Origin of the sequence: Streptomyces sp. NBC_00620, from assembly GCF_026341825.1 — a bacterium.
Lineage (GTDB): Bacteria > Actinomycetota > Actinomycetes > Streptomycetales > Streptomycetaceae > Streptomyces.
Window position 1 is genome coordinate 1,948,188 of the sequence record NZ_JAPENY010000003.1, and the last position, 57,671, is coordinate 2,005,858.

Annotated in this window: 48 protein-coding genes and 2 pseudogenes (2 of these 50 cut by a window edge); 29 read left to right on the forward strand and 21 right to left on the reverse strand. The window is 69.9% G+C overall.

The genetic code is table 11. The features are described from left to right. The 3 genes from murC to OG246_RS39775 form a co-directional block, all read right to left on the reverse strand. Positions 1-111, reverse strand: partial view of a UDP-N-acetylmuramate--L-alanine ligase gene (gene murC, locus OG246_RS39765; protein ID WP_266474094.1) — the 5' end (the start) only. Its footprint begins 1,275 nt before the window's first position; the window shows 111 of its 1,386 coding nt (coding positions 1-111); its start codon is at positions 109-111; its stop codon lies off the left edge, out of view. 193 nt (positions 112-304) lie between these two features. Beyond that, on the reverse strand, positions 305-778 hold the full coding sequence (locus OG246_RS39770) for an indole-3-glycerol phosphate synthase (RefSeq protein ID WP_266474096.1): 474 nt from the start codon (positions 776-778) through the stop codon (positions 305-307). Positions 779-911: 133 nt separating this feature from the next. Beyond that, the gene (locus OG246_RS39775) at positions 912-1,706 is read right to left on the reverse strand and encodes a pyrimidine reductase family protein (protein WP_266474097.1); all 795 of its coding nucleotides are present in this window, start codon (positions 1,704-1,706) and stop codon (positions 912-914) included. A gap of 37 nt (positions 1,707-1,743) precedes the next feature. Between OG246_RS39775 and zapE the strand changes: the two genes are divergently transcribed. The 6 genes from zapE to OG246_RS39805 all read left to right on the forward strand — a co-directional run bounded on the left by zapE (position 1,744) and on the right by OG246_RS39805 (position 7,936). Next, positions 1,744-2,844, forward strand: coding sequence for a cell division protein ZapE (gene zapE / locus OG246_RS39780; RefSeq protein WP_266474098.1), 1,101 nt, complete (start codon positions 1,744-1,746; stop codon positions 2,842-2,844). 134 nt (positions 2,845-2,978) lie between these two features. Next, entirely contained in the window at positions 2,979-3,323 is a 345-nt protein-coding gene (locus tag OG246_RS39785; RefSeq protein WP_266474099.1) for a hypothetical protein, read from the forward strand. Positions 3,324-3,396: 73 nt separating this feature from the next. Further along, positions 3,397-3,975, forward strand: a complete 579-nt coding sequence (locus tag OG246_RS39790) for a carbonic anhydrase (RefSeq protein WP_266474100.1) — start codon at positions 3,397-3,399, stop codon at positions 3,973-3,975. 8 nt (positions 3,976-3,983) lie between these two features. Further along, on the forward strand, positions 3,984-5,438 hold the full coding sequence (locus tag OG246_RS39795) for a SulP family inorganic anion transporter (protein ID WP_266474102.1): 1,455 nt from the start codon (positions 3,984-3,986) through the stop codon (positions 5,436-5,438). A gap of 111 nt (positions 5,439-5,549) precedes the next feature. After that, complete coding sequence (locus OG246_RS39800) at positions 5,550-6,464, forward strand: slipin family protein (protein ID WP_266474104.1); 915 nt, start codon at positions 5,550-5,552, stop codon at positions 6,462-6,464. 89 nt (positions 6,465-6,553) lie between these two features. Beyond that, on the forward strand, positions 6,554-7,936 hold the full coding sequence (locus OG246_RS39805) for a PhoX family protein (RefSeq protein ID WP_266474106.1): 1,383 nt from the start codon (positions 6,554-6,556) through the stop codon (positions 7,934-7,936). Between the two features lie 410 nt (positions 7,937-8,346). Here OG246_RS39805 and OG246_RS39810 read toward each other — a convergent pair whose 3' ends face one another. Beyond that, the gene (locus OG246_RS39810; protein ID WP_266470583.1) at positions 8,347-9,498 is read right to left on the reverse strand and encodes an IS4 family transposase; all 1,152 of its coding nucleotides are present in this window, start codon (positions 9,496-9,498) and stop codon (positions 8,347-8,349) included. Positions 9,499-9,630: 132 nt separating this feature from the next. Between OG246_RS39810 and OG246_RS39815 the strand changes: the two are divergent. The 4 genes and pseudogenes from OG246_RS39815 to OG246_RS39830 form a co-directional block, all read left to right on the forward strand. Further along, positions 9,631-9,882 (forward strand): annotated as a pseudogene (locus OG246_RS39815) (His/Gly/Thr/Pro-type tRNA ligase C-terminal domain-containing protein); the annotation flags it as partial. Positions 9,883-10,023: 141 nt separating this feature from the next. Next, positions 10,024-10,860: a PPK2 family polyphosphate kinase gene (locus tag OG246_RS39820; protein WP_266475033.1), complete on the forward strand. Its 837-nt coding sequence runs from the start codon at positions 10,024-10,026 to the stop codon at positions 10,858-10,860. Positions 10,861-10,979: 119 nt separating this feature from the next. Then, positions 10,980-11,825 carry a polysaccharide deacetylase family protein gene (locus tag OG246_RS39825; protein WP_266474107.1) on the forward strand — a complete coding sequence of 282 codons (846 nt, stop codon included), beginning with the start codon at positions 10,980-10,982 and terminating at the stop codon, positions 11,823-11,825. 31 nt (positions 11,826-11,856) lie between these two features. Continuing rightward, entirely contained in the window at positions 11,857-12,048 is a 192-nt protein-coding gene (locus tag OG246_RS39830) for a hypothetical protein (protein WP_266474109.1), read from the forward strand. Here OG246_RS39830 and OG246_RS39835 read toward each other — a convergent pair. Both OG246_RS39835 and OG246_RS39840 read right to left on the reverse strand, forming a co-directional pair. Continuing rightward, positions 12,040-12,711 (reverse strand): ABC transporter, encoded by a 672-nt coding sequence (locus OG246_RS39835; RefSeq protein WP_266474111.1) that lies wholly within the window; start codon positions 12,709-12,711, stop codon positions 12,040-12,042. The genes OG246_RS39830 and OG246_RS39835 overlap by 9 nt on opposite strands. Positions 12,712-13,142: 431 nt before the next feature. Then, a pseudogene (locus OG246_RS39840) lies at positions 13,143-13,979 on the reverse strand (ATP-binding cassette domain-containing protein); the annotation flags it as partial. 71 nt (positions 13,980-14,050) lie between these two features. Between OG246_RS39840 and OG246_RS39845 the strand changes: the two are divergent. The 9 genes from OG246_RS39845 (at position 14,051) to OG246_RS39885 (ending at position 22,727) form a co-directional block, all read left to right on the forward strand. Next, positions 14,051-14,800, forward strand: coding sequence for an aminoacyl-tRNA hydrolase (locus OG246_RS39845; RefSeq protein ID WP_266474112.1), 750 nt, complete (start codon positions 14,051-14,053; stop codon positions 14,798-14,800). Positions 14,801-14,869: 69 nt separating this feature from the next. Further along, entirely contained in the window at positions 14,870-15,514 is a 645-nt protein-coding gene (locus OG246_RS39850) for a TetR/AcrR family transcriptional regulator (RefSeq protein WP_266474113.1), read from the forward strand. Between the two features lie 117 nt (positions 15,515-15,631). Further along, the gene (locus tag OG246_RS39855; protein ID WP_266474114.1) at positions 15,632-16,042 is read left to right on the forward strand and encodes a hypothetical protein; all 411 of its coding nucleotides are present in this window, start codon (positions 15,632-15,634) and stop codon (positions 16,040-16,042) included. Beyond that, entirely contained in the window at positions 16,039-16,698 is a 660-nt protein-coding gene (locus OG246_RS39860) for a TIGR03086 family metal-binding protein (protein ID WP_266474115.1), read from the forward strand. The genes OG246_RS39855 and OG246_RS39860 overlap by 4 nt, the downstream gene beginning before the upstream one ends. Positions 16,699-16,782: 84 nt before the next feature. Then, positions 16,783-17,571, forward strand: coding sequence for a DUF4142 domain-containing protein (locus tag OG246_RS39865; protein ID WP_266474116.1), 789 nt, complete (start codon positions 16,783-16,785; stop codon positions 17,569-17,571). Between the two features lie 185 nt (positions 17,572-17,756). Next, positions 17,757-19,073, forward strand: coding sequence for a DUF692 domain-containing protein (locus OG246_RS39870; protein ID WP_266474118.1), 1,317 nt, complete (start codon positions 17,757-17,759; stop codon positions 19,071-19,073). A gap of 249 nt (positions 19,074-19,322) precedes the next feature. Beyond that, entirely contained in the window at positions 19,323-20,090 is a 768-nt protein-coding gene (locus tag OG246_RS39875; RefSeq protein ID WP_266474119.1) for a DUF4142 domain-containing protein, read from the forward strand. A 99-nt stretch (positions 20,091-20,189) separates the two neighbouring features. After that, positions 20,190-20,978: a TIGR04222 domain-containing membrane protein gene (locus tag OG246_RS39880; RefSeq protein ID WP_266474120.1), complete on the forward strand. Its 789-nt coding sequence runs from the start codon at positions 20,190-20,192 to the stop codon at positions 20,976-20,978. 120 nt (positions 20,979-21,098) lie between these two features. Beyond that, positions 21,099-22,727 carry an alpha/beta hydrolase gene (locus tag OG246_RS39885; RefSeq protein WP_266474121.1) on the forward strand — a complete coding sequence of 543 codons (1,629 nt, stop codon included), beginning with the start codon at positions 21,099-21,101 and terminating at the stop codon, positions 22,725-22,727. A gap of 22 nt (positions 22,728-22,749) precedes the next feature. Here OG246_RS39885 and hemQ read toward each other — a convergent pair whose 3' ends face one another. Continuing rightward, positions 22,750-23,469: a hydrogen peroxide-dependent heme synthase gene (hemQ, locus tag OG246_RS39890; RefSeq protein ID WP_266474122.1), complete on the reverse strand. Its 720-nt coding sequence runs from the start codon at positions 23,467-23,469 to the stop codon at positions 22,750-22,752. A 4-nt stretch (positions 23,470-23,473) separates the two neighbouring features. After that, positions 23,474-24,934, reverse strand: a complete 1,461-nt coding sequence (hemG, locus tag OG246_RS39895; protein ID WP_266474123.1) for a protoporphyrinogen oxidase — start codon at positions 24,932-24,934, stop codon at positions 23,474-23,476. Between the two features lie 159 nt (positions 24,935-25,093). Between hemG and OG246_RS39900 the strand changes: the two genes are divergently transcribed. Together OG246_RS39900 and OG246_RS39905 are read left to right on the forward strand one after the other, a co-directional pair. Continuing rightward, positions 25,094-26,080, forward strand: a complete 987-nt coding sequence (locus OG246_RS39900; RefSeq protein ID WP_266474124.1) for a DUF4349 domain-containing protein — start codon at positions 25,094-25,096, stop codon at positions 26,078-26,080. A gap of 27 nt (positions 26,081-26,107) precedes the next feature. Next, a complete protein-coding gene (locus OG246_RS39905) occupies positions 26,108-27,520 on the forward strand; it encodes an FAD-dependent oxidoreductase (RefSeq protein WP_266474125.1) in 1,413 nt (470 codons plus the stop codon). A 30-nt stretch (positions 27,521-27,550) separates the two neighbouring features. Here the strand turns inward: OG246_RS39905 and OG246_RS39910 are convergent, their stop codons facing one another. Next, positions 27,551-27,892 (reverse strand): hypothetical protein, encoded by a 342-nt coding sequence (locus OG246_RS39910; RefSeq protein ID WP_266474126.1) that lies wholly within the window; start codon positions 27,890-27,892, stop codon positions 27,551-27,553. 249 nt (positions 27,893-28,141) lie between these two features. Between OG246_RS39910 and OG246_RS39915 the strand changes: the two genes are divergently transcribed. Continuing rightward, positions 28,142-28,957, forward strand: a complete 816-nt coding sequence (locus tag OG246_RS39915) for a rhomboid family intramembrane serine protease (protein ID WP_266474128.1) — start codon at positions 28,142-28,144, stop codon at positions 28,955-28,957. Positions 28,958-28,964: 7 nt separating this feature from the next. Here OG246_RS39915 and hemE read toward each other — a convergent pair whose 3' ends face one another. Further along, on the reverse strand, positions 28,965-30,035 hold the full coding sequence (gene hemE / locus OG246_RS39920) for a uroporphyrinogen decarboxylase (protein WP_266474129.1): 1,071 nt from the start codon (positions 30,033-30,035) through the stop codon (positions 28,965-28,967). Between the two features lie 258 nt (positions 30,036-30,293). Here hemE and OG246_RS39925 point away from each other — a divergent pair, with 258 nt between their 5' ends. From OG246_RS39925 to OG246_RS39950, 6 genes are all read left to right on the forward strand, one after another. Further along, on the forward strand, positions 30,294-30,920 hold the full coding sequence (locus OG246_RS39925) for a DUF3000 domain-containing protein (RefSeq protein WP_266475036.1): 627 nt from the start codon (positions 30,294-30,296) through the stop codon (positions 30,918-30,920). Positions 30,921-31,298: 378 nt separating this feature from the next. Further along, positions 31,299-31,961 (forward strand): response regulator transcription factor, encoded by a 663-nt coding sequence (locus tag OG246_RS39930; protein WP_266474130.1) that lies wholly within the window; start codon positions 31,299-31,301, stop codon positions 31,959-31,961. A gap of 378 nt (positions 31,962-32,339) precedes the next feature. Further along, positions 32,340-33,623 carry a ribonuclease D gene (locus tag OG246_RS39935; RefSeq protein WP_266474132.1) on the forward strand — a complete coding sequence of 428 codons (1,284 nt, stop codon included), beginning with the start codon at positions 32,340-32,342 and terminating at the stop codon, positions 33,621-33,623. A gap of 278 nt (positions 33,624-33,901) precedes the next feature. After that, on the forward strand, positions 33,902-35,128 hold the full coding sequence (locus OG246_RS39940; RefSeq protein ID WP_266474134.1) for an acetyl-CoA C-acyltransferase: 1,227 nt from the start codon (positions 33,902-33,904) through the stop codon (positions 35,126-35,128). Then, the gene (locus tag OG246_RS39945) at positions 35,125-37,251 is read left to right on the forward strand and encodes a 3-hydroxyacyl-CoA dehydrogenase NAD-binding domain-containing protein (RefSeq protein WP_266474136.1); all 2,127 of its coding nucleotides are present in this window, start codon (positions 35,125-35,127) and stop codon (positions 37,249-37,251) included. The genes OG246_RS39940 and OG246_RS39945 overlap by 4 nt, the downstream gene beginning before the upstream one ends. Before the next feature lie 110 nt (positions 37,252-37,361). Continuing rightward, on the forward strand, positions 37,362-37,727 hold the full coding sequence (locus OG246_RS39950; protein WP_266474137.1) for an NTP pyrophosphohydrolase: 366 nt from the start codon (positions 37,362-37,364) through the stop codon (positions 37,725-37,727). 291 nt (positions 37,728-38,018) lie between these two features. Here OG246_RS39950 and OG246_RS39955 read toward each other — a convergent pair whose 3' ends face one another. From OG246_RS39955 to ngcE, 10 genes are all read right to left on the reverse strand, one after another. Then, positions 38,019-39,476 (reverse strand): glycosyltransferase family 39 protein, encoded by a 1,458-nt coding sequence (locus OG246_RS39955; protein ID WP_266474138.1) that lies wholly within the window; start codon positions 39,474-39,476, stop codon positions 38,019-38,021. An 82-nt stretch (positions 39,477-39,558) separates the two neighbouring features. Next, positions 39,559-41,082: an amino acid permease gene (locus OG246_RS39960; RefSeq protein WP_266474139.1), complete on the reverse strand. Its 1,524-nt coding sequence runs from the start codon at positions 41,080-41,082 to the stop codon at positions 39,559-39,561. A 145-nt stretch (positions 41,083-41,227) separates the two neighbouring features. After that, positions 41,228-43,159: a 1-deoxy-D-xylulose-5-phosphate synthase gene (gene dxs / locus OG246_RS39965; RefSeq protein WP_266474140.1), complete on the reverse strand. Its 1,932-nt coding sequence runs from the start codon at positions 43,157-43,159 to the stop codon at positions 41,228-41,230. 199 nt (positions 43,160-43,358) lie between these two features. Further along, a complete protein-coding gene (locus tag OG246_RS39970; RefSeq protein WP_266475038.1) occupies positions 43,359-44,615 on the reverse strand; it encodes a sugar ABC transporter permease in 1,257 nt (418 codons plus the stop codon). A 47-nt stretch (positions 44,616-44,662) separates the two neighbouring features. Further along, complete coding sequence (locus tag OG246_RS39975) at positions 44,663-45,454, reverse strand: ATP-binding cassette domain-containing protein (protein ID WP_266474142.1); 792 nt, start codon at positions 45,452-45,454, stop codon at positions 44,663-44,665. 295 nt (positions 45,455-45,749) lie between these two features. After that, positions 45,750-46,835 (reverse strand): sugar ABC transporter substrate-binding protein, encoded by a 1,086-nt coding sequence (locus OG246_RS39980; protein ID WP_266474143.1) that lies wholly within the window; start codon positions 46,833-46,835, stop codon positions 45,750-45,752. Between the two features lie 122 nt (positions 46,836-46,957). After that, a complete protein-coding gene (locus tag OG246_RS39985) occupies positions 46,958-48,157 on the reverse strand; it encodes an ROK family transcriptional regulator (RefSeq protein ID WP_266474144.1) in 1,200 nt (399 codons plus the stop codon). A 263-nt stretch (positions 48,158-48,420) separates the two neighbouring features. Next, positions 48,421-49,359 carry a carbohydrate ABC transporter permease gene (locus tag OG246_RS39990; protein WP_266474145.1) on the reverse strand — a complete coding sequence of 313 codons (939 nt, stop codon included), beginning with the start codon at positions 49,357-49,359 and terminating at the stop codon, positions 48,421-48,423. Between the two features lie 15 nt (positions 49,360-49,374). Continuing rightward, entirely contained in the window at positions 49,375-50,307 is a 933-nt protein-coding gene (locus tag OG246_RS39995) for a carbohydrate ABC transporter permease (protein WP_266474146.1), read from the reverse strand. 33 nt (positions 50,308-50,340) lie between these two features. Further along, the gene (gene ngcE, locus OG246_RS40000; protein WP_266474148.1) at positions 50,341-51,786 is read right to left on the reverse strand and encodes an N-acetylglucosamine/diacetylchitobiose ABC transporter substrate-binding protein; all 1,446 of its coding nucleotides are present in this window, start codon (positions 51,784-51,786) and stop codon (positions 50,341-50,343) included. A gap of 485 nt (positions 51,787-52,271) precedes the next feature. Here ngcE and OG246_RS40005 point away from each other — a divergent pair, with 485 nt between their 5' ends. Then, positions 52,272-56,099 (forward strand): GH92 family glycosyl hydrolase, encoded by a 3,828-nt coding sequence (locus OG246_RS40005; RefSeq protein ID WP_266474149.1) that lies wholly within the window; start codon positions 52,272-52,274, stop codon positions 56,097-56,099. Between the two features lie 73 nt (positions 56,100-56,172). Here OG246_RS40005 and OG246_RS40010 read toward each other — a convergent pair whose 3' ends face one another. Beyond that, positions 56,173-57,671: the 3' end of a GH92 family glycosyl hydrolase gene (locus OG246_RS40010; protein ID WP_266474150.1), read on the reverse strand. The gene runs 1,777 nt beyond the window's last position; only the last 1,499 of its 3,276 coding nucleotides appear in the window; its start codon lies beyond the right edge, outside the window; it ends in the stop codon at positions 56,173-56,175.

A 57,671-nucleotide genomic window follows, 5' to 3' on the forward strand; every position in this document is an offset into this window, starting at 1 on the left:
CGCCACCTCGGCACCCCGCTGCGCGAGGATCTTCGCGATGCCCGACATCCCGGCGCCGCCGATACCAATGAAGTGCGGTCGGTCCATGGCGGTAGGAAGGCCGGGTGCCATGCGTGTTTCTCCCAAGATCCGGTACGACGATGAGCCCCCAGCCTATTCCGTACAACGCTGGGCACCTGTCAAGGGGCGCCGGCGAAGACGCCGGTAAGGGGCGCGGGGAACTGCGCGACCAGCCACAACGCACCCGCACCCCGAAACGCACCGAACCCCCACGCCGCCCCCGGCCAAGCCCAGCGGCATGCGGCTACGCCTTGCTGTGCGAGAACAGCTTCAGCACCGGCACCCCCACCTTGTGCCGAGCCCGAGACGCCCAGTCCCGGTGGAAGAACTCCTCCACATAGTGGGGATCGGTCAGCACGATGACCTCATCCGCGTCGATCTCCTCGACCAGGCCCTTCAGCACGTCCAGCGGGTGGTCCTCGATGAGCCGCCCCTCGGCCTGGTTGCCGGTAGCCCGCAGCGCCAACAGCGACACGTCGAGGGCCTGCTGCCCCTGACCGGCGGCGTCGTCGCCCTCGGGGGTCTCGTCCTCGTGAGCCGCCTCGTCCAGCTCGCCGAGCGCGACGTCGTCGATGGCCCTCAGCAGCCGGTCCGCCTGGTCACCCCGGGGCTGGAGCAGCACGTGGAAGGCGACGGACTCGTCACCGTGCAAGGTGGTGACGAACTCCACGTCGTCGGACGTCAGGGCCTTCTCGATCATCAATACGCTTGTGAACACGACAGGCGCCCTTCTCCTCCGTGGGCCGTTCCCAGGCCCCTGCGGAAACCATCCTGCCCCGTAACCGCACGGGGTCTGCGAAATTCAGTGTGCCCCGCCGAAGAAAAACGGAACGGGGTATTCCGCCGACTTGTCAGGACCGACGGTATCGGGCGTAGAGGAACCCGGCCTCTTCCAGCAAGGACGCCAGTTCGAACCGTTTCGGAACAGCGATCGACGGGCCTCCGGCGATGCGCTGCGCGTCTCCCGCGGTGAGCGTCGGGGAGACCGTGAGACAGAGCTCGTCGAGCACCCCGGCCGCGATCAGCTGGCCCAGCAGGCGCGGGCCGCCCTCTGTCAGCAGCCGTGTCATACCGAGGTCGCCGAGCGCGCGTACGGCCCGGGCGGGGTCCACGCCCGGGCCGTCCCCCGCGATCACCACCCGCGCGCCCGCCTTCTCGGCGGCCGCGACCCGGTCCGGGGCCGCCCCGGCGCCGGTCAGGACCAGCGTGGGCACCTCGGGCGAGACGAAAAGCGGAAGCGAGAAGTCCAGGTCGAGACTGGCGGTGACGATCGCGATCGCGGGCGCCGTGCTCTGCCCTGCCGCCTCCCTCCGCTCCGCGAAGGCCGCACGCGCGCGTGCCGGACGGTAACCCTCCTGGCGTACCGTTTCCGCACCCACCAGGACGACGTCCGCCAGTGCGCGCAGCACTCCGAAGATCCGCATGTCGGTGGCGCCGGAGATGGCCTGGGACCGCCCGTCGTGCTGGGCGGCGCCGTCCAGCGTCGACACCATGTTGGCGCGCAGCCAGGGCTCACGGACCTCGGGGTAGGCGTACGCCTCCGCCAGCTCGTCGAGCTCCCACTCCCGGTCCGTCACATCCGCATCCGGTGCCCCGCCGGAGGCCTGGGCTGCTGTTTCGTAGGTCACAGGGAACAGGCGTCGCATGACGTGCAGTGTGGCACGGCCCTTAGAGTGGGGAACCGTGTCGACCTCCACCACCTCCGCCGGGTTCGGTCCGATAGCCGAAGCGACCCCGCTGTCCCTGTGCGCCCGCGAGCCGCACGTCCCCGCGGACCGGCTCGTCGCCGAGATGGTGCCGCCGCCGCGCTTCGACTCGGTCCGCTTCGCCACGTACATCCCGGACCCGAACCAGCCGAGCCAGCCCGAGGCCGTACGGGTCCTCAGCGGCTTCGCGGCCGGTCTGGGCGGGGCACACGCCGCGGGCTCGGGCAGGCGCAGGCTGTTCGGCTTCGGGAAGGCCGCCAAGCAGGCCCCCGCAGGCCCGCGCGGCGTCTATCTGGACGGCGGCTACGGCGTCGGCAAGACCCATCTGCTGGCCTCCCTGTGGCACGCGACCCCCGCCGAGCCCGAGCTCAAGGCCTTCGGCACGTTCGTGGAGCTGACGAACCTGGTCGGCGCGCTCGGCTTCCAGAAGACCGTGCAGACGCTGAGCGGCCACCGGCTGCTGTGCATAGACGAGTTCGAGCTCGACGACCCCGGCGACACCGTCCTCGTCTCCACCCTGCTCGGCAAGCTGGTCGACGCGGGCGTGGCGCTCGCGGCCACCTCGAACACGCTGCCGGGCAAGCTCGGCGAGGGCCGGTTCGCGTCCGCCGACTTCCTGCGCGAGATCCAGGGCCTGTCCGCGCACTTCCGTCCACTGCGCATCGACGGCGAGGACTACCGCCACCGCGGGCTGCCCGAGGCCCCGGCGCCGTTCTCCGACGAGCAGGTCACCAAGGCGGCGTACGCCACCGAAGGCGCGTCCCTCGACGACTTCCCGCACCTGCTCGACCACCTCGCGCGCGTCCACCCGAGCCGCTACGGCGCTCTGACCGACGGTCTCAAGGCCGTCTGCCTCACCGACGTCCAGCCGATACCGGACCAGTCGACGGCGCTGCGCCTCGTGGTGCTCGCGGACCGGCTGTACGACCGCGAGGTGCCGGTGCTCGCCGCCGGAATGCCTTTCGACAAGCTGTTCAGCGAGGAGATGCTGAACGGCGGCTACCGCAAGAAGTACTTCCGCGCGATCTCCCGGCTCACCGCGCTGGCACGGGATGCCAAGGGGCTCGTGAAGGACTGATTCCCGCCACGCCCCCTCCTACTTTCGGGCTCTCTTCAGGGCGAAACGTAAAGTTAACCCTGCAAACAACTGGCCGCGTTAACGTAGATCTTGACGCTGACTGTTGACGTGTGTGAGCAGCCGGGAGGGGGCTCATGTTCCGAGGTACGAAGGCCCGAACCCTGTTCGTGGTACTCGCCACCGTCCTGATGAGCCTTCAGTTCTTCGCTCCCACACAGGTGTTCGCTTCTGCGCAGAAGAGTGAGGTCGCCTCCTGCGGCGAGTCCGAGCACCAGCAGAAGCAGAAGGTGGCGCCGGCACTCCGGTCCCGCGACCGCAGCCGTGACGAGGACCTCGTACCCGAAGCGCCCGCCCGCGCCCTGCTGGCGAGCGACCCGGCGGCCGGTCATCCCCTCGTCCCGCCCCGCGAGACCTCCGTTCGCACGTCCAGATCATCAACCGGCCATTCCCCCGCGGCACTTCAGGTCTTCCGCTGCTGAGCGGAGCGCATCCCCCCACGCTCCGTTCTTGTAAGCCGACGCGCCATCGAGGCGCGCCAGGAGGAACTGACACATGCAGCCCCTCATCGATCACGCCCGCGCGCACGGACAGCGCCCCGAGCGGTTCGCCCAGCTGGCCCAAGGCCAGTCCCCCCAGGTCCTGTTCATCACCTGCTCCGACTCCCGTGTCGTCCCCGCGCTGATCACCGGCGCCCGCCCCGGCGAGCTCTTCGAGCTGCGCACCGCGGGCAACATCGTCCCGCCGTACGTCCCCGGGCGGCCGACCGCCGAAGCCGCCACCGTCGAGTACGCGGTGGACGTGCTCGGTGTCTCCGAGATCGTGGTCTGCGGCCACTCCCACTGCGGTGCCGTCGGCGCGCTGGTGCGCGGCGACGACCTGACCGCCGTACCCGCCGTGCGCGACTGGCTCGCCCAGGCCGAACCGCCGTCCGGCGCGGCACACGACGACCCGGCCGTCGCCGACGCGGTGCAGAACCACGTCCGCGCGCAAATGCTCAGGCTCCGCGCGTACCCGTGTGTGGAACGGGCCCTGACGGCAGGTCAACTGCGCCTGCACGGCTGGTACTACGAGGTCCACACCGGCGCCGTACAGGCGCACAGGGCGGACACCGGCACCTTCGAGGCGCTGTGATCGACGCGATGAAACTCCCCCACCTGCGGCAGGACTTCGCCGCGTCCGTCGTCGTGTTCCTCGTCGCCCTTCCCCTGTGTGTGGGCGTCGCCGTCGCCTCCGGAGTCCCGGCCGAACTCGGCCTGGTCACCGGCATCGTGGGCGGTCTCGTCACCGGGCTGATGCGCGGCAGCAGCCTTCAGGTGTCCGGGCCGGCCGCGGGGCTGACCGTGCTGGTCTTCGAGGCCGTGCGGGAGTACGGCCTCGCCGTGCTCGGAGTCGTTGTACTCACCACGGGCGTACTCCAACTCCTCATGGGGGCCCTGAAGTTGGGGCGCTACTTCCGGGCCATCTCGGTGGCCGTCGTCGAAGGCATGCTGGCCGGGATCGGTCTCGTCCTGATCGCGGGCCAGCTCTACTCGATGGCCGGCCTGAAGGCGCCGGCCTCCGGTCTGGGCAAGCTCGCCGGGCTGCCGGCGGCGCTCGTCGACGCCGCACGCAGCCCCGAGGCGCTGGCATCGGTCGCGCTCGGCGCGGGGACCGTCCTCGTCCTCGTGCTGTGGAAGCTGCTGCCACGGCGGGTCCGTACGGTACCGGCGGCGCTCGGCGCGGTCGCGCTGGCCACCCTCGCCTCGGCGGCGTTCGGCCTGCCCGTGGCCAAGGTCGAGGTGCGGGGGCTGCTCGGCTCGGTCCAGCTGCCGACTCTCGACGCCCTCGGGGAACTCGGACACGTCGGTGTGCTCGGCACGGTCCTCGCCTTCACCCTGATCGCCTCCGCCGAGTCGCTGTTCAGCGCGGCGGCCGTGGACCGGCTGCACGACGGGCCGCGGACGGAGTACGACAAGGAGCTGATGGCGCAGGGCGCGGGCAACACCGTCTGCGGGCTGCTCGGCGCGCTGCCGATGACCGCGGTGATCGTACGCAGTGCGGCGAACGTCCAGGCGGGCGCGCGGACGAAGGCGTCCCGGGTCCTGCACGGCGTGTGGCTGCTGCTGTTCGCGGCGCTGCTGCCGGCCGCGCTCGGCGTCATTCCGCTGCCGGCCCTCGCGGGCATCCTGGTGTACGCGGGCTGGAAGCTGATCCCGCTGCGCGAGATCGCGTCGCTGTGGCGCGAGCACCGGGGAGAGGCGCTGATCCTCGTCGTCACCGCGGTGTCGATCGTCGCCGTGAGCATGTTCGAGGGGGTTCTGATCGGGCTCGCGCTGGCCGTCGCGAAGACGGCGTGGGAGGCCTCGCACGTGCGCCTCGACGTCATAGACAAGGGAGCCGGGCCCGTCCAGGCGCACCTGTCGGGCAATGCGACCTTCCTGCGGCTCCCGAAGATCCTCGACAGCCTGGAGGCACTGCCGCAGGACCGGCCCATCGAGCTGGACCTCTCCGGCCTGCACCACCTGGACCACGCCTGCCGGACCGCGCTGGAGACCTGGTCGGCCCGGCACAGCGCGGCAGGGACCGACCCGGTGAAGGTCACCTCGGGGTCCTGACCGGGGGCCGGTGTGCGGATCAACGGGGCTGGGCTCGCTTCCTCGCGGGCCCAGCCCTGCGACGTACAGTGGACATATTGGTCATACTGGGCGGCTCGAAAGGGGGTCGCAATGCTCGAGGAGCTGCTGGTCGCGGGCGCGGCGGTCGCTTCCGCGGGGGTGGTGTACGTCGCTGCGGCGGCCCGGGTCATCAAGCAGTACGAGCGAGGCGTGGTCCTCCGGCTCGGGCGGCTCGCCGGAGAGGTGCGCGCCCCGGGGTTCACCATGGTCGTCCCGGGCGTCGACAAGCTGCACAAGGTCAATATGCAGATCGTGACGATGCCGGTGCCGGCACAGGACGGCATCACCAGGGACAACGTCACGGTCCGAGTGGACGCCGTCATCTACTTCAAGGTGATCGACGCCGCCGACGCCGTCATCCAGGTCGAGGACTACCGCTTCGCGGTCTCGCAGATGGCACAGACATCGCTCCGCTCGATCATCGGCAAGAGCGATCTCGACGATCTGCTCTCCAACCGCGAAAAGCTCAACCAGGGCCTGGAGTTGATGATCGACAGCCCGGCGATGGGCTGGGGTGTGCAGATCGACCGCGTCGAGATCAAGGATGTGTCCCTGCCGGAGACCATGAAACGCTCGATGGCCCGGCAGGCCGAGGCCGACCGTGAGCGCCGCGCCCGGATCATCAACGCCGACGCGGAACTTCAGGCGTCCAAGAAGCTGGCGGAGGCCGCCGGGGTGATGTCCGAGCAGCCCGCGGCGCTCCAACTGCGCCTGCTGCAGACGGTGGTGGCGGTCGCGGCCGAGAAGAACTCCACGCTCGTACTGCCCTTCCCGGTGGAGCTGCTGCGGTTCCTGGAGCGGGCGCAACAGGGGCAGCCGGCGGTTGAGCAGTCGGCACCCCCGAGGTCCGAGAAGCCACAGGTCACGGCCGAGGTCGAGGTCACGGCTGAGGTCGACGCCGAGAAGCCCGAGATCGAGTCGGGGATCCCCGAGGCCGAGCCCGGAAAGCCCGAAGCCGACTTGTGACACCTGCTACGCGCGTGGTTCCGGCCTCCTCGCCCCCGTGATACACACAGGCGGGTCACAGTCCTGTCCGCCAACAGGAAGGTTGCCCCATGCCAGAAAACGTTCGCTCCGCGACACGTCGTCAGATGCTCGCCCGCACAGGTGTGTTGAGCGCGTCGATCGCCTTCGCCGGCAGCCTCGGCGAACTCTTCGCGGGCACCGCCGCCGCGCAGGGCCTCGGCCACAGCGGCTACGGCCCCCTGGTCCCCGACCCGAACGGACTGCTCGACCTGCCGGAAGGTTTCCGCTACCGGGTGCTGTCCCGCGAGGGCGACCAGCTCCGCTCCGGGGAGGGCCTGGTACCGAGCAACCACGACGGCATGTCGGCCTTCGCGGGCAGACACGGCCGCGTCCACCTGGTCCGCAACCACGAGAACCGCAACACCGCCAGGATCCCGGTCCCGACGATCGAGAGCCTGACGTACGACCCGATGGGCAAGGGCGGCTGTACGGCGCTGACCCTGGACAGCCGCAACCGCGTCCTGTCCGAACGGGTCGCCATCGCCGGAACCGCGGTCAACTGCGCGGGCGGGCCCACCCCTTGGGGCACATGGCTGACCTGCGAGGAGACCGAGGAGAAGGCGGGCACCAACGGCTACACCAAGGACCACGGATTCATCTTCGAGGTCGATCCGGTGGATCCCCGTCGCACGGGGGCCGTCCCGCTCACGGCGATGGGCCGCTTCCAGCACGAGGCGATCGCCGTCGACCCGTGGCGGGGCATCGTCTACGAGACCGAAGACGCGTTCCTCACACCCTTCGGTCTGTTCTACCGCTTCCTCCCCAACAAGCCTGAGGGCGGCATCGGTTCACTGCGCGCGGGAGGCAGACTCCAGGCGATGCGCGTCCCCGGCATACCGGACCTCTCCTCCATCCAGGAGACCGGCGCGACCTTCGACGGCATCGAGTGGGTGGACGTCCCGGACCCGCTCGCCGCCCAAACCCCCATCCGGCTCCAGGACTTCGGCCCGAAGGGCATCACGCACGCCCAGAAGCTGGAGGGCTGCTACTGGGGCGGAAAGTCCGTGTACTTCGTCTCGTCCTTCGCACACAGCGCGGAGGGCTCGGCCGCGGACCACTTCGGCCAGATCTGGCGCTACGACCCGTCGACCCGCCGCCTCACGCTCGTGATCGTCTTCGGCCCGGACACCGACGTACAACTCCCCGGCGAGTCCCCGGACAACATCTGCCTCGCACCGAGCGGCGGCCTCATGGTGTGCGAGGACGGCAACGGTGCGCAGCATGTGTACGGCGTGACCCGCAAGGGCGAGGTGTACGCCATGGCCCGCGGCGCCCAGAACATCGGCACCCCGGAGGCGCCCGAGTGGGGCGAGTTCGCGGGCGTCACCTTCTCGCCGGACGGCGAGACGATGTACGTGAACTGCTATACGCCCGGGACGACGTTCGCGGTGACGGGACGTTGGCGCAACTGAGCGCCCCCTAGGGCCTGTCTGGCAATTCCCGTCTGCCCCGCGACGCCATGCACGCACTCTCGCCGCACCGGGCGCAGACCCAAGTACGTCCAGTACGAGGGTCTACGCCCGGCACGCCGAGAGCACGCACCTGACGCCGCGAGGCCGCCCTCCGGGCGACGACGGGAATTGCCAGACAGGCCCTAGAGGCAATGCCGTTGCGTTATGGGCCTGTGGGTTGGGGTCGTTTGATGAGGATGGCCTGGGTGCCGGTGCGGGTGGGCTGGGGCCAGTGACGGTGTTCAGCCCGTTTGAGCCAGTAGTTGGACATCTTTCGTTTGACAACACGGGGCTGGCTGCGCAGGCGTCTGGCGGGAAGGAGCCTTTCCAGCAGGTCTTCCTGGAGTAATCGCAAGGCCTGGACCAGGAGGTCAGGGGGAAAAGCTGCCGGGCGTAACGGTCACACTGCGGCGAGCGGAGCGCAGAGTCTCGGTGAAGGAGACGCGGTCGGGGTCGAGTTGGCGGGTGGCCGCGGTTCTGAGCATCAGCTCCCGCAGTGCATGGTGGACCAGGAGATGGGCCCAGATCTGTTGCAGGACACCGTCGGGTGTCTTGCTGCTGAGGACCACCTTCGCGCCGCGCTGGTGGGTTTTGATCTCGGCGAAGACGGATTCGATCTCCCAGCGTTCGCGGTAGAGGGCGGCCAGTTGCCGGGCCGGATAGCGGCGGGCGTCCAGGAGAGTGGTGATCAGGCGGTAGTCCTGGGCCGTGTCTTTGAGCTGGTAGGCCAGGACACGCACGGTGACCGGGTCGCGGTGGGAGGCGTCGGTGCCGGCATGGATGCGTGAGATCCAGGACCCGTCGCGCAGTGGCCTGTCGATGGGCAGGACACGGTTGGCGGGCACCCGCCACAGCAGGTCGGCGCCGGTGGCGGTGAAGGCCTGCCACAGTGGGACGCCGAGGAACTCGCGGTCGGCCAGCACGAGTTGGCCTGGCCCGCAGGAGCGGGGCAGGCGGCCCACCAGGGTCACTTCCCCGGTGCGGCAGCCGGCGAGTTCGGCGTCCAGCACCGCATGGCTGCCCACCTCCACCAAGGCGGCCATCCGCACCTGCACAAAGGCACTCCGGCCGGTCCCACGACCGTTGCCGGGACGGCCGAAGGCCGCTTGATTGGCCTCACTGTCGGCGGCATCCCAGCAGGTCCCGTCCACCGCCAGAACCCGCAAGCCCCGCCAGAACGCCCCCGGAGTCGCCTCGGTGGCCATCGGCTTCGCGGTCGTGGCGAACAGCACCCGCAGCGGCTCGGATCCCAGCCGCTGCCGGGCCCGAAACAGTGACGACTTCGCCGGAACGTGCCAGTCACCCAGCAGTCCCAGACCGCGAAGCCCCGCGACCAAGTGCCGCATCACTTCTAGATACGGGGCGGGAGAGAACAGCGCCAGCCCCAGCACGAAGTACACCACCAGCCGGGCGGGCAGCAGCCGCTTACGCCGCTCGGACCGGCCACACGCTGCCACCACCCGATCCACCAACCCCGGCGGATACACCCAGGTCAACAGCCCCAGACCCGATAAGTCAGACACACTCGCGGCCACCCGCATCACCCCCGGGACCCACTCCCAACCAGCCTACGCCCAAGGCAAAAGCAACGGCATTGGCCCTAGAGGTCATTGGCGCCCGCCCGCAGAAAATGCCGCGCCCGCCCCGGTGACCAGGGACTCCGGGCCCACCTGGCCGGCCCCGAGCAGGGCACTCTGGGCGCCCGCGTCCGCGCCGCCCGGCTCGTCCCGTACCAGGCGGTGATCGGACCCAGGGAGGCGGCCGACGACCAGGTCGCCCTGCGCCTGCGCGACGGCCGCCTCCTCGACGCCCTGCCCGCCGCCGAGGTCCTGCGCGGCATCGGAATGATGATCGATGCCCGCAGCACCGACCTGATCGACCAGATGCCCGCGCTTCGCGGCAAGTAGCGAACAGCAGCCCTCCACCGCACCATCGAGGGACACGGCCGGAAGGGGCACGCGGTGCCGAAGAAGGACGCCAAGACAGACAGCAAGAAGAAGGACGGCGGGCGGGACGAAGAACGACCGAAGCCCGCAGGGGCACCCGCGCTGCTCCGCGAGCTGCTGCGCGTCCCGGGCGGCACCGGAGTCGACCTCTCCTCGTACGCGGCCGACGCGACGCCCGCCGGCCCGCGCGACAAGGCCGCAGGGCTCGCCGCCACCGCCCTGATGGGCGAACACCTCGCCGACCTGCAGGAACGCCTGTGGGCCGCGAGTACGGCGGGTGACCGGCGGCGCGTTCTCCTGGTCCTCCAGGGCATGGACACCAGCGGCAAGGGCGGCACGGTCAAGCACGTCATCGGGCTGTTCAACCCCTCCGGCTGCCGCATCCGGGCCTTCAAGGCACCGACCCCCGAAGAGCGGAAGCACTCCTTCCTCTGGCGGATCAGGAAGGCGCTTCCGGAGCCCGGCGAGATCGGCATCTTCGACCGCTCTCACTACGAGGACGTCCTGATCGCCCGCGTCCGCGAACTGGCCCCACCCGAGGAGATCGACCGCCGCTACGCCGAGATCAACCGCTTCGAGAAGACCCTCACGGACGACGGCGTCACCGTCGTGAAGGTCTTCCTCCACATCTCCTACGAACAGCAGCGCCGCCGCCTCCTCGAACGCCTCGACAACCCCGACAAACACTGGAAGTTCAACGTCGGCGACATCGAGGAGCGCACACTGTGGCCCGCGTACCAAAGGGCGTACGAGATCGCCATCGAGCGCTGCTCCACGCCGGAGGCCCCCTGGTACCTGGTCCCCGCCGACCGCAAGTGGTACCGGAACTGGGCGATCAGCAAGCTCCTCCTGGAACACCTTGAGGCCCTCGACCCGCAGTACCCCAAGGCGGACTTCGATGTGGAGGAGAGCCGGAGGCGGCTGCTGAAGGACGGCTGAGCCTCCGCGAGGCGGAGACCTGGTAGTCGCTCACCTGGGCGGGTGAGTTCGCCGCCGCATTCGCCGGACGCCAGCGCGCGATGGGCGATTAGTCGCATTTACCCGCTTATCTTCACGCGGTGACCATTCTTGTACGACGAATCGCCGCAGCCTGCGCCCTGGGCGCCGCGCTCGCCGCCTGCGGGGCCCCGAACACCCCACACGCCGCCCGCCAAGGGCAACCCGCTCCCGCCAGCGCCACGGCATCAGAGCCCCCGACACTCGCCCCCGGCCCCGCCGGACTGACCCCCGTCTTCAAGAACGGCCCGCGGACGCGGGACAAGACCGTCGCGCTGACCTTCGACGCGGACATGACCGCCGATCAAGGGGCGCGGGCGGCGGCAGGGGAGCACTTCGACAATCCGCGGCTGATCTCGACGCTGCGGGCGTACAAGGTGCCGGCCACCGTGTTCATGACGGGGCGGTGGGCGGACGAGTACCCGCAGGAGGCCAGGGCCATCGGGCGGGACCCGCTGTTCGAGGTCGCCAATCACTCGTACAGCCACTACGCCTTCACCGACGACTGCTACGGGCTGCCGACCGTGCCCGAGGACCGGATGCGGTCGGACGTGGAGCGGGCGTTCGCCGCGTTCAAGAAGGCGGGGGTGCCCCGTGCGATGCCGTACTTCCGTTTCCCGGGCGGGTGTTACGACCAACGGGCGCTGCGGACGCTGAGCGCGGCCGGGGTGACCGCGGTGCAGTGGGACGTCGTCAGCGGGGACGCGTTCGCGACGGACGCCGACGCCGTGGCCCAGCAGGTGTTGGAGGGGGTGCGGCCCGGGTCCGTCGTCGTCATGCACTGCACGCGGAGCGCGGCTCCGGCGACCGAGGAGGCGGTGCGGACGATCGTTCCCGAGCTGCGGAAGAAGGGGTACCGCTTCGTGAAGGTGTCGGAGCTGATCGGGGCGGCCGGCCGCCACCGGTAGGCCGTCCCGTGGTCCGCCTTACGCTGGAACCATGAGCGACTACTGCGGCGCCGAGACGGACCCGGCACCCGTGGCACCCACGGCCTCCACGACCGACGGGCCGCCGTTCGCCGAGTGCGTGCTGTGCCGGAAGCCGACGGAGTACCCGGAGTCGTACAAGGGGATCACGCTGTGCCCCGTCTGCGAGTGGCAGGAGGCGCAGCGCACCGCATGCTCAGGCTGACCGGCGGGTGGTGAGTGCGCAGGCCACGGCGAGCGCGCCCGCCGTGAGCAGCGCGGCGGCGGCCAGCGGCAGCAGCGGCGCGGGGACCGTGCCCGCCCGCGAGCCGGTGATCAGGTCGGTGAGGACCGCCTGGGCCGGTGAGCCCGAGGTCACCAGCGTGAGCAGCGCCGCGAGCAGCATCGCGGGGACCGCGCGGCCCGGCGAGCGCAGCAGCGGCCAGGTCGTGAGCGCGCCTACGGCGGTGCCGAGCAGCGCGCACACGAGCGCGGCCAGGAGTCCCGCGCCGCCCGCCGCGACCACCGGCACCTCCTTCTGGTGGTCCGTGCTCGTCGGGTCGCTGATCACCGCGACGAACAGCGTCGACGCGGCCCCGATGAGAACGGCCGCCGACAGCGCGACGAGCAGACAGGCGAGGTGCGCCCGTCCGGGGCCGACCGCCGCGCCCACACAACTCCGCGCCGCGGGCGGCTCGTTGGTGGCACAGATCCGGACGAGCCAGGCGGCCACGGGGAGCACGGCGGCCGCCGAGTAGCCGAGCGAGTCGAGCACCGGCTGCCCGCTCTGAACGCCGATCCCGAGAAAGGCCGCGTACAGGATGAACGGCGGCAGCCAGCGCTGCGAGCGCAGCAGAAGGGCGGCCTGGTAGCGGATCAGGGCGTTCACTGGCGGGGGCCTTCGGGTTGGAGGGGGCGGGCGTCCGGGGATGCGGGCTGTGGGGCCGGTGCGGAGACGCCTGACGCCGTGGGGCGCGACTCGGCGGAACCCGACGCCGACGGGCTGGACTCGACGCCTACAGCCGGCGCGGCAGCAGAGGCGGGCACGCCGGCGCGCGACCCGGCAGAACCCGCCGGCACTGCGCCCGGCGCCGACGGGCTGGACGCGGCGCCTGCAGCGGCATCAGGAACGGGCACCGTGGTGCGCGACTCGGCGCCGTCGCCAGGCGCGGGTGGGCCCTGTTCGCCCCGGTCGGGCGCAACCGAGCCCCGCGCGTCGACGCCCGTTGCGGCCAAGTACCGCACGTCGACGTCCGGTACCGCCGGCGCCCGCACATCACCGTCCGGCGCACCCGCTTCCCCGCAGCCCGGCAACCGCCCCACCCCCACCACATGCCACGGCGGCCGTGCGCCAAGGAGCGACCTGAGCAACACGTCCGAGTGGGACTCGGGTGCGGTGAGGCGGAAGGACCCCGCCGCGGTCCGTTCCACGGACGTCGAGAGCCCCAGCGCCTCGGGGGGAGGTTCCGCGCCCGCCGGGCCCTCGGCCTCCACGACGACGTGCGGGGCCGCCGGAGCGGCCGAAGTGCCCTGTGGCGTACGGAGATCGAGCGCGCCGTCGACGACGGTGTACGTGGCGTCGGGCACCCCCGCCAGCCGCCGCGGGTCGTGGTCGACGAAGACCACCGCGGCGCCGGCGGCGGTACGTTCCGCGACGGCGCGTTCCAGTTCGGCGCGGGCGGCGGTGTCGAGGCCGGTCCAGGCCTCGTCGAGGACGAGGAGTTCCGGCTCGGCGAGCAGTGCCTGGGCGACGGCGACCTTCTGGCTGCTGCCCTTGGACAGCTCCGCCATGGGCGTACGGGCGTACGCGGCGGCGCCGAGGCGTTCCAGCCACTCGTCGGCGGCACGGGCGGCGGCCGGACGCGAGAGGCCGTGGACGGCACCGAGGTGGGTGAGATACCCGGACGCGGTGAAGGGGAGGGCGGCGGGGAAGCGCTCGGGGACGTACGCCGTGCGCGGGCGACCGGTGATCCGGCCCTCGGAGGGCGCGTCGATCCCGGCGAGGAGTCTCAGCAGGGTGGACTTGCCGGTGCCGTTGGCGCCGTCCACGCGGACCAGGGTGCCGGGGGTCACATCGAGGTCGACGCCGCGCAGGACCCAGGGGCCGCGGAGCCCGTAGCGTCGGCCGACGCCCTCCAGCCGCAGATCACCATTCATGGGGGCCATCCTCGCGTGGGCGTACGGGCGCCCGCAGAAGAACCGATCTTCCGCCTGGCAGACTGGAGGGCGTGAGCAGCGACCCGACCGCAGTCGACCCGACCTCCAACGGCGATGGCCCCTTCCGTTCCGAGCGCACCGCGCGCGACGAGGCACCGCAGTACGTGCTGCCTCTGGTCGTGCGCATCGAGAAGGCCGATCCCCCGGCCCGTACCGACGCGCTGGAGACCGCGGCCCGCGCCGTGCTGACCATCCTCAGCGACGAGCGGTCGCTCGGGGACGGCGAGAGCGCCGGCGAGTGGGCGCCGGCGATCCATGACTGGCAGGACGCCAGGATCCGCAAGGTCGTGCGGCGGGCGCGCGGCGCCGAGTGGCGGCGGGCCGAGGCGCTGCCGGGGATCACGGTGACCGGGAAGTCCGCCGAGGTGCGTGTCTTCCCGCCGGTCCCGCTGGACGGCTGGCCCAAGGAACTCGCCAAGCTCCAGGTCTCCGGCACCGACCTCGAAGACCCCGAGCCGCCGATGGACGCCGACCTGGCGGCCCCGGTGCTGTGGCTCAACCCGGACCTCGACATGTCGGCGGGCAAGACGATGGCGCAGGCGGGCCACGGCGCCCAACTCGCCTGGTGGGAACTGTCGGACGAGGAGCGAGCGGCCTGGCGCGACGCCGGCTTCCCGCTCGCCGTCCGTACCGCGGACCCGGCCCGCTGGCGTGAACTCACCACCTCCGGGCTCCCGTTGGTCCGCGACGCGGGCTTCACGGAGATCGCGCCGGGCTCGTACACGGTGGTCGCGGACCATCCGGCGCTGCGCCACGACTGACCGCCGCGCCGACAGCCCGCGCGCCGCGGCTACGCTTGCGGCACATTCACGATGTACGTGGAGGTCACCATGGCCGGGACCCGGCTGGACGGCAGGGTCGAACGCGGCAACCGGACGCGGCAGTTGGTGCTCCGCCGTACCGTCGACATCGCCTCGGTCGAGGGACTCGACGCGCTGTCCGTCGGCCGGCTGGCCACCGAGCTCGAACTCAGCAAGAGCGGGGTCTTCGCGCTCTTCGGTTCCAAGCAGGAGCTCCAGCTCGCGACCGTACGGGAGGCCGCACGCGTCTACGTCGAGCGGATCGTCCGGCCCGCGACCGAGACCCCGGCCGGGATCGACCGGCTCTGGCGGCTGTGCACGCTCTGGCTCGACTACTCCCAGGGCCGGGTCTTCCCGGGCGGCTGCTTCTTCTACGAGGTCGTCGCCGAGTTCGACGCCCGTTCCGGCCCGGTGCACGACGCGGTCGTACGCGCCCAGCGGGACTGGACGGACCACGTGGAGGCCACCATCACGGAGGCCCGCGAACTAGGCGACCTCCACCCCGGCACGGACGCCCCCCAACTCGCCTTCGAACTCGTCGCGTTGATGGAGACGGCCAACGTCGTCTCCGTCCTGCACGACGAGACGACCGCCTACCGAAGGGCCCGCGTCGCCATCGCCTCCCGGCTACGCGTCGCGGCGACGGATCCGTCCCGGGTTCCCGAAGTTCCCTGAGGTCCACCGAAGTTCCTTGAGGGCCGGCTGAAGTTCCTTGATCCGGAGGGCAATTGCCCTTCATGCAAGTTCGCCAAACAAGTAGCACGACCGTTCGCTTAGTTTTATGCTCGGGCCATGCGACGCCAAACGATCCTTCGCTCGCCCTGGCAGCCCGGTCCTGCCGCAGACACCCATCACGGACCCGCGCTGGTGAGCTTCACCGACTTCACCTCCGACACCTTCCGGCGGTCGTGCTCCGTCGCCCTCGACGGGCTCCGGCTGCGCCGCACCTGGCCCAGGACCCCCGGCGCGATCGGCATGTGGCTGTGGGCCGATCCACTGCGGCGGCGCTCGGGCTCCGTGGCCGTCTGGGCCGACGAGGCACGGCTCAAGGAGTTCGTCGGCCGGCCCGACCACATCCGGATCGTGCGCGCGTACCGCGGCCATGGAGTGCTGCGGTCGACGGACTGGGAGACCGCCGGTTTCGACGCGACGGCCACATGGGCGCACGCGCACCACCTGATCACCGGAGGGCACACCGCATGACATCAGCAGCACCGGACATCGTCGCCCTCGACCGGATCGCCGTACACGAGTCGCTCAGGGTCGTGGAGCTGGCGGAGGAGGCGGACTGGGAACGGGACACGCCCTGTGCGGGGTGGACCCTGCGGCAGCTGCTGGCGCACATGGCCGCACAGCACTACGGGTTCGCGGCGGCCGCGCAAGGAGCGGGGAGCGAGGCGGCGTACTGGCGGGAGCCGGAGGACATGAGCGAGCCGGGGCAGACGTACCGGGTAGCGGCCACGGTGGTGCTCACCGCCTTCGCCGAACCGGCAGTCGCTGAGCGGGAGTTCGTACTGCCGGAGCTCGGGGGCGCCTTTCCCGGACGGATGGCCGTCGGCTTCCACTTCATCGACTACGTGGTGCACGCGTGGGACGTGGCCGCCACGCTCGGCGTCGGGCTCGACCTCCCGGGGCACGTCCTGGAGGCGGCGCTAGCCGTCGCGCGGCTGGTACCGAGGGATCCGGCGGGCCGGGGTCCGGGATTCGCCTTCGCTCCGATCCTCGACGTACCGGCCGGGGCGGGCCCCCTCGACGAGGCGTTGCGCCTGCTGGGGCGCGCCCCGGAGAAGTGGCCGCTGACGAGGGCGGACCGGCCGGAGCCGAACATCCAATCGCAAAGAGGTTTGAGTGGAGGCTGAACAACACATCCGTCCCGCACGTACCTCCTGACGCTGGCCAAGTACAAACACCCAACGACCAGTTGGTTTCCCGGGAGGCTCATTGTGCGGCGTATCAACGGTACCGCCCTCGTCATGGCGGCACTCGTCGCCACAGTCGGAGCGCTCGCGTTCCCCGTGTGGTCCTACGCGGACCGCTCAGGCACCGGGCAGGCGAACGTGGCGGCAGGCACCGTGAACACCCGCTGGGGTCCGCTGACCGCCCAGGACCGCGATCTGATCGTCCGCGTTCGGCTGGCCGGTCTGTGGGAGCTGCCGGCGGGACAGCAGGCGCTCGAACGCGCGCCCTCCGAGGCGATAAAGGAGGTCGCCGACCACCTCATCGTCGGCCACACCGACCTCGACAAGCGGGTGCGGATCGTCGCGGCCCAGCTCGGCGTCGCACTGCCGAACCAGCCGAACGAGCTGCAGACCGGCTGGCTCAAGGAGATGACCGCGGCGACCGGCGCGGACTACGAGTACAAGTTCGTGAACCTGTTGCGGGCCGCGCACGGAAGCATCTTCCCTGCCATCGGCGCCGTCCGGAACACTACGCGGAACACCCTGGTGCGCCAGCTGGCCTCGGACGCCAACCAGACCGTGCTCGACCACATCACGATGCTGGAGAAGACCGGGAAGGTCGACTTCGACGCCATCGCCAACGCCGCGGTGGCCACCTCCACGGCCAGCCCGACCGGCCCCGCGGCTCCCGTGCCCGGCCAGGTGGCACCCTCGGCGCCTGCCGCTCAGGCGACCGGCGACGTCTCGACCTCGTCCTCGCCCTCGCCGGGCGCGCCTGGCACGGTCAACACCGCCCGTCCGGACCCGGTGGACTCGGACGGCGTGCTGGGATAACCGGCCCCCCAGGGCCCGCCCGCGCCCCGGATCCGAACCTCAAATGTTGCTCTGAAGGTGATGAGTACGAGGTTCGGACCCGGGCGTCGGGGCCATACCTCCGTCACGCCGGAACATCGGTCCGTCAAAGGAGACGACACAGCCGATCCAGGTGAAGCCGTGCAGGTGGGGTGAAGGAGGGCACGATGGAGCGACTGGGGACGGGCATCGGGTGGCGGCCGGAGATCGCGGACGCCGTGGAGCGCATGCCGGGCATCGACTGGGTCGAGGCCGTGGCCGAGAACCTCTGCCCCGGCCATCTCCCCGAGTCGCTGCTGCGCCTGCGTGAACGCGGCGTCACGGTGATCCCGCACGGCGTCTCCCTCGGCCTGGGCGGCGCGGACCGGCCCGACGAGGCACGCCTCACGGCCCTGGCCGAGCGGGCCGAGGCGCTGGGCTCGCCGCTCGTCACGGAGCACATCGCGTTCGTACGGGCGGGCGGGCCGTTGACCGCCTCGCCGCTCCTCGAGGCGGGGCACCTGCTGCCGGTCCCGCGCACCCGGGACGCGCTGGACGTCCTGTGCGAGAACATCCGTATCGCGCAGGACGCGTTGCCCGTTCCCCTCGCGGTGGAGAACATCGCCGCGCTGATCTCCTGGCCCGGCGAGGAGATGTCGGAGGGCCAGTTCCTCTACGACCTGGTCGACCGCACGGGCGTACGCCTCCTCATAGACGTCGCCAACCTCCACACCAACCACGTCAACCGGGGCGAGGTTCCGGCCAAAGCCCTCGACGAACTCCCCGTCGAAGCCATCGCCTACGTCCATGTCGCCGGCGGCTTCGAACGGGACGGCGTCTGGCACGACAGCCACGCCCACCCCGTCCCGCAGCCGGTCCTCGACATCCTGTCCGACCTCGCATCCCGGGTGACCCCGCCGGGTGTCCTCCTGGAACGGGACGAGAACTTCCCCGAGCCCGGGGAGCTGGAGCGGGAGTTGGGGGCGATCCGGGGAACGCTGGAGCGGGCGGGGGCGCAGGCCCCTAAGAGCTCATTCCCGGAGCCGATCGCCCCTCGCGAAGCCGGCGCCCACACAGGTGCCGACACCGACCCCGCCCGCCAGCGTCTGGCCCTCGCACAGACCGCGCTGCTCTCCGCCCTTATCGGGGGAACCCCCGTGCCCGAGGGGTTCGACCGGGTACGGCTCGGGGTGCAGGCGCGGGCGCTGGCCGCCAAGCGGGCGGATGTCGTGGCGAAGGTCGCTGAGGAGTTGCCGCAGATCCTGGCGGAGGGGTACCGGCCGGCGTTCCTCGCGTACGCGCAGGGACATCCGATGACCGGCGGATACCGGCGCGACGCCCTGGACTTCGCCGAGCACCTGCTCCTCGCGGGCCGCCCCGAGGACGCCGAGACACGACGGCGGCTGCGTCACTGGTGGCTGGAGCGCTCGGGCCCGGCCCCGCTGTCGGGACACCCCGCGGCCCGCCTCGCCCGCGCCACCCGCCGGGTGCTGCTGCGCCGCTGAGTACGCGCACGGCGGCCCCGCACCGCCGCGGAGTGTGCGCGGGTTAACACGGCCTTCTGTGAAGGGGATGTGCGCGCCCTGTTTCCACGCCTTTGAGGCGGTCTGCCGTACGCCCGAACCACCATATCCCGCGCGTTCCACCTACCCATCAACCCTGTTTTCCCGTGCGGCAGTTGGCACAGCACCCGCAGTAGCATGCCAATCCGCACGCGGAACGCACTCATGTGCGGTGCCGCAACAGGAGGCACCATGCGATCCATCAACCGCACCGGATTGGTCAGTGGAACAGGGCTCATCGTCACGGGCCTCACGGCCACCCTGGTCGCCCTGGCCATCCCGATCTGGTCGTACGAGGACCGCTCCGGAACCGGCCTGGACACCTTGAACGCCCAGACCGTCTCGACGCAGTTCGGCCCGCTCTCGGCGCTGGACCGGGAGTTCATCACCAAGGTCCGGCTGGCCGGGCTCTGGGAGCTGCCCGCGGGCCAGCAGGCCCAGGAACGCGGCACCACGGAGGCCGTACGGACCGCCGGCGCGCACCTCATCGAGGGCCACACGTTCCTGGACGCCCGGGTCCGCAACGTCGCCGCGCGGCTCGGCCTTGAGCTGCCCAACCAGGCCAGCGAGCAGCAGCGCGGGTGGCTGACCACGCTCAGCGCGGCGCAGGGCGTGGACTACGACCGCGAGTTCGCGAACATCCTCCGCAAGGCCCACGGCAAGGTCTTCTCCCTCGTCGCCCAGGTCCGCGCCAACACCCGCAACTCCCTCGTACGCGACCTCGCCGACGACGCGAACAGCACCGTGCTCGACCACATCAAGGTCCTCGAGGCCACCGGATACGTCGACTTCGACGCCCTCGCCGAGGACGCGGCCGGCGCCGCCCCGCCCCCGATCACCAACTCCCCCGCCCTGCCCGGGCCCACCCAGTCCCCGGACTCACCGATTCCGGTGACCCCGTCCCCGGGCTTCACCCTTCCCCCGGCCGCCTCACGCGCCAACTCGCCCTCGGCCCCCTAGCCGCATGGGCGGGAAGCGGAACATCACATACCGCCAACGCTCCGTCCATCATGTGAATAAGGCATGGCGCTCACCCGGCCCATCGCATAGAAAAACGCCATGTTCTGGGTACTTCTCCTGCTCCTGGCCTGGGCCGCGGCCGGCACCTCCTGCACCCGCCTGTGCCTGGCCGCCGTCCGCACGGCGGCCGTCGACGCGAAGGCGGCCCGCGACCACGGCCTCACGCTGTACGAGGCGGCGTTCCTGTCCGGCGGTCCGGCCCGGGTCGCCGAGCTGACCCTGGTGTCGATGGCCCGCCAGCGCCGTCTGCTGCTCGCGCACACGGGCTGGGCGACCGTCGTGGACCCGCGTGGGCACGACGAGATGGAGCGCTCGGTCATCGGGGCGATCGGTCCGGATGGCCAGTCCCGGATAGCGCCCGTGCGGGCGAGCGCGGCCGCCGCGGATTCGGTACGCCGTCTCGCGGACCGCCTCGTCGCCGCGGGCCTCGCCGTGCCCGACGGCGAGCGCGGCACCGTCGCGAGCGCCGTCCGCCAGGTCCAGGCCGCCGCGGCAGCCGTGCTCGTTCTGGGCGCCGTGGCCCTGCTGCTGCCCTCTCAGGCCCAGACGTCCGAGTACGAGGTGCCGGTCGCCGTCTGGTTCGCGCTCCCGCTCACCCTCACACTGAGCTGTCTCGCGATCGCCCGCATCGAGGTGCACCCCTACTCGCGCTGGGCGTCCCCGGCCGGACAGCGCCTGCTCGGCACCCTCACCCGGCACCCCGACGGCACGGGCGACGACCGCACGTACCTCACCTCCGTCGCCGTACGCGGCATCCGCGCGATCGGCGAGCCGGACCTGCGTGCGGCCTTCACCCACCGCGAGGGAAACCCGGAACGAAGGGGCTGACGGGCGCGCCAGGGGGCGCATCGGGGTCATTGGAGCCGACACTGCCGCCCGGTCCTTTACTTCACCAACCGCCGAACGAAACATCCCCTTTGTCGCTGCCGTGCGCCGAAGGGAAACGCGATGAGAGCTGCCGTCCTCTACGGAACCGCAGGATCCTTGCTCCTGTCCGCCCTCGTCACCGTCCCCGCGGGCGGCGAACCCCGGTGGCCCGGCGATCCCCTCGGGCCCGGGGCCGACACCCGCGGCACGGCCGTCGCCGCCGAGCGCGCGGCGGCCGCCGGGGTCCGCTTCGGCACCTGCTCCAAGGAGGAGGACCTCCCGGACGACGTCAAGTGCGGCACGGTCAAGGTGCCCCTCGACTACGCACACCCCGACGGCAAGCAGATCAAACTCACCGTCAGCCGTGTGAAGGCCACCGGCAAGGACGCGAAGAACTCGAAGCGGAAGGTCCCGCGCCAGGGCGCCCTGGTCTACAACCCCGGCGGCCCCGGCGCCTCCAGCATGTACTTCCCGCTGATCGGCTTCCTCCCTGAGTGGAAGCGCCTCGCGGGGGCGTACGACCTCGTCGGCTACGCCCCGCGCGGGGTGGGCCGCAGCGCCCCGCTGTCCTGCCAAGACCCCAAGCGGCTGGTGAAGGGGCCGACGCAGTCACCGACGTTCCCTTCGGAGTCGTACAAGAAGGAGCGGATCGCGGAGGCGAAGGCGTACGCGCGCGGCTGCCTCAAGCGCTCCGGCAAGGCCGTCCAGCACTACACCTCGCTCAACAACGCCCGCGACCTCGACGTACTGCGCGCCGCGCTCGGCGAGCGGAGGCTGACCTTCATGGGCGCCTCCTACGGCACGTACTTCGGGGCTCTCTACGCGACGCTCTTCCCCTCCCACGTACGCCGGATGGTCTTCGACTCGGCGGTGAACCCCGCCCCCGGCCAGATCTGGTACCAGAACAACCTCGACCAGTCCGCCGCGTTCGAGATCCGCTGGGCGGACTTCCGCGCCTGGATCGCCCGGCACGACGAGGTGTACGGGCTCGGCGCCACGCCCGAAGAGGTGCTGCGCAGCTACGAGAAGGCGCGGGCCCGGCTCGCCGCCTCGCCCGCCGGCGGCAAGGTGGGGCCCGGGCAGTTGCAGGGCGCGTTCCTCCAGGCCGGGTACTACGACGACTACTGGCCGCACCGCGCCCAGGCGCTGTCCGCGTACCTGAAGGGCGACCCGAAGCCGCTGATCGAGCAGGCCGGACCGTATCCGGAGGCGGCCGCCGAGCAGGAGAACGGCAACGCGGTCTACACGGCCGTCGAGTGCAACGACGCGCCCTGGCCGACCGACTGGCGCACCTGGGACCGCGACAACACGCAGCTCGCGCGCAAGGCGCCGTTCGAGACCTGGGACAACGTGTGGATGAACCTGCCCTGCGCGTACTGGCCCGTGCCGCGGCAGAAGCCCCTGGACGTGCGGACGCTGCCCGGCGCGCTGCCGCCGACCCTGATCCTGGCGGCCGAGCGGGACGCGGCGACTCCGTACGAGGGTGCGGTGGCACTGCACCGGCGGCTGTCCGGCTCGGTCCTGGTGACCGAGAACGGCGCCGGGACGCACGGGATCGGGGGCGGGCCCAACCAGTGCGTCAACGGCTATCTGGACGCCTATCTCCTGGAGGGCAGGCTCCCGGTACGGCGCGCGGCATGCGCGCCGCACGCGGAGCCGAAGCCGGTGGCACCGGGCGATCGTGCGAAGGACACGAAGAAGGCTTCCTAGGACCGCCCGGCGCTTCGAGTCCTCAGGCGAGGCCGGCGACCAGCTCGGAGATGTCCTTGCGGCGGCCCGTGTAGAACGGGACCTCTTCACGGACGTGCATCCGGGCCTCGGAGGCGCGCAGGTGACGCATGAGGTCGACGATGCGGTACAGCTCGTCGGCCTCGAAGGCGAGGAGCCACTCGTAGTCGCCGAGGGAGAACGAGGCGACCGTATTGGCGCGCACGTCCGGGAAGCCGCGGGCCATCTTGCCGTGGTCGGCGAGCATGCGGCGACGGTCCTCGTCGGGCAGCAGGTACCAGTCGTAGGAGCGCACGAACGGGTAGACGCTGATGTAGTTGCGCGGCGTCTCATCCGCGAGGAACGCCGGGATGTGCGAGCGGTTGAACTCGGCGGGGCGGTGCAGCGCCATGTTCGACCAGACCGGATCGAGGGCACGGCCCAGCTTGGTGCGGCGGAAGAGGTTGTACGCGTCCTGGAGCTGGTCGGCGGTCTCGGCGTGCCACCAGATCATGAGGTCGGCGTCGGCGCGCAGCCCCGACACGTCGTACGTGCCGCGGACGGTGACATCCTTCGCGGCGAGCTGGTCGAAGAGCTCCTGGACCTCGTCGGCGTAACCGGCGCGGTCCTCGGGCAGCACGTCCTTCAGCTTGAAGACGGACCACAGGGTGTAGCGGATGACCTCGTTGAGGTCCTTGGCCTTCTTGCCGGCGTTCGGGATCTTGGCGGGGGCGTCGTCACTCATGGGCCTATTCTCCCGCGCCGCCGTGCAGACTCTGCACCGGGTTCGCCATCAGGGCATCCAGTCCGCCCCGGTCGCCGCCGAGCTGGTCCACGGCGGCGTACGCGCTCGCGATGCACGCGGGGATGCCGACCCCGTCGTACGCGGCGCCGCAGACGGCGAGCCCCGGCAGCTTGCCGACGTGGTCGCGGATGCGGGCCACGCGCGCGTGGTGCCCGACGGGGTACTGCGGCAGCCCGTCGTCCCAGCGCGTGACGCGGGCCTCGACGGGCGCGGCGTCCAGGCCGGTGGCCTCGCGCAGGTCGTGTCGGGACACCTCCACCAGGTCGTCGTCCTCTCGCCCGAGCACCTCCGTCTCGCCGTACCGCCCGACCGAGGTCCGCAGGACGAGCAGGCCGGGGTTCTCCTCGGCGATCCAGCCCCACTTCTGGGAGGCGAAGGTGGAGGCTTTGATGGTGTGCCCGTCAACGGGCGGCACGAGAAAACCGCTCCCTTCGGGGAGGGCGATTTCGCTGCGCCGGTAGGCGAGGGTGACGAGCGCCATGGAGGCGTACTCCACGGTGGCCAGCTCGGCCGCGGCGGCGGGCGCCTCGGCGCGCAGTAGGCCGGCGGCAGCGGGGGCGGGCAGGGCGAGAACCACGGCGTCGGCGTGGAGTACCTGGCCTCCGGCGACGACGCGCCAGCCGGTGTGTGCCTCCCGGCGCAGCTCCGTCACGCGTGTCCCGGTGACGATCTCGCCGCCGCGTGCTCGCACCGACTCCGCGACCGCGAGCGGCAGTTGACCGACGCCTCCCTCGATGCCCATGAAGACCGGTCCGGTCTGCTGGTTCCGGGCGGCCTTGGCCTGGATCTCGCGGACCGCCTCCGTCAGGGAGTCGTGGGTCCGGGCGGCCTCGAAGAGCTGGGGAACGGCAGAGCGCAGCGAGATGCGGTAGGCGTCGCCCGCGTAGACACCGCCGAGGAGGGGCTCGACCAGGCGGTCGACCACTTCGCGGCCGAGGCGGGCCGCCACGAACTCCCCCACGGCCACGTCGTCGCCGATCTCCGTGCGGGGCAGCTCGGCGTCCCGCTCGATACGGCGCAGGCCCTCGTCGGAGAGGACGCCGGAGAGGGCGGACGCGGTGCCGGGGACGCCCATGACGTGTCCCTTGGGCATCGGGCGCAGGACGCCGCGGGACCAGAGCGAGGCCGTCGCGGTGGCGGGCGGCTGGAGGCGGTCGGCGAGGCCCACCTCGCGGGCCAGGGCGATCGCCTCGGGGCGGCGCGCGAGCATCGACTCGGCGCCCAGGTCGACGCGTGCGCCCGCGATCTCGCCGGGCAGCAGCTTGCCGCCCACGCGGTCCGACGCCTCCAGAACGGTCACGCGCACGCCGCTGTCCAGCAATCGGTGGGCGGCGGCCAGACCCGCGATCCCGCCCCCGACGACAACGACGTGTCCCGTACCCGTACGAGTGCCCTGTGCGCGCATGTCTCCACTGTCGCAGACCCCACTGACACTCCCACCAGGCCCCCGGTGTCCTCCGCGAGTCCTGACCGTGACCGCATCGGGACCGGATCCGCCCAACGCCGCACCCCGTTCGGGCGTCGAAGGAGCGTCAGTCGTCAAAACGCCCGGGGGGATGCCCACATGCGCACACGAAGCTCCGTACGACCCGTACGCCCCACTCAGGTCCTGGCCGGGATTCTTCTTGCCGCCGCCCTCGCACTCGCCGGCTGCTCAGCCGGCGGTGACGACGGCGCGTCCAGCGATTCCGCCGCCGGCGCCGGGGACAAGGCCGCGGTCCAGGAGGGCGCCGCGGGCGCCGAGGACAGCAAGAGCGGGGCCCAGGCCCCCACGAAGGCCCCGGACCTCTCCGCGAACCGGATCATCCGCACCGCCTCCCTGACCGTGCAGGTCAAGGACGTACCCGCGGCCCTGGACGAGGCCCGCACCACCACCGCGAACGCGGGCGGCTTCGTCGGTGACGAGACCACCACCCGGGACGAGGAGGGCAAGGAGCACACCCGTGTCGTCCTGCGGGTGCCCACCGAGCGGTACGACGAGGTGCTCGCCGACATGGAAGGCACCGGCAAGCTCCTCGAACGTACGGCCAAGGCGCAGGACGTCACGGACCAGGTCGTCGACGTGGAGAGCCGCATCCAGACGCAGCGCGCCAGCGTGGCCCGGATCCGTGAGCTGATGGACCAGGCCACCAAGCTCAGCGATGTGGTCACCCTGGAGGGCGAGTTGAGCTCCCGTCAGGCCGACCTGGAGTCCCTGCTCGCCCAGCAGGCCTCTCTGAAGGACCGCACCAGCCTGGCCACCATCACCCTGACCCTGTCCGAGACCCCGGTGAAGCAGGTGGAGAAGGACGACGATCCGGGCTTCGTGGACGCGCTCGCGGGCGGCTGGAACGCGTTCGTCACGATGCTGCGCTGGATCGCCGTGGCGTTCGGCGCGATCCTCCCGTTCGCGGCGGGTGCGGCGCTGCTCCTCGTGCTGTGGGCACTGTGGGTGCGGCTCCTGCGCAGCCGGTTCCCGCGCCGCCCGGCCCCGGCCGCGGCCTCCCCGACCGGCACGCTGCCGGTCGCCCCGCCCGTCCGGGAGCAGGAGGAGGGACGCGAGCAGGACTGAAATGCCGCGCCCCCGTAGCGTGTTCGTATGAGCATGAACCGTACGAGCGGTACCACCGGCGGTGTGACGGAGCGACTGGTCGTGATCGGCGGTGACGCGGCGGGCATGTCCGCCGCGTCACAGGCGCGCCGGATGCGAGGGCCGGACGAACTGGAGATCGTGGCGTTCGAACGGGGGCACTTCACCTCGTACTCGGCGTGCGGCATCCCGTACTGGGTGGGTGGTGACGTCGCCGACCGGGACCAGCTGATCGCGCGGACCCCCGAGGAGCACCGGGAGCGCGACATCGACCTGCGGATGCGTACGGAGGTCACGGAGATCGACGTCGCGGGCGCCCGGGTCCGCTCCCTCGACCTCGAAACCGGGGACGAGGAGTGGACGCCGTACGACAAACTCGTGATCGCGACCGGCGCGCGCCCGATCCGGCCCGACCTCCCGGGCGCCGACGCTCCGGGCGTGCACGGCGTGCAGACCCTGGACGACGGACAGGCCCTGCTCGACACGCTGGCCGCGACGGAGGGCCGCCGCGCGGTGGTCGTCGGCGCGGGCTACATCGGTGTGGAGATGGCCGAGGCGCTCATCAACCGCGGGTACGAGGTGACGGTCGTCAACCGCGGCAAGGAGCCGATGTCCACGCTCGACCCCGACATGGGCCGCCTGGTGCACACGGCCATGGAGGGCCTGGGCATCACCATGGTCAACGACGCCCAGGTCACCAAGCTCCTCACCGGCGAGGACGGGCGGGTACGGGCGGTCGTCACGGAGGACGCCGAGTACCCGGCGGACGTGGTCGTGCTCGGCATCGGCGTGCGCCCCGAGACGGCGCTCGCCAAGGCCGCCGGGCTGCCCCTCGGTGACCACGGCGGGCTGCTGACCGACCTCGCGATGCGGGTGCGCGGGCACGAGAACATCTGGGCGGGCGGCGACTGCGTCGAGGTGCTCGACCTGGTCTCGGGGCGCGAACGGCACATCGCCCTTGGCACCCACGCCAACAAGCACGGGCAGGTCATCGGCGCCAACGTGGGCGGCGGTTACGGCACCTTCCCCGGTGTCGTCGGCACGGCGGTGAGCAAGGTCTGCGACCTGGAGATCGCCCGCACCGGGCTGCGCGAGAAGGACGCGCGCAGGGCGGGCCTGCAGTTCGAGACCGTCGTCATCGAGTCGACGAGCCGCGCGGGCTACTACCCCGCCGCGGACCTCATGACCGTGAAAATGCTCGCCGAGCGCCGCACCGGACGGCTGCTCGGCGTACAGATCGTCGGCCGTGAGGGCGCCGCGAAACGCGTCGACATCGCAGCGGTCGCGCTGACCGCGTGCATGACGGTGGAACAGATGACAGCCCTGGACCTGGGCTACGCGCCGCCGTTCTCACCGGTCTGGGACCCGATCCTGGTAGCAGCGCGCAAGGCGGTCGCGGCGGTACGCGCGCGTGGCGCGTGACCGGGCGGCTCCGACCCACGTGAGCTGGTGTTAGGCCGTCTCGTGCCCGGACACCGTCGTCCCGTTGATGCGGTCTATGGCCTGCCTGGCCTGCTCGGCGGGCGGCCGCCCGGGCAGCGAGGAGACGGAGGCGGAGGAGGTGACGGCCGCGGGCTGCGCCGTGGGGGGTTTCGCGTGCGCGGCGGCCCGGGCGGAGCGCAGCCGGTGGCTGACCGCCTCGTCGAGGGTCACCGGACGCTGCATCCGCGCCGCGAGCCGGCCGGCCTCCTGGCCGAGCGCGGCGACATCTTCCCAGGGCAGGTGCAGCACCAGGGCGATCTCCGCCTCACCGTCGGGCAGAGCTTGCATCGGAGGAGTAACTCGGTCGTTCATCGCCTGTGTCCTCACGTCTTCCTCGCGTCACGTCTTCGTCGCGGCGCGGGCGGTTGAGGAGACATACGCATGGGGGTGCGGGGGTGTTCAGCGGCTCAGGGCGTGCTTTGGGGCGTGAGGGGGCGCAGGTGGGGCGTGCGGGCGTGCATGGTGGCGCCCTCCCGAACCCAGCGCGCCCCTCCGGCCACAGCCGGCGCGCGCCCGGCCGGCGCACGGATTCCCGACGCGCATCGAGGGCAGTACTTCCTTGTGGTCATACCCGTCCATGACGTCAACCCGGTGCGGCACACGCCCTATGTGACGTACGCGCTGATCGCCGCCAACGTGCTCGTCTTCCTCTACACGCCCGGCATAGCCGGTTCCGTGGCCGGTGACAGCGGTCTGTCGCAGCTCTGTCATCTGCAGGCGTTCCTGGACCACTACGCCGCGGTGCCGCAGGAGTTGATCCACCACCAGATGCCGGGGCTGGTGCCCACGGGAGATGTCGGCGTCGGCCCGCAGGGAACCGGCTGTGTGGTCGCCCCGCCGGACTACGACAAGTCGCCGGCGCTTTCGGTGCTGACGGCGATGTTCCTGCACGGCAGCTGGCTGCACCTGCTGGGCAACATGCTGTTCCTGCTGATCTTCGGCAACAACATCGAGGACCGCCTGGGCCATGTGCGGTTCACGCTGTTCTACGTGGCCTGCGGCTACGCGGCCGCGTACGGCTTCGCGTACCTGAACGACGACTCCGGCGATCCGCTGATCGGCGCCTCCGGAGCGATCGCCGGGGTTCTGGGCGCGTATCTGGTGCTCTACCCGAAGGCCAGGGTGTGGGTCCTGGTCCCGTTCCTGATCTTCCTGCCGCTGCGCCTGCCCGCGTGGATGGTGCTGGGCTTCTGGTTCGTTCTCCAGGCGGTGTACTCGTCCGGCGAGGGAGTCTCCGAGGCCGGGACCGTCGCGTACGCGGCCCATGTGGTCGGCTTCCTGGCCGGGATGCTGCTGGCCTGGCCCCTGCGCCCGGGCACCCCGCCCCCACCCGAACCGCGCCGCCTGCTGTGGGGCAGGCGGGCGCGGTACACCTGACGGAGTACTACCGGCCCGCGGTCTGCTCGTGGACGTACTCCACGAGCCGGGTCAGCGCGTCCGGGTCGGTGGTCGGCAGGACACCGTGGCCGAGGTTGAAGACATGGCCTTCGAGACCGGCGGCCGCGTCGAGCACCTCGCGGGTCTTCGTCTCCACGGCCTCGGTCGTGGAGAACAGGACGGCCGGGTCGAGGTTGCCCTGGAGGGCCTTGCCGGGGCCGACACGCGTGGCCGCCACGTCGAGCGGGACACGCCAGTCGACACCGACGACGTCCGCGCCCGCCTCGCCCATGAGGCCCAGCAGCTCACCGGTGCCGACACCGAAGTGGATGCGCGGGACGCCGTACGAAGCCACGGACTCGAAGACCTTCGTGGACGCCGGCATCACCGAGCGCCGGTAGTCGGCGGGTGCCAGGGCGCCGACCCAGGAGTCGAAGAGCTGGACGGCGCTCGCGCCAGCCTCGATCTGCACCTTCAGGAAGGCGGAGGTGATCTCCGCGAGACGGTCGAGCAGGTCGGCCCACAGCTGCGGGTCGCCGTACATGAGCGCCTTGGTGTGCTCGTGGTTCTTGGACGGGCCGCCCTCCACGAGGTAGCTCGCGAGGGTGAAAGGCGCGCCCGCGAAGCCGATGAGGGGGGTCGAGCCGAGCTCGGCCGTGAGCAGCCCGATCGCCTCGGTGACGTACGACACGTCATCGGGGGTCAGATCGCGCAGCTGGGCCAGGTCGGCGCGGGTGCGGATCGGCTTCTCGACGACCGGACCGACGCCCGGCTTGATGTCGAGGTCGATGCCGATGGCCTTCAGCGGTACGACGATGTCACTGAAGTAGATCGCCGCGTCCACGTTGTGCCGGCGCACCGGCTGGAGGGTGATCTCGGCGACCAGGTCGGGCCGCATGCAGGAGTCCAGCATGGCGATGCCCTCGCGCACCTTGAGGTACTCGGGCAGCGAGCGGCCGGCCTGGCGCATGAACCACACCGGCGTGTGCGGCACGGGCTCGCGCCTGCACGCCTTCAGGAAGGCGGATTCGTACGTGGCTTTCGGCTGCTGCCCATCAGGGCGCTCGTTGGCACTCACGACGGAAAGTCTCCCACGGCCCGCCGACGGCCAAGTCCGGGGCACCCGGTGCCCGGCCGACCCCGGCGCCCGGTACCGGACAAGCCCTCAGCACCCGGCCGGACCCCGGGCACCGGCGCTCGCGAAGGCGCGTTCGTGCGGCGCGATCCGGACAGTGGTCCCACGCACGGGTGTCTCTCCCTGCGCGAAGGCTCCGTTCCCCTTAATCTTCCCCGCATGGCTGCGGCTCAGGGACGACTGTCGGACGGCGCTGGCGGAATGGACGACTCGAAGGAGGGGAACCGAGATGCGATGGAGACGGCTCCGCCACCCTTCCGGGCCGCCGTCGACGCGCTGAAGGGCGCGCGGCTGCGGCCGGACATCGAGATCGACCCGACGCCTGCGCCCAAGCGCCTGGCCCCGTACGCGTACGCGCTGGAGGCGGCGGTCGTCTCCGACGACGAGGATCTGGCCGACGGCCGCCTTGTGCTGCTGCACGACCCGGCGGGGCACGACGCCTGGCAGGGCACCTTCCGTCTGGTGACCCTGGTCCGCGCGGAGCTGGAGCCGGAGATGGCCGCCGACCCGCTGCTGCCCGACGTCTGCTGGTCGTGGCTGACCGGCGCGCTCCAGGCCCGCGGTCTGTCGTACGGCGAACCGAGCGGCACCGTCACGCGCGCGAGTTCGCACTACTTCGGCGGCATCGCGGAGCGCCCGGCCGCCTCCCAGATCGAGATCCGGGCCTCGTGGACGCCCCGGGAAGGCATGGGCGGCGTACCGGACACGGCCACGCACCTCGCCGCCTGGTGCGATCTGCTGTGCCAGGTCGCCGGGCTCCCGCCGTTGACGCCGGGCGACGCGTCGGTGGTCACGCTGCCGCAGCGCCGGGGGCCGCAGTCCCGTTGACTCCGCAGCCCCGTTGACTCCGCGTTCCGGCTGAGTCCGCAGTCCCGCTGAGCGTGCGGTCACGTTGACCGCACGCTCTCTTCGTGTCCGCTCGAACCCGCGCTCCCGTTGAGTACATGGTTCGCGCTGCTTCTTTGTCGATATGCCAACTTTCGGCCGTGTGGTGACACGGATTGACGCGGAATGACGTCGAGCGACTCGGTTCGATCTTCGGATGATCGATCGCGTGTCCGAATTGCACGGATTGTTACTCACTAAATCGTGATCATTCTCTAAAGGCGGACGGGTTTGGTGCCGAAGACGTCTGTGACCTTGAAAGCACGGTTCGTCCCGGCTTCATCCCCAGAGCCGGTACCGTCCCGCACCCCAGGAGGCCTGGTGTCCGTTCTCCTCGAGCAGCCCGCAAGCCTGGTCGCCTACCGCCCGAACAAGCCGACTGCCATGGTGGTCGTGGCCGACCCCCGGGTCCGCTCCACCGTCACCCGCCATCTGTGGGCGCTCGGAGTGCGCGACGTCATCGAGGCGTCGTCCGTCGCGGAGGCCCGTCCCAGAATCGGCAATCCACGCGACATCTGCGTCGCCGATGTCCATCTGCCCGACGGCAGCGGGCTCACCCTGCTGTCCGAGACCCGTGCCGCGGGCTGGCCCAACGGCCTCGCCCTCTCCGCCGCCGACGACATCGGCGCCGTACGCAATGCCCTCGCGGGCGGCGTCAAGGGCTACGTCGTCACCGGCACCCGCAACAACGTCGGGCTCCCCACCCGGCCCGGCGTCGCGCCGATCGGTTCGGCCGCCGCCCGTATGCACCGCCGCCCCCCGGGGTCCCCGAGCCACCCGGGCGGCTACCGCGAACTCTCCGGACGAGAGGTCGAGGTGCTTCGGCTGGTCGCGGAGGGCCAGTCGAACAAGGCCATCGGCGTCTCGATGGGCCTGTCCGCACTGACCGTCAAGAGCCACCTCGCCCGTATCGCCCGCAAGCTCGGCACGGGCGACCGCGCCGGGATGGTCGCGGTGGCCCTGCGCACGGGAATCATCCACTGACCCGCACCACACACCCGTGAACCGGGTCCTTGACCGACCTGGCTGATTTACGACCCCGAGCGCCCGCCGACGGAATCCTCCGTCGGCGGGCGCTTTTCTCTTGCCGCCGGGAAACGGCAACTCCCTTGGGGCAAAAGCGAGATGAAGGACATCGCCCGCCGCCGAAATCCGGGCTTCCCTGGCGATAGCGGGCTCTCGGCCGGACCGGGTTCCGGGTCCGGGCGGGTGTCGCGGAAGCACAATCGGAGCACGCGGGACACTCGGGACAAGAGCCACATGCCGTCCCTGAGATCCACTTGAACAGCGTTTTCGCAGGTGAACCGACCAATGACTTGAAGATGCAGGTCAGGCGCTCGAACATCCCGATACCCTTGACAGGTGACCGACGCCCAAGAGACCGCAGCAGACAGCTCACTGCGAACCACCGGAGGCGGCCCTCCGGACGACGTCGAATCGGCGCCGATCCCTTTGCTTGAGCCCCGAGACGGCATTCCGCCCGTCGTGGCCGACGACGCCTCGCTGGCCGAGGTGATCGCCGCCTTCGCCGCCGGGTCCGGCCCCGTCGCCGTCGACGCCGAACGCGCGTCCGGGTACCGGTACGGCCAGCGCGCCTACCTGGTACAACTCCGCCGCGAGGGCGCGGGCACCGCGCTGATCGACCCCGTGGCCTGTCCCGATCTTTCGGGGTTCGGCGAGGCGATCTCCGGTGTGGAGTGGGTGCTGCACGCCGCCACCCAGGACCTGCCGTGTCTCCGCGAGATAGGCATGATCCCGTCCCGCCTCTTCGACACCGAGCTGGCCGGACGCCTCGCCGGGTTCCCCCGGGTGGGCCTTGGCGCGATGGTCGAGAGCGTCCTGGGCTTCGTACTGGAGAAGGGGCATTCCGCGGTCGACTGGTCGACACGTCCGCTGCCGGACCCGTGGCTGCGGTACGCGGCTCTGGACGTGGAGCTCCTCGTCGACCTGCGGGACGCGCTGGAGAAGGAGCTGGACCGGCAGGGCAAGCTGGAGTGGGCCCGGCAGGAGTTCGACGCGATCGCGCAGGCCGATCCGGCGCCGCCGCGCAAGGACCCCTGGCGCCGTACGTCCGGGATGCACAAGGTGCGCCGACGCCGGCAGATGGCCGTCGTACGGGAGCTGTGGGAGGCCCGGGACCGCGTCGCGCAGCGGCGGGACATCTCGCCCGGCAAGGTGCTCGGGGACGCGGCGATCGTCGAGGCGGCGCTGGCCGTGCCGGCCAATGTGCACGCCCTGGCCGCGCTGAACGGCTTCGGACACCGCATGGGACGCCGACAGCTGGAGCAGTGGCAGGCCGCCGTCGACCGGGCGAAGGAACTGCCCGACTCCGAGCTGCCGCAGCCGGGTCAGCCGGTGACCGGTCCCCCGCCGCCGCGCGCCTGGGCCGACAAGGACCCGGCCGCCGCCGCCCGGCTCTCCGCCGCGCGCGCCGCGGTGTCGGCCCTCGCCGAGCGGCTGAACATGCCCCAGGAGAACCTGATCACCCCGGACACCGTGCGGCGCGTGTGCTGGGAGCCGCCGTCGACTCCGGACGCGGAGTCCGTGGCCACCGCGCTCGCCGGGTACGGGGCGCGCCCCTGGCAGGTCGAGCAGGTGGCGCCCGTACTGGCGGCGGCGCTTTCCGAGACGGCGCCCAAGGCCTGAGCGCCTGGCCGCCTGGCGCGCGATGTCACGGTCCCGCGCCCCTTGTGGGGCGCGGCAACGTCGAGATCACGCCATGATCTTCGGGCGGCGCAGGGGATGCGGCTGCTCGCACGGTTCCTTCCGGGCGCTCCCGCACAGCCGGGTTTCCATGTGACCTTCGCCGCTCCCGCCTCCGGGACTGGGCAGCATGGTTACCCGCAAGTAGCATGTGGGTGAGCGCGCGCTCAGGGCGTGTGTGTCGCGCAGCAGTGCCATCCCGCATCTGGAGGAGAGCCATCGTGCCTCGTACCGTCAGGGACGTCGTCTTCGTCGACGGCGTCCGCACCCCGTTCGGCAAGGCGGGCCCGAAGGGCATCTACCACGAGACCCGCGCCGACGATCTCGTTGTGAAGGCCATCCGGGAGCTGCTGCGCCGCAACCCCGGCCTGGACCCCAAGAAGATCGACGAGGTCGCCATCGCCGCGACCACGCAGATCGGTGACCAGGGGCTGACTCTCGGCCGCACGGCCGGCATCCTCGCCGGTCTCCCCCAGTCGGTCCCCGGCTACTCCATCGACCGCATGTGTGCCGGCGCGCTGACCGCCGTCACGGCCACGGCCGGTTCGATCGCGTTCGGTGCGTACGACGCCGTCATCGCCGGTGGTGTCGAGCACATGGGCCGCCACCCGATGGGCGAGGGCGTGGACCCGAACCCGCGCTTCGTCAGCGACAAGCTGGTCGACGAGTCCGCCCTGTTCATGGGCATGACCGCCGAGAACCTGCACGACCGCTACCCGCACATCACGAAGCTTCGCGCCGACGAGTACGCCGTGCGCTCGCAGGAGAAGGCCGCCAAGGCGTACGCCAACGGCAAGATCCAGCAGGACCTGGTGCCGATCTCGGTGCGCAACACCAACCCGGAGGTCGGTGAGACGGGCTGGGGCCTGGTCACCGCCGACGAGCCGATGCGCCCGGGGACCACCTTGGAGAACCTCGCCGGGCTCAAGACGCCGTTCCGCGTCCACGGCCGGGTCACCGCCGGTAACGCCGCCGGTCTGAACGACGGCGCCACCGCGTCGATCATCGCGTCCGAGGACTTCGCGCGCGAGAACAACCTGCCGGTCAAGATGCGCCTGGTCTCCTACGCCTTCGTGGGCGTCGAGCCCGAGGTGATGGGCTACGGCCCGATCCCGGCGACCGAGAAGGCCCTCGCCAAGGCCGGCCTGTCGATCGAGGACATCAACCTCTTCGAGATCAACGAGGCCTTCGCCATCCAGGTCCTCGCGTTCCTCGACCACTACGGCATCGCCGACGACGACGCGCGCGTCAACCAGTACGGCGGCGCCATCGCCTACGGTCACCCGCTGGCCTCCTCGGGTGTGCGTCTGATGACTCAGCTGGCCCGCCAGTTCGAGGAGCAGCCGGATGTCCGTTACGGCCTCACCACCATGTGCGTCGGCTTCGGCATGGGCGCCACGGTGATCTGGGAGAACCCGCACCACAAGGACGCCGGAGGCGACAAGTGAGCACTGCTGAACTCCTGAAGGGCGCGGCCGAGCTGTTCCCTGACGAGGTCGTGACGTCGGCGAACGTACGCCACCTCGACCTGCCCTACGGCGCCGGGCGCTTCGCGCTCATCACGCTCGACAACGGCTTCGACCACACCAAGCCGACCACCTTCGGCCCGGCCTCGCTGGCGAAGTTCGACGCCGCCATCGACCAGGTCGAGGCGGAGGCCGCGGCCGGCGAGATCGTCGGTGTCGGCGTCACCGGCAAGCCGTTCATCTTCGCGGTCGGCGCGGACCTCAAGGGCGTAGAGCTCCTGAAGAACCACGACGACGCGCTCGCCATCGGCAAGGGCGGCCACGAGGTCTTCAAGCGGCTCGCGACCCTCGCCGTCCCGACCTTCGCGTACTACAACGGCGCGGCGATGGGCGGTGGCGTCGAGGTCGGTCTGCACTGCGAGTACCGGACCGTCTCCAAGTCGCTCCCGGCGTTCTCGCTGCCCGAGGTCTTCCTCGGACTGGTCCCCGGCTGGGGTGGCTGCACCCTCCTCCCGAACCTGATCGGCGCCGAGCGTGCGGTGAGCGTCATCATCGAGAACTCGCTCAACCAGAACAAGCAGCTCAAGGGCCAGCAGGTCTTCGACCTCGGTATCGCGGACGCCCTCTTCGAGGGCGCCGACTTCCTGGAGCAGTCGCTGATCTGGACCGCGTCCGTCCTCAAGGGCGACATCACGGTCGAGCGTCCGGAGATCGACCGCGGCGAGGCCTGGGACCAGGCCGTCGCCAAGGGCCGTTTCATCGCCGACGGCAAGGTGCACGGGGCGGCTCCGGCCGCGTACCGCGCGCTGGAGATCATCGCCGCGGCGAAGGACGGTGACCTGCAGAAGGGTTACGACGCCGAGGACGTGGCGCTCGCCGACCTGATCATGGGCGGCGAACTGCGCTCCGGCATCTACGCGTTCAACCTGGTCCAGAAGCGCGGCAAGCGCCCGGCCGGCGCTCCGGACAAGTCGCTGGCCCGTCCGGTCACCAAGGTGGGCGTCGTGGGCGCGGGCCTGATGGCCTCGCAGCTCGCCCTGCTCTTCCTGCGCCGCCTCGAGGTGCCGGTCGTGCTGACCGACATCGACCAGGCGCGCGTCGACAAGGGTGTGGGCTACGTCCACGCCGAGATCGACAAGCTGCTGCTGAAGTCCCGTATCAACCAGGACAAGGCCAACCGCCTCAAGGCCCTGGTCACCGGTGTGCTGGACAAGGCCGAGGGCTTCTCCGACGCCGACTTCATCATCGAGGCCGTCTTCGAGGAGATCGGCGTCAAGCAGCAGGTGTTCGCGGAGGTCGAGGCGGTCGCTCCGGCGCACGCGATCCTCGCCACCAACACCTCCTCGCTGTCGGTGACGGAGATGGCGTCGAAGCTGAAGAACCCCGAGCGGGTCGTCGGCTTCCACTTCTTCAACCCCGTCGCGATCCTCCCGCTCCTGGAGATCGTCCGCGGTGAGCAGACCGACGACGCGGCCCTGGCCACGGCCTTCGGTGTCGCCAAGAAGCTGAAGAAGACCGCGGTGCTGGTGAAGGACGCCCCGGCGTTCGTCGTCAACCGCATCCTCACCCGCTTCATGGGCGAGATCCAGAACGTCATCGACGAGGGCACGCCGGTCGAGGTCGCCGAGAAGGCGGTCGAGCCGCTGGGTCTGCCGATGTCGCCGCTGGTGCTCCTTGAGCTGGTCGGACCGGCCATCGGTCTGCACGTCTCGGAGACCCTCAACCGGGCCTTCCCGGACCGCTTCACGGTCTCCCCGAACCTCGCGGCCGTCGTCAAGGCGGGCAAGCGCGGCTTCTACGTGTACGACTCCGGGAAGCCGGAGCTGGACCCCGAGGTTGCGGCGCTGCTGAAGCAGGGCGACGTCGTCCTGACCGAGGAGCAGGTCCGCGACCGGGTCCTCGACACCGTCGCCCAGGAGATCGGGCTCATGCTCGACGAGGGTGTCGTCGCCGAGGCGCAGGACATCGACCTCTGCCTGATCACCGGTGCGGGGTGGCCCTTCCACCTGGGTGGCATCACGCCGTACCTGGACCGTGAGGGTGTGTCCGAGCGGGTGAACGGGAAGCGGTTCCTGGAGGCCGGGGTGGCTTCGGTTCCCGCGTAACCGTCTGCCTGCGTGGGTGTTTCCCTGCGCGCGTTCGAGGGCCCCCGCTTTGGCGGGGGCCCTCTTCGTGCTTCAGTCGCACCAGGACCCAGATCTCCGGAGGAACCGCCGTGACGACACTCGTGATCATCGACGCCGCCAATGTCGTCGGATCTGTGCCCGACGGGTGGTGGCGTGATCGGCGGGGGGCCGCGGAGCGGTTGCGGGACCGGCTCGCGGTGGACGGGGTCCCCGGGCACGAGGGGGCGGTGGAGATCGTCCTTGTGGTCGAGGGGGCCGCTCGGGGTGTGGAGTCCGTGCCGGGGGTGCGGGTGGAGTCGGCGGCCGGGAGTGGGGACGATCTGATCGCCGAGCTGGCGGCCGGCGCCGCCGGGCGGCCCTGCCTTGTTGTTACGGCTGATCGTGAACTGCGGCGCCGGGTGGGTGAGTTCGGGGCGGAGGTAGCGGGGCCTCGGGCGGTACGTGGGGGCTCGTGAGGGATGGTTTTCGCCCCCTCCGCCCCTGCCCGTCCCTTGTTCCTGGGGGCTCCGCCCCCAGACCCCCGTGTCGCGCTGCGCGCTCGTCCTCAAACGCCGGACGGGCTAAAGACGCTCCCCCGGGGCTGAAGGGTGGAGCCCCCACGGGCGGGTGGGGGATCGGGACGGCACCACCTCGTCCTCAAACTCCGGACAGGCTGAAAGATCTCCCGGGCCCGGGATGAACAGCGCAGCCCCACGGGCGAGTGGGGGATCGGGACGGCACGGCCTCGTCGTCAAACGCCGGACGGGCTAATCCCGCTCCCGCGCGTACAGCACCGCCCCGTCCACCACCCCCACCTCCTCGTACCCCCCGGCCAGCAGCCGTCTCAGCGTCGGTACCCGTTCCGGTGCGTACGGCTTGTCGTGGGAGTCGTCGACCACGAGGGTTGGTGGGTGGGCTGACATCTCGGCGCGGAAGGCCGGCCAGGCGCCCTCTACGGCGTACTTCTCGCCCACCTGGGGGCCGTTGCGGCCTCCGCTGTAGTTGGTGAGGAGGCCGGCGGTGAGGAAGCGGCTGGCGGGGGTGCGGTCGGCCAGCCAGTAGATCTCCGGGTGTATGCCCCACACCAGGACCCGGTCGCCGGGGTCCGTGCGGTGGGCCACCGCGGCCGCGAGGCGTTGGGCGTGGGTGAGGTCGGGGCGCGGGGCGAGGAGGCCCCAGGCGAGGAACAGGGTGCAGCAGCAGGCGGAGGTGAGTACGGCCTTCACCAGCCGGTCGTGGGGCAGGATCTGGAGTGCCGCCGTCGCCAACAGGGCGATGGGCGGGATGAGTTGAAGGTAGTAGTGGCCGAAGAAGTGGAAGCCGAGGAGTACCGCCGCCGCTGACGAGGCTCCCCACAGCCAGAGCTCCGCGGAGCCGGTACGGGCGATGCGCAGAACCCGTACCACCGGCGGGATCAGGCCCGCGCAGGCCACCGCCAGGATCGCGGTGTTGGTCAACCCCCGCCCCAGGACGTGGAGTTCGGAGCCAGTGAAGGAGGCGTACGCACCCGATCCGGTGACCGTCCAGAACAGGAACCCCGCCGGGTCGGTGAGCAGCGCCGCGCAGAGGACGGGCAGGGCGGCTCCAACTCCGAGGCGCACCAGGTCGGTTCGCGGTGCGCCGTGCCGGTACAGCAGCCACACCACCGGAACCAGTACCGCCCCGCCCGTCTGCTTCGCCAGGAAGGCGCACGCGACGGCGGCCCCGGCCGCACCCCACCGGCGCCGGTCCGCGCACCACATCGCCGCGGCCGTGCACGGCAGCATGAACACCTCGAAGGTCGCGGCCTGCGCGTCCTCGGGGTTGAGCCCGATGGAGGCCAGCAGATACAGCACGCCCGCCGTGCGCCCCGCCCGGTCGCCCCAGCGGCGTCTGGCCAACGACGCGAGCAGCACGGCGGTGGACAGCTGGGCCACTACCGCGAGGACCCGTACGGAGGTGAGCGACCCGGAGCCGAACACCGCGAAGGCCGCCTCGTACAACCACGGCACGAACGGCGGCTTGCGGTCCACGACCGTCTCGTAGAGCTCTCCGCCGTCCGCCAGTATCCGCGCCTGGACGGCGAGATAGCCCTCGTCGGGGTTCCACAGCGGCTGTACGAAGGAGGGGGCCCGGGTGACGCAGGCGAGCAGCGCCAGCAGGGGCAGTGCCCGTCTCCAGAAGCCGCGGTCCGATACTCGCGACTCGACTGCGGACCGTGGTGATTCCAGGAGCTCGACGAGCATACGGTGCACGCTATCCGGCCCCGCAGTCTCCGCCTAACCGGGACATACGGGGCCGGAGCGACAACCGGGCTTCGGGGAACGGTTACTTGGTGTCGCCGCTCTGCGGCCTCGGTACCTCGCCCAGCGCAGCCTCCTGCTGCAGGCCGAGACGGCTGTGCGAGCGCCCGTACAGGAAGTAGATGACGAAGCCGATCACCATCCAGATCCCGAACCGCAGCCAGGTCTCCGCGGGCAGGTTCAGCATCAGCCAGAGGGAGGCGAGGACGGAGACGATGGGGAGGAAGGGCACCCAGGGGGTACGGAAGGAGCGGGGCAGCTCCGGGCGGGTGCGACGGAGGATGATCACGCCGATCGCGACCACGACGAACGCGAACAGCGTGCCGATGTTCACCAGCTCGGCGAGTTCACTCAGGCTGGTGAACCCCGCGAGGATCGCGATGATCACACCGAGCAGGATGGTCGGCCGGTGCGGTGTCTTGAAGCGCGGGTGGACGTGCGAGAAGAAGCGCGGCAGCAGTCCGTCGCGGCTCATCGCGAAGAAGACCCGGGTCTGACCGAGGAGCAGGATCATGCACACCGTGGTCAGGCCGACGGCGGCGCCGAAGCTGATGAAGCCCGCGAACCAGGGGTGCCCGGTGGCCTTGAACGCGTCGGCGAGCGGCGCGTCCACGGACAGCTTGGTGTAATGCTGCATGCCGGTCACGACGATCGCCACCGCGACGTACAGGGTGGTGCAGATGATCAGCGAGCCGAGGATGCCGCGCGGCATGTCCCGCTGCGGGTTCTTCGTCTCCTCCGCGGCCGTGGCCACGACGTCGAAGCCGATGAAGGCGAAGAAGACGACGGAAGCGGCGGTGAAGATGCCCATCACGCCGAAGTTGGAGGGCGCCCAGCCGAACATCAGCTGGATGAGCGGGGATTGGAGATCGCCGCCCGCCTCCACGGTCTGCGCCTTCGGGATGAACGGGTCGTAGTTGTCGCCCTCGATGAAGAACGCACCGGCGATGATCACGACCATGACGACGGTCACCTTGATGGCGACGACGACAGCGGTGATCCGGGCGGAGAGCTTCATGCCGAGTACGAGGATGCCGGTGAGCACCAGTACGAGGGCGGCGGCCAGGATGTCGAAGCCGAAGCCGTCGGCCCCCTCTCTCCCGCTGAGCGACGCCGGCAGGTGCCAGCCCGCGTTGTCAAGGAGCGAGGCGATGTAGCCGGACCAGCCGACGGCGACCACCGCCGTGCCCAGCGCGAACTCAAGGACGAGGTCCCAGCCGATGATCCAGGCGGGCAGCTCGCCGAGCGAGGCGTACGAGAAGGTGTACGCCGAGCCGGCGACCGGGACGGTGGACGCGAACTCGGCGTAGCAGATCGCGGCAAGCGCGCAGACGACACCGGACACCACGAAGGCCAAGGCGACGGCGGGGCCCGCGTTGTTCTTGGCGACCGTGCCGGTGAGCACGAAGATGCCGGTGCCGATGATGACACCGACGCCGAACACGGTGAGATCCAGAGCGGACAGCGACTTCTTGAGTGCGTGCTCCGGCTCCTCAGTGTCCAAGATCGACTGTTCGACCTTCTTCGTTCTGAAGAGGGTGCTGCTCACGGGTGTACCTCCACGCTTGACGTCCTCGACATGATCGAGGGGGCGTGTGCTGCGCATGCCCCGGCGCGGACAGGTTCACGCAAATGGGCCGGTTTCACCACCCCTTCAGAGTGATGAAACCGGCCCATCGGGCCTACGGGGTACGTCAGTCGCGCGCGGGCTCCACAGCGTCCACGGCTTCCGCGGTGGTGCGCTCGAACCGTCCGTCGAGCTTGGCGACGAGGCCGGTGACCTGGCGGGCGATGTCCGGCGCGGTGAGGCCGATCTCCGTCATGACCTCCTTGCGGGAGGCGTGGTCGAGGAAGCGCGGCGGGATACCGAAGTCGCGCAGCGGGACGTCGACGCCCGCGTCGCGCAGGGCCTGCGCGATCGTCGAACCGACGCCGCCGACACGGGAGTTGTCCTCGACGGTGACGACCACGCGGTGCTGCTCGGCGAGCGGGGCCATGGCCTCGTCGACGGGCTTGACCCAGCGCGGGTCGACGACGGTCGTGGAGATGCCCTGCTTGTCGAGGAGGCCGGCGATCTCCAGGCACATCGGCGCGAGGGCGCCGACAGAGACAAGGAGGACGTCCGGAGCGTCGGTGCCCGGCTCGCGCAGCACGTCCATGCCGCCGATCCGGCCCAGGGCGGGTACCGCAGGGCCGACCGCGCCCTTGGAGAAGCGGACCACGGTGGGCGCGTCGGTGACCTCGACGGCCTCGCGCAGCTGGGCGCGGACCTGGTCGGCGTCGCGCGGAGCGGCCAGCCGGAGATCGGGGACGACCTGGAGGATCGACATGTCCCACATGCCGTTGTGCGAGGCGCCGTCGGTGCCGGTGACGCCCGCGCGGTCGAGGACGAAGGTGACGCCGCACTTGTGCAGGGCCACGTCCATCAGGACCTGGTCGAAGGCGCGGTTGAGGAAGGTCGCGTAGACGGCGAAGACGGGGTGCAGGCCGCCGGTGGCGAGGCCGGCCGCGGAGACGGCCGCGTGCTGCTCGGCGATTCCGACGTCGTACACCCGTTTGGGGAATGCCTTGGCGAACTTGTCGAGTCCGACCGGCTGGAGCATCGCGGCGGTGATGGCGACGACGTCCTTGCGCTCCTCGCCGAGCTTGACCATCTCCTCGCCGAAGACGGAGGTCCAGTCGGCGCCGGAGGAGGCGATCGGCAGGCCCGTGTCCGGGTGGATCTTGCCGACGGCGTGGAAGCGGTCGGCCTCGTCCTGGAGGGCGGGCTGGTAGCCGCGGCCCTTCTCGGTGAGGCAGTGCACGATGACCGGGCCGCCGAAGCGCTTGGCGCGGGCGAGGGCCGACTCCAGGGCCTCGATGTCGTGGCCGTCGATCGGGCCGACGTACTTGAGGCCGAGGTCCTCGAACATGCCCTGCGGGGCGATGAAGTCCTTGAGGCCCTTCTTGGCGCCGTGCAGGGTCTCGTAGAGGGGCTTGCCGACGACCGGGGTGCGCTCCAGGAGGTCCTTGCCGCGGGCCAGGAAGCGCTCGTAGCCGTCCGTGGTGCGCAGGGTCGCCAGATGGTTCGCCAGGCCGCCGATGGTCGGCGCGTAGGAGCGCTCGTTGTCGTTGACGACGATCACCAGGGGGCGGTCCTTGGCGTCGGCGATGTTGTTGAGCGCCTCCCAGGCCATGCCGCCGGTGAGGGCGCCGTCGCCGATGACCGCGACCACGTGGTCGTCGCGCTCCAGGACCTCGTTCGCCTTCGCGAGGCCGTCGGCCCAGCCGAGGACCGTGGAGGCGTGCGAGTTCTCGATGACGTCGTGCTCGGACTCGGCCTGCGAGGGGTACCCGGAGAGGCCGCCCTTCATCTTCAGCTTCGAGAAGTCCTGGCGGCCGGTGAGCAGCTTGTGGACGTAGGACTGGTGGCCCGTGTCCCACAGCACCCTGTCCTTGGGCGACTCGAAGACGCGGTGCAGAGCGATGGTGAGCTCCACGACACCGAGGTTCGGGCCGAGGTGGCCGCCGGTCTTGGAGACCTCTTCGACGAGGAAGGTCCGGATCTCGCCTGCCAGCTGGTCCAGCTGCTCCAGGCTGAGCCGGTCCAGATCGCGCGGTCCCCTGATGCGGGTCAGCAGCGGCACCCGTGCCTCCTTGCGATAGAGCTGTTCGAGCTTTGCCGGGTCTGTCGAGTCTAATGTTCCGCCTTTCATGTCGGCGTCCGGGCTGTGCGTTGTACGTCACGCGAACGGCTGTAAATCGTCGTACGGGTGTTCCCGTTGCCGGACATGACTGTGCCCGGCACCGCCATTGGTGCCGGGCACAGGATTCAGAGGGCTACCGCTATGCGCGGCCGGCCGACTTCTGGGTACGGCGCGAGACCGAGTCCAGGACGACGGCGGCCAGCAGCACCACACCGGTGATCATGTACTGCACGGCCTGGGTGGAGCTGCCGCCCATGTACAGGCCCGTGATGATCGACTGGATGACGAGGATGCCGAGTACCGCCGACCAGGGGGTGCCCCGGCCGCCGAAGAGGCTGGTGCCACCGATGACGGCCGCCGCGATGGACATCATCAGGACGTTGCCGCCGCCGAGGGTGCTGTCCGCGACGCCGGACTGCGAGGCGATGAACAGACCGCCGAGGCCCGCGAGGAACCCGGAGATGGTGAACACCGAGATGCGGATCCAGGCGACGTTGATACCGGCGCGACGGGCGGCCTCGATGCCACCGCCGACCGCGAAGATCTGCCGGCCGTAGCGGGTGCGGCGCAGCACGAAGCTGGAGATCACCACGATCAGCAGGAAGATCGTGATGCCGAGCGGCAAACCGCGCGCCTGGTTGAAGACGGCCGCGATACCGAAGGCGAGCGCCGCGACGACACCGGAGCGCAGCGCGATCTCGCTCAGCGGGCGGTACGGCAGGTCGACGGCCTTGCGCCGGCGCCGGTCGCTGAGCTGGGACAGCGCGTGGACGGCGACCGCGACGATGGCCGCGGTGTTGGCCCAGGCGACGTTGGAGAAGTAGGTGTTGTTCAGCGAGTAGATGACACCGTCGGCGATGTTGTTGAGCGAGAGCGTGTTGCCCAGGACCTGCAGCTGGAGGCCGCTCCAGCCCAGGAAGCCGGCCAAGGTGACCACGAACGCCGGGACGCCGATCTTGGCGAAGAAGAACCCCTGCAGCGCGCCGATGGCGGCTGCGGCGAGCAGCGCGAGGATCACGGCCTGCGCTTCGTTCATGCCGTTCTTGACGGCCATCACGGCGGCGAGCGCCGCGGTCAGACCGGCGAGGGAGCCGGCCGACAGGTCGATCTCGCCGAGCAGCAGCACGAAGACGATGCCGGTGGCGATGAGGCCGGGGCCGACGATGTACTGCGCGATGTTGCTGAGGTTGTCCGGCTCCAGGAAGCGGCCGGTGGTGCCCTGGAAGATGGCCCAGATGATGATCAGGCCGCAGACGACCGGGACGGCGCCGAGCTCGCCACCGCGGATCTTCCGCTTGAACTCGGTGAGGTAGCCGCCGAAGCCCTCCTCACGGATGAGCAGTCGGGGGTCGACCGCGGTGTTGGCCCCGGCGGCCGCTTCCGGGTTCTCGACGATGTGCTCGTCGACGGGCGTCGCCTCGGGCGTGGAGGTCTTGTCGGTGCTCACTTCTGAACCTCCCCGTTGCTACGGGCCGCACGACGGGTCACGGCGTTGTCCGTGGCGCCCGTGATGGCGGAGATGATTTCTTCCTGCGAGGTGGACTTCACCTCGAAGACGCCGTTGTTGCGGCCGAGCCGCAGAACCGCAACCTCGTCGGCGACAGCCTTCGCGTCGGCCATGTTGTGGGTGATGAGGATGACGGCGAGGCCGCGCTCGCGCAGCCGCTCGACCAGGTCGAGAACCTGAGCGGTCTGCTCGACACCGAGAGCCGCGGTGGGCTCGTCGAGGATCACGACCTTGGGGTCGCCGACCAGGGCGCGGGCGATCGCCACGACCTGGCGCTGACCACCGGAGAGCGAGGCGATCGGGATGCGCACACTGGGGATGCGGATGGAGAGGGTGTCCAGGAGTTCCTTGGCCCGCTTCTCCATGGCGACCTCGTCGAGCACCGCGGCCTTGCCGAGCTCGCGGCCGAGGAAGAGGTTGGCCACGACGTCCAGGTTGTCGCACAGGGCGAGGTCCTGGTAGACGGTGGCGACGCCAAGGTTCTGGGCGTCGTGCGGCCGACCGATCGAGACCGGCTTGCCCTCCCACTCGATGACGCCCTCGTCGATCGGGTGGACACCCGCGATCGTCTTGACGAGCGTCGACTTACCTGCGCCGTTGTCGCCCACCAGGGCGACTACTTGGCCTGCGAAAACATCCAGATCGACATCGGTGAGCGCCTGAACCGCACCGAACCGCTTGGACACTCCGCGCAACGCCAACACTGGCGTAGCGGACACGTGAACCATCTCCTTCGCCGCCTGACCGGCGGGGATTTACCACACTGACGAGGGGTGCCGCGCCGGGGCAACGGGGGCTGAGGTCAGCACCAGGAACCGGGCTACGTCCGCATCAACGCGCGAAAATCTGAGTTGTGCAAGGGCCGTGGGGGGATACGGCCCGAGAGGGGGGGGTGAAAGGTGCCGGCCGCGCGGCACATGTGCCTGCCGCGGCGGCCGGTCTTGGGTGTTCCGTCAGTGGGTAAGGCGCCCCGCCCCGATCGCGGGGCATGCGGAGGAGCGGAGCGCCGTACCGGTCTGCGGACTACGAGATGCCGGCGGCCTTGCAGGCGGCGGCGTAGTCGGCGGTGCAGATCTCGGACACCTTGTAGAAGTTGTCCTTGATGATCGTGTCCTTGATGTTGTCCTTGGTCACGACGGTCGGCTCGAGCAGCGACGACGGGATGCCCTTGTTGCTGGGGCTGTCGATCGTCGTGTCGGCCAGCGAGTCGATCGCCTTGCCGTTCAGGAGGTTGACCGCGATCTCGGCGGTCTTCTCGGCCTCCGGCTTGTACGGCTTGTAGATCGTGAAGGACTGCGTGCCCGCGAGGATCCGCTGGAGGGCGGCGAGCTCGGCGTCCTGGCCACCGACCGGGATGTTCTTGATGCCGGCCGACTCGAGGGCGGCGATGACACCGCCGGCCATGCCGTCGTTCGCGGAGTAGACCGCGTCGAAGCCGTCCTTGCCGAGGGAGGTGATGGCGGCGCCGACCTTCTGGCCCGCGATCGCCGGGTCCCACTCACCGGACTGCTCGTAGACGATCTTGCCGACCTTGGAGTCGAGGACCGAGTGCGCGCCCGTCTTGAACAGCGCGGCGTTCGGGTCGCTCTCCTTGCCGTTGATCATCACGACGTTGGCGGTGGCGGCCTTGGAGCCGAGCGCGTCGACGAGGGCCTGGCCCTGGAGCTGGCCGACCTTCTCGTTGTCGAAGGAGACGTACGCGGAGACCGGGCCCTCGGCGAGGCGGTCGTACGCGACGACCTTCACGTCCTTCTTCGCGGCTTCCGTCACCCACGCCTTGGCGGACGGGGAGTCCACCGTGTCGAGGATGATGACCTTCACGCCGGAGGCGATGAGGTCGTCGAACTGCTGCTTCTGGGTGGAGACGTTCTCGCTGGCGTTCTTGTAGTCGACCTTGCAGTCGGAGCAGAGCTCCGTGACCTTCGCCTTGATCAGCGGGTAGTCGAACGACTCGTAACGCGTGGTCTTGCTCTCGGGGAGCAGCAGGCCGATCGTCTTGTTGTCGCCGGAGGAGCCACTGTCATCCCCGGCCTCGCCACAAGCGGCGAGCGACGCTGCCATCGCGGTGGCGGTGAGAGCCACTGCGGCACGACGCGCGAACGTGTTCATTTTGTAAAACCTCCCTGACGAGGCCGCGTCGTTGCGGCCGAGGTGGCTCGAAGTCAACTCGGCCGTACGTGCGACGTCAAGAAGTAAATACTTAACGAGATGGCAACGGCCTCGTGCGTTCTCTAAGTGAAGGCGGGGCTCGCAGCATGCAGAGACCCGTCCAAAAGGGTCGAATCGCCCATTTCGCTGAGTGCGAGAGCGAGCGCTCCGAGGACCTCCGCACGGCCCCCAAGGGCCCCTGGAAGGACCGAGAGTTGACGTGCGGCGCTGGGGATCGCGTAGCGGGCCACCGACTCCCTGATGGGCCCGAGAACCAGCTCCCCGGCCTCGGCGAGATCGCCGCCGAGGACCACCCGGCTCGGGTTCAGCAAATTGCAGAGGTTCGCCACTCCACTGCCGATGTGGCGGCCGACGTCGGCGATCACCCGACGGCAGCCCGGATCACCGTCCCGCGCCAGCCTGACGACGCCTTCCATGTTCAGATCCGTGCCGTGGCTGGACTGGAGGAGCGGCAGCACATAGCGGGCGGCCGCGAAGGTCTCCAGGCAGCCCCGGTTACCGCAACGGCAGACGGGGCCGGATTCATCAAGGGTAATATGCCCTATTTCTCCCGCTGTGCCACCCGGGCCGCGGTAGATTTTGCCGTTGATCACCAGGCCGGCGCCGACACCGCTCGCGACCTTGATGTACGCCAGGTCCTTGACCCCGCGCCCGCTCCCCCAGACCAGTTCCCCCAGTGCGCCCAGGTTGGCGTCGTTGTCCACGTGCACCGGCACTCCGAGCCGTCCCCCGAGCTCCTCGGCGGGCTTCGTGCCGGTCCAGCCCGGCAGGATGGCGGTGGAGCCGAGGGTGCCCGACTCGACGTCGATCGGCCCGGGCACGCCGAGGCCCACGCCGGCGATCTTCGTCGGGTCGACACCGGTTGCCGCGATCAGGCGGCTGACCAGCTCTTCCGCCCGGTCGAAGCCCTGCGCGGCGGAGGCGTCCACATCCAGCGGCTCGGACTCCTCGGCGAGCACCTGATGGGCGAGGTTCCCGACCGCGACGCGCAGATGCGTATGCCCGAAGTCGACGCCGATGACGATGCCCGCGTCGCCGCTCAGACTGACGCTGCGGGCCCGTCGGCCGCCGGCCGAAGTGGGTGTGACCTCGACCGTTCCCCCGTCCTTGAGCTCCCGGACGATATTGGAGACGGTCGCCGCGGACAGGCCCGTCGTCCTCGCGATCTCCGCCTGCGTGAGCGAACCGGCGAGACGCACCGCACGTACGACGCGCTCCAGATTGGCTCGGTGCAGCGACGACTGCGATCCCGGAGTCTCCATCGACTCATCCACTCCCGCCGTAGGTGGGCGGCCTCGATGCCGCCCATGTGACCCAGGTCACAGCAGTGGAACCCGGGTCACTACAAGTTGTGAACTCCAAGCTCCGCTGAACGGGTTACCGCAGTCAAGTCCTTGACGGAAATCGGGGCCGCCGAGCAACAATCCGTTTCCGTCACCCTGCGGACACGTACTCGCCACTCCCCGGTCGGAGGAGGTGAACACGAAGGGGCGGGTGATGCGCCGGCGAACGGCGTTGCAAAGTGCTACTTGAGTGTCGCCGAGGTGAGACCTCCCTGGACCTGGCGCTGGAAGGAGAGGTAGACGACGAGCATCGGGATCATCGCGATGGTCACACCAGCGAAGAGGACGGGGAGGTCGGTGGCGTAACCCTGCTGCTGCTGGAGCTGGATGAGGCCCTGGGTCAGGACATAGCGCTCCGGATCGCCGCCTTTCTGTGGCTGCATCAGGACGGACGGGAGGATGTACTGGTTCCACTGGCCCAGGACGTTGAAGATGCCGACGCTCAGCAGGCCGGGCTTGGCCATGGGCAGCATGACCTGGAAGAAGGCCCGGGTGTGTGAGGCGCCGTCGAGCACCGCCGCCTCGAAGACCGCCGTCGGCAGCGTCCGGAAGAAGGCGTGCATGAAGAAGACGGTGAAGGGCATCGAGTAGGCGACGTACACCAGGATCAGCCCCTGGTACGTGTTCAACATCTCGAGACGCTTGACCATGAAGAACAGCGGCACCAGGGCGAGGAACACGGGGAACATCGCCCCGCCGACGAAGAAGTAGTAGATGAAGCGGTTGCCCGGGAACTCGTAGCGGGCCAGGACGTAGGCCCCCATCGAGCCGAAGAGCATGGTCAGCGGGACCGAGAAGACGAGCACGATGATCGTGTTCGTGAAGTAGTCGCCGATGCCCTTGTCCCAGGCCCTGCTGAAGACGTCGAACTGCCAGTTCGACGGCCAGCTCAGGGCCGAACCGCCGATCTGCGCATCGGTCTTGAAGGAGCCCAGGACCAGCCAGATCAGCGGCAGGACGATCAACACGGCCCACAGGACCAGGAATCCGTGCGAGAAGACGTTGAGGGTGATGCCCTCGCTCCGCCCGGCGCCGCCCGGACGGGGCGGTGCCTTGGTGACCGACGGCCTGCCGGGAATGCCGTCGCCGGTCTGCGTCGGCTCCTTGATGGGTGCGCTCATTGGTCTGTCTCCGCCTCAGAACTCGATGCGCTCGCGGCGGGTGGCGCGCAGCGTGACCACGGACAGGATCAGGGTGAGGAGCAGCATGACCACGCCCATGGCGCAGGCGTAGCCGCTCTTTCCGAAGTAGAGGAAGTTGCGCATCATCACGTTCGCCATGACGTCGCTGTGGTGGTCCGGGCCGCCGCCGTAGCCGGTGCCCGAGGTCATGGTGGAGACCAGGACGAACATGTCCATCGCGATGATGCCCAGATAGACCCAGGCGGTCTGCACGGTGTCCCACAGCAGCGGCAGGGTCACCCGGAAGAAGGTCTGCGCACGGCCGGCGCCGTCGAGCAGCGCGGACTCGTAGATGTCCTTCGGGACGGACTGCATCGCCGCCGAGAACAGCACCAGATAGAAGCCCACGCCGTGCCAGACGACCACGGCCATCAGGCACCAGAGGACCAGGTTGGGCTCGTTCATCCACTCGATCGGGCTGCTCGCGTCCACCAGGCCCAGTTTGACCAGGACACCATTGAGCAGACCGCCCTCGTCACTTCGGTAGACCGCCCCGAAGAGCACCGCGAGGATCGCCAGCGAAAGCACCTGCGGGAAGAAGTAGACGATTTTGTAGAAGCCCGAACCCGTGACGCCCTGCACGCCGCCGGAGCCGCCCCGCCCGCCCGCGTTCACCATGAAGGCGAAGAACAGGGCGAGCAGGATGGTGATCACCGGGATGAACACCAGGAACAGGAGGTTGTGCCAGATCGCACCCAGGAAGATGTCGTCCTGGAACAACGCCTTGTAGTTGTCCAGACCGACGAAACTGAATGTCTGCGACTGCCCCTGCCAGTCGGTGAAGGAGTAGCCGATGGTCTGTATGTACGGCCAGATCACGAAGATCAGATACAGAGCCAATGGTGCGAGGAGAAACCCCGCGACAAACCGGTACTGCCCTTTTCGCATGGCATCCTGCCCCTGGTGTTCCGGTGTGCTTGATCAGTCGCGGTGGTTCTTCTTGGACTCCGGGTCCTTGGCCGCCTTGTCCACGGCCGCCTGGGCGCGCTTCAGCCATTCCGCGGGCTGAATTCGCTTGGCCATCAGTTCATTTGACGCGTTCTGGATCGAGACGTCCATCTCGCTGTACCAGTTGGGGTACAGGAAGTTGAAGGTGTTGTCGCCCGCGGCCTTCGAGGCCTCGACCGTGGACTGGGTGCCTGGGCGCAGCTCCACACCGGAGTCGACGCCGTCCTTGAGGATGCTCAGCGAGTTCGCCTGCTGGGCGAAGAGTGTCGACCACTCCTTGGAGAGCATGGAGCGCAGGAACTCCTGGGCTCCGGCCAGGTTCTTGGCCTTCGCCGGGATGATGAAGGGCTCACCGGAGCCGGCCCGGATCGCCTCGAAGGGCAGCTTGCTGTCCGGGAGGTTCGGCATCGGCAGGAACTTCATGTCGAAGTCGGCCGGGGTCTGCTTGAGCTGCTCGTTCTCCAGCCAGGAGCCGGAGGTGATGAAGGCGGCCTTGTACTGGTTCCAGCGGGTCTGCGACTCGGTGTGGGTCAGGCCGTTGGTGCCGGCCATCAGGTAGCCCTTCTCGACGACCTCGTAGATCGCCTCGATGGCCGCCTTGGCGGCGTCGTTGCCGACGAACGCCTTCGGGTCGAGGTTGTCGATCGCCTTCATGGCGTCCAGACCGCCCTTCTTGGCGATCAGGTCCATGATGGCGACGTTGATGTAGTACGGGTACTTGCCCTGGTGCGCGAGGCCCCCGATGCCGTCGTCCTTGGCCGCCTTGCAGACCGCGAGGAACTCGTCCCAGGTCTTCGGCGCCTCCCAGCCCTTGTCCTTGAAGAGCTTGCCGGAGTACCACAGGCCCCACACCGTGTAGACGTACGGGAGAGCGACGTTCTTGCCGCCCTGCAGGCCCGGGTCGAGCGTGCCGGGGATCAGGGTGTCGCGGACCTTCTTGCTCGGGTCGTCGATGGACGGCGAGTCGAGGACGGCGGCCAGGTCGAGGAGCTGGCCGTTCTTGAAGAGCACGTCGAGCTTGATCTGCTGGGCGCCGGAGTCGTCGACGACATCGGGCGGGGTGTTGTTGTTGAAGCGCGGCTGGAGTTTGCCGGTGATCTCCTGGGTGCCGGTGTGCGCGCTCTTGGTGCCCCACTTCTTGTCGAAGGCCGCCTCCCAGGCCTTGGCGTAGTCGTCGCCGTAGCCGCCCTTGAAGATGACGACGTCGAGCGCGCTGCTCTTCGCCACCCCGAAGGGGTTCTCGGCGCTGGTCGCGCCCTTGGTCGGGTCGTCGGAGGTGTCATCGCCCCCGCCGCTCGCACAGGCGGACAGGAAGCTCATCGTCGGAACGGAAATCAGGCCGAGCGCTGCCGACCGCTTGATCAGATCGCGCCGTCCGACGCCCTCGGGGTTGCTGTTCTCGGCGGAATTGGATCCCATGCTCAAGTCCTCGCCTTCTTCAGGACTCAGGCGGTGAACCGGATCCTCCCCGGCACCGCGGTTAGGTCAAGCTGGGGTCGTACATGAGGGATTCAGTGGAACGACACGGTGGTCGGTGCATATGACACGGTCCGCCGCCTCCAGATTTCCCCCCGGGTCGCGCCTGTACACAGCCGTCGAACAGCTGGGCAGACGCCGACAGGTATAGTCCACTTCCCGCCAACTGAGCAAGATCGAATGCACGTTTGGCTGTTGGTCTTTTCCGAGTTGAGACCTCGCGGAAATGTGGAGGGCCCGTGCGTTACCCCGAAGAAGATCCACAGGGTGCCAACCTCCCATGATGGGAGTAATGCGCGGCTTGTCGTGCGGCATTCACCCCGGACGCCACTTTCAACACCCTTGACATCGCTGACAACTTGACTCCCTACTGGTCCTTGCGCAGCGAATCTGACAACGTTGTCCAGGTGCAGGGAGGGTGCTCGCGCATGCAGCACAGAGCTCGGTACAGACGGAGTTCTCCGGCTAGGCGCAGAGGGGGCTGGACCACAGTTGTAGGGCTGGCCGCCTTCTCACTGCTGGTCGCCTCACAGGGCGCGGCAGTGGCCCTGCCCGCCCAAGCCGCCGCCCCCGACCAGGAGTTCGCCTCCTCATTCGAATCGGGTGATCCCGCACCGAACTGGCTGAACACGGTCGATATGACACCCGAAGGAGTGAAACGGGCGTCGGGTGTCGACGGCGGCTACAGCACCGGCATCCCCGGAAATGTGACCGACCAGGTCACCGACGTCCGGGCCAATGGCGAGAACACGGGCGGGGGCGAGGTGAAGGAGAACCTCGCCGACCTCGAGCCCAGCACCAAGTGGCTGGTCTTCGAGCCCACCGGCTGGGCGGAGTTCGACCTGAGCGCGCCGGTCAAGGTGGTCACGTACGCGCTGACCTCGGCCAACGACCACGACGAGCGCGACCCCAAGGACTGGACCCTCCAGGGCTCCACGGACGGCAAGGACTGGAAGACCCTCGACACGCGCTCCGGCGAGTCGTTCGGCGAGCGGTTCCAGACGAAGTCGTACGACATCGCGAGTCCCGTCGAGTACCAGCACTTCCGGCTCGACATCACCAAGAACAACGGCGGCGACATCCTTCAGCTCGCCGACGTCCAGTTCTCCACGGGCGCCACCGAGGACCCGACGCCCAAGGACATGCTCTCGCTGGTGGACCGCGGCCCCAGCGGCTCCCCGACGGCCAAGGCGGGCGCGGGCTTCACCGGCAAGCGGGCCCTGCGGTACGCCGGTACGCACAAGGCGGACGGCCGGGCGTACTCGTACAACAAGGTCTTCGACGTCGATGTGGCCGTCGGCCGCAACACCGAGCTGTCGTACAAGGTCTTCCCGTCGATGGCGGACGGCGACCTGGACTACGACGCCACTAACGTGGCCGTGGACCTGGTGTTCACGGACGGCACCTATCTGAGTGACCTCAAGGCCCTGGACCAGCACGGGTTCGCGCTGACGCCGCAGGGGCAGGGCGCGTCCAACGTCCTCTACGTCAACCAGTGGAACAGCGTCGCCTCGCGGATCGGTTCGGTCGCGGCCGGGAAGACCGTGGACCGGATCCTGGTGGCGTACGACTCCCCCAAGGGCCCGGCGAAGTTCCGCGGCTGGCTGGACGATGTGTCGCTGAAGACGGTGGCGCCCGAGAAGCCGAAGGCGCATCTGTCCGACTACGCGTCGACCATCCGCGGCACCAACTCCAGCGGCGGCTTCTCGCGCGGCAACAACTTCCCCGCGACGGCCGTCCCGCACGGCTTCAACTTCTGGACGCCGGTGACCAACGCGGGCTCGCTGAGCTGGCTCTACGACTATGCGCGGTCCAACAACGCGGACAACCTGCCCACCATCCAGGCGTTCAGCGCGAGCCATGAGCCGAGCCCCTGGATGGGCGACCGGCAGACCTTCCAGGTGATGCCGTCGGCCGCGTCGGGCACCCCGGCCACCGGCCGCGACGCACGCGAGCTCGCCTTCAGCCACGAGAACGAGATCGCGCGCCCGTACTACTACGGCGTCACCTTCGAGAACGGCCTCAAGGCCGAGATGGCGCCCACGGACCACGCGGCCGCTCTGCGGTTCACGTATCCCGGCGACGACGCGAGTGTCGTCTTCGACAACGTCACCGACCAGGCCGGGCTGACGCTCGACAAGGAGAACGGGATCGTCACCGGCTACTCGGACGTGAAGTCCGGGCTGTCCACGGGGGCGACGCGGCTCTTCGTGTACGGGGTGTTCGACGCGCCGGTCACGGAAGGGGACTCGTCCGGGGTCAAGGGCTACCTGAAGTTCGACGCCGGCGACGACCGGACCGTCACCCTGCGCCTGGCCACCTCGCTCATCAGCGTCGACCAGGCCAAGGACAACCTCCGCCAGGAGATCCCCGACGGCACGTCCTTCAACAAGGTCAAGGCGCGGGCCCAGCAGCAGTGGGACGACATCCTCGGCACGGTCGAGGTCGAGGGCGCGACGCCGGACCAGCTGACGACGCTGTACTCCAGCATGTACCGGCTGTACCTGTACCCCAACTCCGGCTTCGAGAAGGTCGGTTCGAAGTACCAGTACGCCTCGCCGTTCTCGCCGATGCCGAGTCCTGACACACCCACCCACACCGGCGCGAAGATCGTCGACGGCAAGGTGTACGTCAACAACGGCTTCTGGGACACCTATCGGACGACCTGGCCGGCGTACTCACTTCTGACACCCGGTCAGGCGGGTGAGATGGTCGACGGGTTCGTGCAGCAGTACAAGGACGGCGGCTGGACCTCGCGCTGGTCCTCGCCCGGATACGCGGACCTGATGACCGGCACGTCCTCGGACGTGGCCTTCGCGGACGCGTACGTAAAGGGTGTCGACTTCGACGCGGAGTCGGCGTACGACGCGGCGGTCAAGAACGCGACCGTCGTCCCGCCCTCGTCCGGTGTGGGCCGCAAGGGCATGACCACCTCGCCCTTCCTCGGCTACACGAGCACGGACACCCACGAGGGCCTGTCCTGGGCCCTGGAGGGCTATCTCAACGACTACGGCATCGCGAAGATGGGCGAGGCGCTCTACAAGAAGACCGGCGAGAAGCGCTACAAGGAGGAAGCCGCGTACTTCCTCAACCGGGCCCAGGACTACGTCAACCTCTTCGACTCCCAGGCCGGCTTCTTCCAGGGCAAGGACGCGACGGGCGACTGGCGGGTCGAGTCGTCCAAGTACGACCCGCGCGTGTGGGGTTACGACTACACCGAGACCAATGGGTGGGGGTACGCCTTCACCGCGCCGCAGGATTCAAAGGGTCTCGCGAACCTGTACGGCGGTCGGAGCGGGTTGGCCGAGAAGCTCGACACCTATTTCGCCACGCCCGAGACGGCCTCGCCGGACTTCGTGGGCTCCTACGGCGGGGTCATCCACGAGATGACGGAGGCCCGTGACGTACGGATGGGCATGTACGGGCATTCCAACCAGGTGGCCCACCACGTGAATTACATGTACGACGCGGCGGGCCAGCCCTGGAAGACGCAGGAGAACGTCCGCGAGGTCCTCTCCCGCCTCTACACCGGCAGCGACATCGGGCAGGGCTATCACGGCGACGAGGACAACGGCGAGCAGTCGGCCTGGTACCTCTTCTCCTCGCTCGGCTTCTATCCGCTGGTGATGGGCTCCGGCGAATACGCCGTCGGCTCCCCGCTGTTCACCAAGGCGACGGTTCATCTGGAGAACGGCAAGGACCTCGTCGTCAAGGCGCCGAAGAACAGCGCGAAGAACGTGTACGTGCAGGGTCTGAAGGTCAACGGCAAGAAGTGGACGTCGACTTCGCTCCCCCACTCGCTCATCTCCAAGGGCGCGGTGCTGGAGTTCGACATGGGCCCGAAGCCCTCCTCGTGGGGCACCGGCAAGAACGCGGCGCCCGTGTCGATCACGAAGGACGACAAGGCGCCCGCGCCGCGTACTGACACCTTGAAGGGCGCGGGCGCACTGTTCGACAACACGTCGGCGACGGAAGCGGGCGTCGAGTCGGTGGAGCTGCCGGTCACCGCGTCCACCAAGGGAGTTCAGTACACGCTGACGTCACCCTCGGACCACACCAAGGCGCCGACGGGCTGGGTCCTCCAGGGCTCGTCCGACGGCACCAAGTGGACCGACCTGGACAAGCGCTCCGGCGAGTCCTTCACCTGGGACAAGCAGACCCGGGCGTTCTCGGTCGCGAAACCGGGCTCGTACACCCACTACCGCCTGGTCCTCGACGGTGCGGCGACGCTGGCGGAGGTGGAACTGCTGGCCTGACCGATACCCCCCACGGGAGAGGGGCGGTCGCGGAGTCCTGACTCCGCGGCCGCCCCTCAACCCTTGACGAGGGTCAGCTCACCGCGAGGGTGAAGACGTGGAGATCGGCGTTGTCGGGCAGTTTCACGCTCCGGACGGTCTTGCCGGACGGGGCCTGGAAGGGCTTGGTGGCGAAGACGTACGTGGCCACCGGGTCCTTGTCCGCGCCTGCGACGTTGCGGTAGGCGGCCCTGGCGACGGTCTCGTTTCCGTACTGGACGGTGCCGCCTCCGCCGCCGACGGTCCAGTCGGTGAAGGAGAGGTCGACGGGGTCGGTGGTGCCGTCGGTGTAGGTGACGGTCGCCTTGGTCTGCTGGTTGCCGTTGACCGCGCTGCCGATGAAGGACAACTGGCTTGCGGCTTGGCGGAGTTCGATGGTCTGGCCGGTCGCCGAGGCGTTGTCCGGGCGGGCGGACGGCGAGTCGGGCCAGGTGTAGGTGAGGCCGCCGGACAGCGTGCCCTGCCGGCCGGGGGTCAGGCCCGCGGCTGCCAGCGCCTGGCGGGAGTAGCTCCAGCCGCCTCCGTCGTAGTCGGCCTCGTCGTGGTCACCGACGTCGTCCGAGACGCCGGTGTTGTTGTACGCGGCGAGGAGGGAGCCCGGGGCGGCGACGGTGAGGGCCACCGGCTGCCCGTACGACGTGTCGGCCGATGTCACGGTGACCTTGACGTCGTAGAAGCCCTGTCTGGCGTCCGAGGCGGCGGACAGGGTGATCGACTGCGTGCCGTCGATCACCGTTCCCTCTGCGGGCGTTGCCGTCACGCCCTCGGGCACGTCCACCCGGAAGCGGACCTCGGGGCCCGCGCCGCCGCTCAGGGCGAGGGCGCGGATGTCGAGCTTCGTGGAGCCGCCGGGTGCGAGCGTCGCGGCGGTCGGGCCCACGCCGATCTGGTACGGCTGCTCGCCCTCGCGGAAGGAGGGCGGGGCTGCGGTCTCGCTGCTGCCCCACTGCTTGTTGGCAGTGGCGCCAAGGGTGTAGTCGAGCGTGCCGCCGTTGCGGACGAAGGACGCCGGGAGCCAAGCACGGTCGCTGGTGCGCCCGTTGACCTTCAGCGACTGCACGTACGGGGTGTCGGCGGCCGCGCCCGTGGCACGGATCTTGATGTCGGCGCTGCCCGGGCGGTCGATCTCGACCCTCGGGAACAGCGGTGAGGACAGGGTGAGTTCGGCTCGGGACGGCACCTGGGGGTACATGCCGAGCGCGGAGAAGACGTACCAGGAGGACATGGCTCCGAGGTCGTCGTTGCCGGGGATGCCGCCCGGCTGTGTCGACCAGAGCTGGTTCATGGCCGCGCGGACGGTCTCCTGCGTCTTGTAGGGCGCGCCCGCGTAGGCGTACAGGTACGGCACGTTGGTCGAGGGCTCGTTGTCCAGCTCGGACTTGTCGCCGCCGCTGCCCGTGAAGGCCCAGCTGCCGTCGGCGTTGTGGAAGAAGGTGTCCAGGCGGTCCACGGCCTCGTCTCGGCCGCCCATGGCCGCGAAGAGCCCGGCGGGGTTGTGCTGCACCATCCAGGTGTACTGGGCCGCCGTACCCT

What these genes read in the sequence shown, in the direction of transcription:
- OG246_RS39775 (WP_266474097.1), bottom strand. Translation starts at nt 1,706, where the DNA reads ATGCGACGCCTGTTCCCTGTGACCTACGAAACAGCAGCCCAGGCCTCC.
- OG246_RS39785 (WP_266474099.1), top strand. Translation starts at nt 2,979, where the DNA reads ATGTTCCGAGGTACGAAGGCCCGAACCCTGTTCGTGGTACTCGCCACC.
- OG246_RS39790 (WP_266474100.1), top strand. Translation starts at nt 3,397, where the DNA reads ATGCAGCCCCTCATCGATCACGCCCGCGCGCACGGACAGCGCCCCGAG.
- OG246_RS39795 (WP_266474102.1), top strand. Translation starts at nt 3,984, where the DNA reads ATGAAACTCCCCCACCTGCGGCAGGACTTCGCCGCGTCCGTCGTCGTG.
- OG246_RS39800 (WP_266474104.1), top strand. Translation starts at nt 5,550, where the DNA reads ATGCTCGAGGAGCTGCTGGTCGCGGGCGCGGCGGTCGCTTCCGCGGGG.
- OG246_RS39805 (WP_266474106.1), top strand. Translation starts at nt 6,554, where the DNA reads ATGCCAGAAAACGTTCGCTCCGCGACACGTCGTCAGATGCTCGCCCGC.
- OG246_RS39830 (WP_266474109.1), top strand. Translation starts at nt 11,857, where the DNA reads ATGAGCGACTACTGCGGCGCCGAGACGGACCCGGCACCCGTGGCACCC.
- OG246_RS39850 (WP_266474113.1), top strand. Translation starts at nt 14,870, where the DNA reads ATGGCCGGGACCCGGCTGGACGGCAGGGTCGAACGCGGCAACCGGACG.
- OG246_RS39855 (WP_266474114.1), top strand. Translation starts at nt 15,632, where the DNA reads ATGCGACGCCAAACGATCCTTCGCTCGCCCTGGCAGCCCGGTCCTGCC.
- OG246_RS39860 (WP_266474115.1), top strand. Translation starts at nt 16,039, where the DNA reads ATGACATCAGCAGCACCGGACATCGTCGCCCTCGACCGGATCGCCGTA.
- OG246_RS39870 (WP_266474118.1), top strand. Translation starts at nt 17,757, where the DNA reads ATGGAGCGACTGGGGACGGGCATCGGGTGGCGGCCGGAGATCGCGGAC.
- OG246_RS39875 (WP_266474119.1), top strand. Translation starts at nt 19,323, where the DNA reads ATGCGATCCATCAACCGCACCGGATTGGTCAGTGGAACAGGGCTCATC.
- OG246_RS39880 (WP_266474120.1), top strand. Translation starts at nt 20,190, where the DNA reads ATGTTCTGGGTACTTCTCCTGCTCCTGGCCTGGGCCGCGGCCGGCACC.
- OG246_RS39885 (WP_266474121.1), top strand. Translation starts at nt 21,099, where the DNA reads ATGAGAGCTGCCGTCCTCTACGGAACCGCAGGATCCTTGCTCCTGTCC.
- hemQ (WP_266474122.1), bottom strand. Translation starts at nt 23,469, where the DNA reads ATGAGTGACGACGCCCCCGCCAAGATCCCGAACGCCGGCAAGAAGGCC.
- hemG (WP_266474123.1), bottom strand. Translation starts at nt 24,934, where the DNA reads ATGCGCGCACAGGGCACTCGTACGGGTACGGGACACGTCGTTGTCGTC.
- OG246_RS39900 (WP_266474124.1), top strand. Translation starts at nt 25,094, where the DNA reads ATGCGCACACGAAGCTCCGTACGACCCGTACGCCCCACTCAGGTCCTG.
- OG246_RS39905 (WP_266474125.1), top strand. Translation starts at nt 26,108, where the DNA reads ATGAGCATGAACCGTACGAGCGGTACCACCGGCGGTGTGACGGAGCGA.
- OG246_RS39910 (WP_266474126.1), bottom strand. Translation starts at nt 27,892, where the DNA reads ATGAACGACCGAGTTACTCCTCCGATGCAAGCTCTGCCCGACGGTGAG.
- OG246_RS39925 (WP_266475036.1), top strand. Translation starts at nt 30,294, where the DNA reads ATGGACGACTCGAAGGAGGGGAACCGAGATGCGATGGAGACGGCTCCG.
- OG246_RS39955 (WP_266474138.1), bottom strand. Translation starts at nt 39,476, where the DNA reads ATGCTCGTCGAGCTCCTGGAATCACCACGGTCCGCAGTCGAGTCGCGA.
- OG246_RS39975 (WP_266474142.1), bottom strand. Translation starts at nt 45,454, where the DNA reads ATGGTTCACGTGTCCGCTACGCCAGTGTTGGCGTTGCGCGGAGTGTCC.
- OG246_RS39980 (WP_266474143.1), bottom strand. Translation starts at nt 46,835, where the DNA reads ATGAACACGTTCGCGCGTCGTGCCGCAGTGGCTCTCACCGCCACCGCG.
- OG246_RS39985 (WP_266474144.1), bottom strand. Translation starts at nt 48,157, where the DNA reads ATGGAGACTCCGGGATCGCAGTCGTCGCTGCACCGAGCCAATCTGGAG.
- OG246_RS39990 (WP_266474145.1), bottom strand. Translation starts at nt 49,359, where the DNA reads ATGAGCGCACCCATCAAGGAGCCGACGCAGACCGGCGACGGCATTCCC.
- OG246_RS39995 (WP_266474146.1), bottom strand. Translation starts at nt 50,307, where the DNA reads ATGCGAAAAGGGCAGTACCGGTTTGTCGCGGGGTTTCTCCTCGCACCA.
- ngcE (WP_266474148.1), bottom strand. Translation starts at nt 51,786, where the DNA reads ATGGGATCCAATTCCGCCGAGAACAGCAACCCCGAGGGCGTCGGACGG.
- OG246_RS40005 (WP_266474149.1), top strand. Translation starts at nt 52,272, where the DNA reads ATGCAGCACAGAGCTCGGTACAGACGGAGTTCTCCGGCTAGGCGCAGA.